This window comes from Curtobacterium sp. 9128 (assembly GCF_007673775.1).
Classification (GTDB): Bacteria; Actinomycetota; Actinomycetes; order Actinomycetales; family Microbacteriaceae; genus Curtobacterium.
Map to the genome: position 1 here is coordinate 114796 of NZ_VEAF01000008.1, position 56126 is coordinate 170921.

Here is a 56126-nt window from a genome sequence, read left to right on the forward strand (position 1 = left end):
GCCCGCGCAGCGCGCACATCGCGGGGCTCCCCTACGCGTGCTTCGCGACGCTCGCTGACCTGGACGGCGCCACCCTGTCGACGGTCGCGCCGGTCGACGGCGATCCGGCCGACCACGCCGTCGTCGACGCCGCCGGTGGCCGTTTCGCGGTCACGATGACCTGTGCCGCCAACGCGCTCGGCCTGGTCCCGGACACGGACTACGCACACGCCGACCGGGCGGTGGCACGAGCCGCGCTCGCGCCACTCGCGAGCGCCCTCGGGACCGACGTCGACGGCGCCGCACGTGCAGTGCTCGACGCCGGGGTCGCGCCCGTCCGCGCCGTCGTCGAGCGCATGGTCGAGGACTACCGGATCCCCGAGGAGACCGTGCTGCTCGTGGGCGGTGGTGGCGGTGCCACATCGGTCACCCCGTACGCCGGGGAGCGCTCGGGCAAGCCCTGGCGGATCGCCGACCACAGCGAGGTCATCAGCCCCATCGGCGTCGCGCTCGCCCTCATCCGCGAGCAGGTCGAGCGGGTGATCCCCGGTGCCACCGACGAGCAGATCCTCGCCGTCCGGCGTGAGGCCGAACAGGCGGTGATCAGCCAGGGAGCAGCACCGGCAGAGGTGTCCGTCGACGTCACCGTCGACCCGCAGTCGAACACCGTCCGCGCCGTCGCGACCGGGGCGACCGAACTCCGCACGCAGGACCGGACGGCACGCCTCACCGAGGACGACCTCCGTGCGGTCGCGGCCGACAGCCTCGGCGTCGACCGGCACGTGGTGACCGTGCTCGCGTCGACCGACAGCCACGTGGTGTTCGGCGGACCGGAGGAGCGTCGGTTCCTCCGGAAGCCGAAGCACCCCGTCCGGGTCCTCGACCGCGACGGCGTCATCCGCTTCGCGTCGAGCGACGCCCGGGTGGACCAGACCACGGCGGGCGCCGGTGCCGAGGCCATCCCCCGGCTCATCGGCGAGCACACCTCCTACGGCGACGGCGGGTCCCGTGCACCCGCGCTCCAGCTCCTTGTCGGGCCCCGCATCGCCGACCTGTCCGGGGTGCTCGACGAGTCGCAGCTCGTGTCGCTCGCGCGGACCGAGGTCGAGTCCCACGACCGGGCCGAGTCGCTCGTCGCGGTGCTCGAGGTCCGGTCGTGAGCGTCGTGGTCGAGGCGGCGTCGCTGCGCGCTCTCGAGGACGTCGGCGACACCGAGCTCGGCGCCCGGCTGCTCCGAGGCGTCCCGACGAACGAGTCCCGCAGCGACGAGGAACTGCTGCGGCACGCCACCCGGGCGACCGTCTTCGGCGGGGCGCTGGCCACCGCGCCCCCCGGAGGTTCAGGTGCACCCGAGGTCGTCGAGCACGAGGGCGGGCTCGACGCGGCACTCCTCGCGCAGTACGACGCACGCCAGCACCGCATCGACCTGTTCACCGACACGATCGCGTTCTGCGAGGCACTCGTCGACGACCTCGGGTGGCGCCGCCTCTTCCCGGTGGGCAGCATCCGGGCCGCGGCCGTCGAGCACGAGCGGGCACACCACCTCGTCACGGCCGACCGGTCACGTGGCCTCCGCGCGGCACTCGACCACGAAGTGTTCCGGGTGGGTCGGTTCCGCCGACTCGCCTACATCGCCGGCACCGACGAGGTCGCCGCGCACGCCTTCGCCACCAGGAGCCTCGGACTCGACAGGTCTCCACTCCTGATCACCGCAGCGGCAACGGCCGCGATCCGGACGCGCAGAGACGCGCGCACCGCACCGAACCCGAAGGAGCACTGACCCATGGGCATCGCAATCATCGTCATCATGGCGATCGGGGTCGCCCTGATCCTGACCGGCAAGCTCCCCACGGCGTTCGCCCTCGTGCTGCTCGCGGTGGCGATCGCCCTCGCGGGCGGCGCTTCGTTCGTCGGGGCCGAGAACAGCGTGTTGACCACGGTGATCCAGAACGGTGCGATCACCCTCGCATCCACGATGATCGCCATCCTGCTCGGGTCCTGGCTCGGGTCGCTGATGCGGGACACCGCGATCGCGTCGACCCTGGTCCGCAAGACCGTCGAGTTCGGTGGTGACCGCCCCGTCGTGATCGCACTCGGCGTGCTGGTGATCTCGGCCCTGTGCGGCGCGGTGACCGGCTCGGCACCCGCCGCACTGCTCGCCGGCGTCATCGGGATCCCGGCGATGATCGCAGTCGGCGTGCCGAAGGTCACCGCCGCCGGGACGATCCTGATGGGCATCGGTGCCGGGGTGCCGTTCGAGCTGCCGGTCTGGCAGTTCTTCTCGACCGCGCTGCACCTCCCCGTGCCGCAGGTGCGCTCGTTCATGATCCTGCTCTTCCCGTTCGCCGCCGCCGCAGCGGTGGCCTACGTCATCGTCGAGACCCGACGTCGGGGCACCGTGCATGCCTGGTCACTCGCCGCTCCCGCGGACTCCGTTCCCGCGGGCTCTGCCCCCGTCGCGCGGAGTCGGCGTCGCCGTCTCGGCGACGCACCCTGGTTCGCACTGCTGACCCCGCTCGTGCCGATCGTCCTGGCGCTCGTGCTGCAGGTCCCGATCATCCCCTCGCTGCTCGCCGGCGTGCTGTTCGCCGTCGTCACGACGACCCGTCCAGGGCTCTGGGGCACCACCCTGCTCCGGTCCCTCTACGACGGCTTCAAGGTGGCCGCGCCGCCGATCACCCTGTTCATCGCGATCGGCATGCTCCTCGCGGCGGTCGGACTGCCGGGGTCGGTCGCCGCGCTCCGCCCGATCGTCGAGACCGTCGCGCCGACCAACATCTGGCTCTACGTCATCGTGTTCTCGGTGCTCGTCCCGCTCTGCCTGTACCGCGGGCCGCTGAACATCTTCGGGCTCGGCGCGGGCATCGCCGGCGCGATGACGGCCATCGGTTTCTACTCGCCGATGGCGGTCCTCGGGCTGATGACCTCGTACAACCAGGTGTTCGGGGTCGCGGACCCGACGAGCACCCAGACGGTGTGGGCGTCCCAGTACGCGGGCGTCTCGCCGCAGGCCGTCATGCTCCGGGTCCTGCCGTACGTGTGGGTCGTGGCGATCGCCGGCATCGTCCTGTCGGCCGTGCGCTACCTCTGACCCCCTGGACGCGGCTCGCTCCCACCCCGAACGGGGGCGAGCCGCGCGTTCCGACACCCTCCAGACTTGCGGTGTTCTCAACTCTGGAGGAACGCGATGTCCCGACCCCGTACCGACGGCACACAGCCGCCGCACACCCGCACGCGCCGGCTGCCGGTGACGACCTGGGTGGGCATCGTCGGCACCGCCCTCGCCGCCCTGATCGGTCTCGCCACCGGCGGCGTCTGGACGATGGTCCTGATGGCGTCCCTGGTGGTCCTCGCCACCACGGTCTACGGCGTCCTCTTCCGTCGCACGACGTGGCTCTGCCTCCCCCGGAAGCGGACCGCAGCCGGCATCGCTGCGGCGGTCGCGTTCGTCGTGCTCATCGGCTCGTCGTCCGCCTACGGCGCGGCCCACCCCGAGCTGTCGACGACCGCCGCGCACCCCGCAGCGGTCGTGGCAGCCGTCCCGTCGGCCGCACCGACGAAGCACCGGACACCGACACCGACCCCGACACCCACGCCCACGCCGGTCGTGACGACGAAGACGATCACCGAGACCCTGCCGATCCCGTTCACGTCGACGACCGTCGAGAACGCGACCCTGGCCCAGGGCTCCTCGTCGGTCACGACCGCGGGGGTGGACGGGGTCGAGACCAAGACCTGGACGGTGTCGCTCACCGACGGTGTCGAGACGGGCCGCACCCTCGCGAGCGACGTCACGACGACTCCGCCCGTCGCACAGGTGACGACGGTGGGGACGTACGTGGCGCCGCCGCCCCCGGCACCCGCCGCGCCGACCTGCACGAACGGCACCTACACGAACAGCGCCGGTGCCACCGTCTGCCGCCCCGAGGTGTCGAGCACGGCACCGAGCGGCGCGACGGCGAAGTGCGTCGACGGGACCTACAGCTTCAGCCAGTCGCGGCGCGGTACCTGTTCGTCACACGGCGGCGTCGCGTCCTGGCTCTGAGCGCGTCCACCGAGCGGGACACGCCCCCTGGTCACACCGGTGCCAGCTGCTCCCGTTCCCCGACGGGCAGCTCGACGCGCACGTCGTCGCCGGCACGGACGACGCCACCCGTGACGACCACGGCCATCACCCCGCCCTTGCGCTCGACGGAGCCGTCCTCGGCACGCCCGAGCACCGCGCGGAGCAGGCCCGGCTCGAAGCCGTTGATCTGCTGACACGGGTTCCGCAGCCCGGTGACCCGGACGCATGCGTCAGCGCCGAGGTGCAGCAGGGTGCCGGTCGGCAGCCCGAGCAGGTCGATCCCCCGGGTCGTGACGTTCTCGCCCATCTGCCCGGGCGCGACCGCGAACCCCGCTGCGGCGACCTCGTCGAACAGCTCCGCGTGGATGAGGTGGACCTGGCGGAGGTTCGGCTGCGACGGGTCCCGGGCGACCCGGGAACGGTGCTGCACCGTCGTGCCCGCGTGCGCGTCGCCCTCCACACCCCACCCCGCGATCAGGGTGATCTCGTCCACCACCGGCTTGCTGAAGCGGTGGTCGTCGTCCCGGCTCACCGAGACCACGCTCGGTCGGTCGTCCTCGTCCGTCATGCTCCGATCATGGCACCTGAGTGAACCGGAGCAGAGGCCACCGCACGCCCGGGATCGCGCGCCCGTAGTGTTCGGGTGTGCGTACCGATCCACGTCACTGGTTCCTCGCCCGCGACGAACGCGGCAACACCGCCACCGACGTGCACGCCGGCCGGGACGACGCCGCCCCGTGGTCCGAGGGCAACCTCGTCCGACCGCTGGTGCACGGTGCGCCGTACTTCGCCCGGATCCACGACGAGCTCACCGCCCTGCAGCCGGGCGACCGCGTGTGGTTCACGGACTGGCGCGGCGACGCCGACGAGCGCCTCCTGCCGGACGGTCCGACGATCGGCGATCTGCTCGCGGACCGCGCCCGGGCGGGCGTCGAGGTGCGCGGACTCATCTGGCGTTCCCACGGTGAACGTGTCTCCGCCTCGATCAGCGCCCGGTCGAACGAGCTGCTCGGGCGCAAGATCAACGACGCCGGGGGTGAGGTCCTGCTCGACCAGCGCGTGCGCGTGTTCGGATCCCACCACCAGAAGTTCTTCGTGATCCAGCACCGTGCGGACCCGTCGCGGGACGTCGCGTTCGTCGGTGGCATCGACCTCTCGCACAGCCGCCGCGACGACGCCGGGCACGAGGGCGACCCGCAGCCCGTGTCGATCGACCCGAGGTACGGCGGGCGTCCGGCCTGGCACGACGCATCGATGGAGCTCCGCGGTCCGGTCGTCGCCGACGTCCTCGCGGTGTTCGCCGAGCGGTGGGACGACCCACATCCCCTCGACCGGAGCCTGCCGTACCGGATGTTGCTGCAGCGCCTGACACACATGCCCCGCCACCCGCAGCCCCTCCCCGAGCGCACGCCCCCGCCGCCGCCAGCTGGGGACCACGCCGTGCAGCTGCTCCGCACGTACGGGGTCAAGCGCCCGCCGTTCCCGTTCGCCCCCGAGGGTGAGCGGAGCATCGCCCGCGCCTACGCCAAGGCGTTCTCGCGTGCGCGGTCCCTGCTGTACATCGAGGACCAGTACCTCTGGTCCCGCGAGGTCGCGTCCGGCATCGCCGAGGCGCTCGAGCGGAACCGGGACCTCCGGGTCGTCATCGTGGTGCCGCGTTGGCCGAACTCCGACGGCCCCCTCGGCGGGCCACCGAGCCGCCTCGGGCAGATCGAGGCGATGCGCACGCTCCGCCGGACCGCTCCGGACCGCGTCGGCGTGTTCGACCTCGAGCACGAGTCCGGGCACCCGATCTACATCCACGCGAAGATCTGCGTCGTCGACGACGAGTGGTGCACGATCGGGTCGGACAACTTCAACCGCCGGTCGTGGACGACGGACAGCGAGTTGACCTGTGCGGTCGTCGACGGCGGTGACGGCGACGGATCACTCGCGCGGGACCTCCGCCTGCAGCTCTGGGCCGAACACCTCGCGACGACGCCGGACGACCCGGCGCTGCTCGGCTCCGGGGCGGCGCTGCTGGACCACTGGCGGTCACGGGCGACGGCGCTCGACCACTGGCACGAGGACGGCGAGCCCGGCCCGCGGCCGCCCGGCCGGATCCGGATGCACGAACCGGAACCCGTCTCGGCGCTGCAGCGCCTCTGGGCGCGCCCGGCCGCCGCGCTGGCGGTGGACCCGGACGGGCGACCGCGCCGGTTGCGGGGCTCGACCCGCTTCTGACGGTCGCCCCGCTCATGACGGGAGGCTCGGCGCGCGTCGTGCACCGAGCCTCCCGTCCGTCGCGTCTGCCGGTCAGTTGACGCAGGTGCCCTGGTCGCCATAGGCCTTGCCGACCGGCGTCTGCGACGGCGACGCCGTCGGCGCGCTCGGCGCCGTCGTCGCACCGGTGGTCGGTCCGGAGGCCGGAGCGGTCTGCCCGGTCGTCACGGTGTGACCGTCGGTCCCGAGCACCAGCGTGACGCCGGACACCGTGGTCGACGGCACGGCGACCGCACCGGGGACGACGTCGGCGACGGCCTTCGCCTGCGCCTCCGACCCCTTCGGGTACTCGACCACGGTCTGCGTCGTCGTCGTGGTGTCCGCCGGCGGGCCGACCTGGAACCCCGCGGCGGTGAGCGCGGTCGACGCCTCGGTCGCGCCGCGCGGCAGCGAGCCGCCGTTCTCGACGTCGACGTGCACGCTCGACGGCGCCGCGGCGGTCGCCGACGTGTAGGCCGCAGGAGGCCCGACGATGCCCTGGATGAAGGCGGGCAGGGCAGCGAAGTCGACCGCGACGGTCGAGTAGCCGTCGATCATCGGCGTGCCCGTCGTGGGGATGGTCGTCGACCGGATGTCCGACAGGTCGATGCTCCGGAACGTGTTCACCAGGCTCGGGATGCTGAGACCGTCGTCGATCTGCACCGCGTCGCCCACGCCGTGCAGCAGGTTCGACACCTTCACGGGGTTGAGGAGCGTGCCAGCGGAGAGCGCCTCCTTCGCCTCCTGCGACAGGAAGTACTGCTGGCGGACCTCGCGGTCGAGGTCACCACGCGGCAGGCCGTCGCGCTGGCGCACGAACGAGAGGGCCTGCGAGGCGTTCAACGTGGAGTTCCCGGCGGGGAGGTCGGTGTTCGAGTTCGGGTCGTCGACCGCCTTGTTCAGACAGACCTGGATCGGTCCGAGCGCCTTGACGATCTGGTAGAAGCCGAGGAGCGACACCCGCACGAAGTGGTCGATCGACAGGCCGCTGATGTTCTCGATCGTCTGGATGAGCAGCCGCATGCCGCCGGCGTCGCCGCCGCCGTTCGCCGCGCCGTCCGAGAAGGCACTGTTGAGCTTGAACGTGCCGTGCCCGGGGATCGGCACCCACGAGTCACGCGGGAACGAGATCATCGTCGCGCTCCCGCCGCCGGCCGGGATGTGCAGCACGATCATCGTGTCGGTGTTCGTGGCACCGCCGTCGAGCTGGGTGCCGAGCTCGGCGAGTTCCTCCGGGGTCGCGTCGGCCGGACGGTGGTCGTCGCCCACGAGCAGGATGTTCTCAGCCGCCCCGTCGACGTCGGCACCTGCCGAGGCCGTCGGGTGCGGGAGCGCCAGGTGCACCTTCGTCACGCTGTCGTCGAGCTGCGTGTACGACCACGCCGCGTACCCGCCGGTGAGGACCAGGACCATCGCGAGCACGCCGCCGATCGCGGGCAGGATGCGGAGCCGGCTGCGACGCTGCCGTCCGTGCCGCACTGCAGGCGAGCGCTGCAGCACGACGTCGGACTCGGGGTCGCCAAGGGGGTTCGACATGGCGACACCCTAGGGCGGGCTCCGTGAGGCGACCGTGAAACGGCACGTGCTCGCCACCGGGAACGCTCAGGAACGCGCTGACACCGCGTGGAACCAGCCGGCGATGCGGCCGATCGCCGCGTCGAAGGCGTCGAGCTGCGGTCGGTTCAGGAAGGCATGGCGGGTCCCGGGGAGCACGTGCCGCTCGACCTCGACACCGGCCGTGGCGAGCTCGCTGGCGAACCGGTCGCCGGAGGCGCGCATGGCGTCGTGGTCGGCGTTGACGACGAGCGTGCGGGGGAAGCCGGTGAGGTCGTGGCCACCGGGGAAGGCGTGGCGCTCTCCCAGCGCTCGGGTCGAGCCCGCGTAGTTGCGGTTGGCGACGTCCAACGCCCAGGCGGCGTGGGCGACACGGCGGTGCCCTCGGGAACGCATCCGCGGGTCGCGCACCCGCGGGTGCCTGGCGTGGAAGAACCCGTAGGCGAACACCGCACCGGCCGGGGGCGACCCGGCGTCCACGGCCAGGAGCACGGCGGCCGCAGCGAGGCACGCGCCCGCGCTCGCACCCCCGAGGACGACCCCGTGGGGTGAGCGTCCGAGCACCTCGTGGTGCGCGGTGACCACGTCGTCGAGCGGCAGCGGGAAGCGCACCCGTGGTCGCCGGGCACCGCTCGATGTGACCCGCCCGACGAACGGGACCGGGGCGAGGCGGTGGTCCACCGTGGCGACCCGCACGCCGCGGTCGGCGAGTGCACGGGCGACGGCGTCGGCCTCCGGCTGGTCCAGCACACCCCGGAAGAACCCACCGCCGTGCACCCAGAGCAGCGTCGGCGTCGACGACACCGCAGGTCGTGGCGGGTCGTACCAGCGGACCGGGACCGCCGGGTCGGTGCTCAGAACCACCGGAGGACGAACTGCTCGAGGACGTTCCGCGCGACGCCGACGACACCGTGCGCCGGTTCGCCGGAGTCGCGTCCGACGGCCTGCCGCATCGCCGTCTGCGCGGCGCGGTACTCGGTTCGTTCGGCTCCGGAGAACCCGTCGGGTGGGGTGGTCTGCTGCGCGCTGATGGCGACGAGGCGCCGGAGCCCGATGCGGAAGCCGATGGGCCGTGGTGCCGCCTGGAGGATCTGCACGAGCTGCTCGTGGGAGAAGCGGTCGGCAGTACCCGCGGCCTCGGCGATGAAGTCGGTGAGGCCGCGGAGTCCGGCGTCGGAGTGCACCGACCGGAGCTGCACGAGCCGGGCACGACTGCACAGGTCGTACAACAGTGCTTCGTCCATCGCGGTCCCCTCCCGACTGCCGGCACCGAGCCTGGCACACGTCAGTGTCGGCCCGCCACCGGCGGTGCCGCGCTGCAGCCCGAGGCCAGCGCGCTGCACCGTAACGGAATCGTCTTCCGTTTGGCCTTGCTTTCCGGAAAGCCGTTCCGTATCGTGACGTGAGGTCGCCCTGTCACGGCGACCACGACCTCCAGGACGACGAGAGCAGGACGCACGTGATCACCGACCAGCACCCCATCGGATCGGGCTTCGGCCCGACGTCGACCGCCGACGACGTCCTCGCCGGCGTGGACCTCACCGGACGCACCGTCGTCGTCACCGGCGGCCACAGCCGACTCGGCCACGAGGTGAGCCGCGCCCTCGCGGCAGCCGGCGCTTCGGTGACCGTCGCCGCCCGCGACGTCGAACGCGGGGCCGCCGCCGTCCGCGACGTCCCGGGCGTGGAGGTCGAACAGCTCGACCTCACCGACCCGGCGTCGATCGACGCCTTCGCCGAGCGGTGGCTCGCCTCCGGACGCCCGCTCCACGCGCTGGTGAACAACGCCGCAACCCTGTTCACACCGGAGCTCCAGCGCGACGCGCGCGGCAACGAACGGTCGTTCTCGACGGCGCACCTCGGCCACTTCCAGCTCACGCGGGCACTCCTCCCCGCCCTCCTGGAGGCTCGTAGAGCGCGAGTCCTCACCGTCACGTCCGGCGCGGCCCGGTTCGGGCAGATCCGGTGGGACGACCTGGCGTTCGCCGACGGGTACGACCCGGGTGCGGCCTACGGACAGGCCAAGCGCGCGAACGTCCTGTTCACCGTCGAGCTCGACCGCCGGTACGCCGGTACGGGCATCCGCGCGTTCGCCGCGCACCCCGGCGTGGTCATCGGCCCCGGCCCGCACGCCCCGGAACGGATCGACTCGTACCGGGCGCAGGGGCTGGTCGACGCCGACGGCACGACCGTCATCGACCCGGAGAACGGCAAGAAGACGATCGAGCAGGGCGCGGCGACGATCGTGTTCGGCGCCGTGAGCCCGGTGCTCGACGGGGTCGGCGGCGTCTACCTCAAGGACGGCGAGGTCGCACCGCTCGACGACGAGATCCGGCCGCTCACCGCCGACAGCATCCCCGCGGACGCGAACTCGGCGATGCTCGACGCCGAGGACGCCCGTCGGCTGTGGGCCGTGAGCGAGGCACTACTCGCCTGATGTCCCCGGCGGACCACGCCCCTCGGGATCGGACGCGCGCCACGATGCGCGACGACGCGAGCTGGCAGCGCGGGCACCGAGCGGCGTTCCTCCCGATGTGCGTCGCGGCCGCCGTGGCACTCGCGCTCGGTGTCGTCTGCATCGTGGTCGGACGTGCCGACGACGTCGGCACCACCGTCCTGGCCGCGGGCGTGCTCGTCGCGGGCGCCCTCTGGGGAGCCGCCGCCGCGGGACGGGCCGTGCGGCGGGGTCCTGACGAGGACTGACCCGGCGTCAGACGGTCGCCTCGGTTCCCCGGACCTTCCCGACGACCACGTCGACGATCCCCGCGATCATCGCTGCGGCCACGAACCCGAGGGAGACGCCGAGCCCGAGGGGCAGCCCGTTCGCGTAGTCCCCGTGCGAGTCCGCCAGGGCCGAGTAAAAGACGCTGCCGACGGCCGCGATGCCGATCGCGGAACCGACCCGCGCGCCGACCTGGATGAGCCCGCCGGCGGAGCCGCCCTGCTCGACCGGCACCTCCGACAGGGTCAGGGTCTGGTTCGGCGAGATGGTCAGTCCGGAGCCGATGCCAGCCACGAGCAGCGGTGCGACGAGCCACCAGCCGAGGTCGGACTCGTAGTGGTTCGCGACGACCCACACGACGGCACCGAGGCCGATGAGCACGAGGATCGTCCCGACGACGATGAGGTGGCGCCCGAAGCGGTGCACCACGCGGCCGCCGATCGTCGCCGCGATCCCGGACCCGATCGCGAACGGCACGGAGGCGACGCCAGCCATGAGCGCCGAGTAGTGCAGCCCGGACTGCAGGGCCAGCGTCAGGACGAAGAACAGCGGGGTGAAGCCGGCGAAGTACAGCGTCGCGAGCCCGACACCCAGGGAGAACGACCGTCGACGGAACAGCCCGAGGTCGATGACCGGCTCCTTGGTCCGCTGGTAACGCCGCTCCCAGAGCACGAAGACCACGCCGAGCACGACCGCGACGACCACGAGCCACCACTTCGCGTTGCTCTTCCACTGCTCGGACTGCACGAACGGCAGCAGCAGAGCGACGACCGCGGCACCGAGCAGCGCGATGCCGACCGGGTCGAAGTCGTGCTTCTTGCCGCGTTCGGACCGGCTCGCCGCCGGCAGGTAGCGGAAGGCCAGGAGGATCGTGACGAGTCCGAAGGGCAGGTTCACGAAGAAGACGAACCGCCATCCGTTCTCGGTCCCGAACGCGGTGATGAGCAGGCCGCCGATGAGCGGACCGATCGCGGTCGCGATGCCGACCGTCGCGCCGAACAGCCCGAACGCGGTCCCCCGCTCCTTGCCGCGGAACAGCTGCTGGATGAGCGCGGTGACCTGCGGCGTGAGCAGACCGCCCGCGAGCCCCTGCACCAGCCGGGCGATGACGAGCACGAGGCCGTTCGGAGCGAACCCGCACAGGGCACTCGCGAGGGTGAAGAGTCCCACGCCGATGACGAACATCCGGCGTCGGCCGGAGGCGTCACCGAGGCGGCCGCCGGGCACGAGCAGCAGACCGAACGACAGGGCGTAGCCCGAGAGGATCCACTGCACGGCCTCGGGCGAGGCACCGGGGAGTCCCTTCGAGATCGACTGCAGCGCGACGTTGACGATCGAGACGTCGAGGAGCACGATCCCGCCGCCGAGCAGGCAGATGACGAGGGCCTTCCAGCGGTTCGGGTCGGGCTGGTCACCGGAGTCCTGCTGCGGACGGTCCGGCGTCTGCGGCTCCTCCGCCGTCGCGACGTGGTGGGCCTCGTGGTGCGGGGCGGTGGGAGCCGTATCGGGCTCGACGGGTTTGCGGTGTTCGGCTGCCATGACGCCCTCACGCTAGGCTCCGGCCCCTGTCCGAGCGGGGTACACCGACCCCGGACAGCGCGGATCGGCGCACTCCCTTGCCGGATCATCAGGTTCCCGAGCGCGCCGGTTCCGCCGGCGGAGGGGTCACTCGGACCGTCGCACCCGTCGCCGGAGCCGCAGGACGACCACGAGCACGAGGAAGCACAACGCCGTGCACGTCAGGACGACCACACCGCCCCAGGTCGTGGAGGACATCCGCTGCGCGAAGAACGCGCCCACCAGGAGCCCGAGACCGACGACGACACCGAGCAGCAGGAGGGCGCACGTGGGTTCGAGCCAGCGCTGCGCCAGCAGCGAGTTCCGGTCGACCGGCTGGCCGCGGTCCAGGCGGGTCCGGGCGAGGTCCTCTCGCTCGCGGATCGGGATGCCGATCGCCGGACCCCAGAACGCCACGAGCGCCGTGCCGTACCCAGGGGCGAGCAGGACCAGCAGCCCGAGCGACACGACTGCGCCGACCAGGTACCACCACGGGAAGACCCGGCGCACCGGTACCGGGAACCGCCGGTCGCGCGTCGTCCGCTCCGCCATGGGTCCAACCTATCCGGGTCTCCGTGAGGAATCAGCGGGGTCGGATCGGCGGATCGTTGCGTCGCAGCATCGACGATCTGCGCGGTCGGCAGGAACGCGCAGGAATCTGCCGGGAAGTGGCAACAAACCGCTTCCCGATCCTCCCTAGGCTCATCGCAAGACCCGGTTCCTCGCAGGATCGCTGCGGGCCGGCCGCACCCGATGACGGGAGGTTCGACATGTCACAGTTCGTCCAGGAGCCCACGCAGGACGCCATCGTCGGAGAGCCCGAGGTCGTCGAGGACCCCCTGTCGGTCCGTCAGGTGGCGGAGCTCCCCGCATGGCGGGCGCTCCGGGACACCGTCGTGGCGTTCCGTGCTCTGCAGGCCGCGGACGGCTCGGTACCGGACCAGTCGGACCACCGGACCGCGTCCGGGTACCTGGCCACGATCCTCCCGGCCGTCGCCGAACTGGCCCCGCACTTCCCGCACGACGCGGCGTACCTCGCCGCCCTGCATCGTGACTTCCAGCGGTGGGAACAGGAGGGGTTCGGGGTGCCGGACTTCCTCGACTCGCTGAACGCCTTCCAGCCGCAGCAGCACCGCGTCGACGGGCTCGGCCACCTGGTCGTGTTCCCGATGGTCACGCAGAACGGCAGTGCGTCGCGGCTCGTCGAGGCCCTGCTGGTCGAGGTGATCTGGCCGGAGTTCATCGCCGCGCTCGAGGCCGGCGACCACGGCAACGCACTCTTCGTCGCGCTGCGGTTCGTCGACTTCACCCCCGGGTACGACACGAACTCCGCGGTGCTCTTCCCGGAGACCGTGGCGATGCGCGAGATCCCGGCCTTCACCTGGGGCGCGATCTTCCAGGACCGCGAGGCAGCGCGCTACCGCCGTGTCGTCCGCGCCGCAGCCGAGATCACGAAGCTGGAGCTCCCCGCCGACGCCGCGGCGATGCTCGACGACCAGGAGCTCACGGAGCGGGTGTTCGTGATGTGGGACATCATCCACGACCGCTCGCACATGCGCGGCGACCTGCCGTTCGACCCGTTCATGATCAAGCAGCGCATGCCGTTCTTCCTCTACTCGCTCGAGGAACTGCGCTGCGACCTCACCGCGTTCCGCGAGTCCGTCCGACTCGAACGGTCGCTGTCTGAGCAGCCCGACGAGGACCTCGACCCGGCACAGCGCGCGATCCGCGACCACGCGCGACTGGTGCAGTACGCGGTGATCTTCGACCGCATCTTCCGCTTCGCGATCACCGGCAGCCGTGTCCGGAACTACGACGGGCTCGGCGGCCAGCTGCTCTTCGCGTGGCTGCACCAGCACGGGGTCCTGCACTGGACGGACACGCGGCTGACGATCGACTGGCCGGCCGTACCGGACGTCGTCATCGCGCTGAGTGACGAGATCAACGACCTGTACTGGCAGTCGATCGACCGTCCGAAGACGGCGCACTGGCTCGCCGCCCACGCGCTGGTGAGCCGGACGCTCACCCCGCACCCCGCCTCCCGGTGGGCCGCGGGACTGCCGACCGAGACCCTCGCCGGACCGCCGAAGGGCTACACCGACGCCGTGCTGGACGACGAGTTCCCCCTGTCGATGTTCTACGAGGCCCTCGACAAGAAGATGGCCGCCGTCATCGCGTCCACGGCGGGCATCACCGGCAGCGACCCCACTCCTAGGATGAATCCGTGACCCTTCGACTCCACGACCTGGACCTGCGGGGCTTCGCCTCGGACAACTACGCCGGCATCCACCCCGAGATCCTCGAGGCGATCACCGCGGCGAACGACGGCCACCAGATCGCCTACGGCGAGGACGTCTACACGGCGCGACTCAACGAGGTGATCCGCGAGCACTTCGGGCCGCAGGCCGAGGCCTTCCCGGTCTTCAACGGCACGGGTGCCAACGTGGTCGGGCTCCAGTCGATGCTGCCGCGGTGGGGTGCCGTCGTCTGCGCGTCGACCGCGCACATCAACACCGACGAGGCAGGCGCTCCCGAGCGCGTCGGCGGCATCAAGCTGCTGACCGTCGACGCCCCGGACGGCAAGCTCACGCCGGACCGCATCGACCAGCAGGCATGGGGCTGGGGCGACGAGCACCGCGCGCAGCCGCTCGTCGTGTCCATCACCCAGACGACCGAACTCGGCACGGCGTACTCCGTCGACGAGGTCCGCGCGATCGCGGACCACGTGCACGCCCTCGGCATGCGGCTGCACATGGACGGTGCGCGCATCTCGAACGCCGCGGCGACGCTCGGGCTCCCCCTGCGCGACTTCACCACCGACGCCGGTGTCGACGTGCTGAGCTTCGGCGGCACGAAGAACGGCATGCTCTACGGCGAGGCGATCGTCGTGCTGGACCCCGCGGCGTCGGAGGGCCTGCACTACCTCCGCAAGATGAACATGCAGCTGTCGTCGAAGATGCGGTTCGTGTCCGCGCAGCTCATCGCCCTGCTGACCGACGACCTCTACCTCCGGTCGGCATCGCACGCCAACGCCATGGCGCAGCGGCTCCGCGGCGCACTCGAGGCGGGGATCGCGGACGGCAGCATCACCGGCGTCGCGTTCAGCCAGGAGACCCAGGCGAACGGCGTGTTCGCGACGCTGCCCGCCGGCGTCGCCGACCGGCTCCGCGAGCACTTCCGCTTCTACGACTGGGACGCCGCGCGCAACGAGGTGCGGTGGATGTGCTCGTTCGACACGTCGGAGCAGGACATCGACGCGTTCGTCGCGGCGCTCGTGCGGGAGCTCGCGGCGGTCTGACGGACGGACCGTACGGTCCTGTCCAGGCACTCCGTACACTTCGTCCATGGCGAAGCGAGGAGCACGCACCACGCAGCGTGCAGCGGATCCGGTGCAGCGCCCGGTGACCACCGGCAGGTACGCGGTCCGTCCGGGCACCTTCAACCTCGCCGGCGAGCTGTTCACGCCGTCCGGCGTCCGACTGTCTCGGGCCGACGCCGACGTGACGGCCGAGCGGGCGGCCGCAGCCGTCCGCAACGGTGCGGCGGTCGTCTTCGAGAGCTGTGGCTGCGGCGGAGGCGGCCCCTGCCGACCCCGCTGGCTGGAGGCACCGGCGTCGCTGGCGGTCGCGAAGCGGTCCGAGCCGCGCATGGTCGTGGACGGCACGACACCGACCTGGATCGACGTCTGGGAGGTCGACGGATCGACCGCCGTCTTCCTCCACGGCGACGTCGAGTGGGGCTCGTTGCTCGACTGAGACGGAAGGCGGTGACTCCGGACGTCGGCGCGGATCAGTCCTGCAACGCGGCGAGCGCCGGGTGCGCCCGCAGCGCGTCGTGCCCGTGCGTGAGCATCACGGCGAGGGTGGCCAGCGCCGGCGCCATCGGGCCGGTGAGGGACATCGGCGAGGTCTGGCCACCGAACTCGAGCACGACGGTGAAGTGCTCCGGGTCCGGGTAGATCGCCGTGACCGAGGCGAAGTCGAAGCTCAACCACCCCCGGCCGGCGACGTTGCACGCGATCCGCTGGTTGCTGACGACCACCTCGACCTGCTGGTGCTCGCGCCACTGCGTGGCCGCCGTCGCCTGCGCGCGGGACCGGCTGATGGAGTTGCCGATCGCGTTCCCGATGAGCGCGCCCGCCACCCAGGCCGGACGGCCGAACGCCACCACGCTCGACTGCCCGTAGACCACGTCGGTGCCGTAGTACCGCGCGTACCCGAGGCCGCCGGAGAGGAAGAACCGTTCCCCGGCCCACGGCACGACCGACCACACCGGGATCTCAGGTGGCAGTTCCCGTCGCATCAGCGCCCCCTTGAGCGCCGACGCGTGCTGCCATGCGCGGGCGTACGCGTCCTCGTGCTGCTGGAGCGCCACCTCGTGCTTCGTGAGGTGGCCGTGTGCGCGGCGCCACCGCCGGAACGCCCGGTACCCCTTCCGGAGGGCGATGATCCCGAACACGACCGGCGAGGCGAAGGCGGCGAGGAAGGACACCAGCGCGAGGAGCGACCAGCCGACGTTGCCCGTCCGTTCGCCCAGACCGTTCAGCCATGCCCCGAGGAGCACGAAGACCACGTACCCGACCGGTGCGAGCACCGCTGGCACCACCCAGGCTCGGTGACGCCGCCACCACGTCGACTGCTGACCGGACCGATCACGCTCGGACATCCGTTCCCCCCTCGTTCGCTGTGCTCCAGCTTCCCAGCCACCATCATCCGTGCTGGTCACCCCTCGCCGCCACGCTGCCGATGACGAGAGGTGTGGTGCGATGCGAGCTGCCTGGTACGACGAACAGGGTCCGGCGGGAGACGTCCTGCAAGAGTCAACAACGAGTTCCACGGAGGTCCCGATGCCACGACCACGGATGTTCGACGAGGCCGAGGTCGTCGACCGCGCACGCAGGACCTTCGCCGAGTCCGGGTTCGCCGGGACGTCACTCGACGACCTGCTGGCATCGACCGGGCTCGCACGGCAGAGCCTCTACAACGCGTTCGGCGGCAAGAAGGAGCTCTTCATGCGCGCCTTCCTCAGCGACACGACCGAGGCCGTCGGCGCCGTCGAGTCGATCCGGCACGGGGCCGACGCCCCGATCGTGCGGATCCGGGCGCAGCTGGTCCGGACCGCCGTCGAGCACGGTGCAGCACAGGCGCCACCGTCGCTGTTCCTCCGGACCGCCGTGGAGCTGTTCAGCAGCGACGCAGAGGTCGCCGCCACCGTCGCCGCCACGTTCGACTCGATCCGCGCGCACTACGCGGCATGCATCGTCGAGGCGCAGCAGGCTGGCGAGATCGACGCCGACGCCGACGCCGACGCGCTCGGGACCTACTTCTGTGCGGTGATCGAGGGCATGACGACGCTGGGCGGCGCCGGGGTCTCCCGCGCGACGCTCCTGCAGATCGGGCTCACGAGCCTGGCCGCTGTCCCGGTGACGGAACTCGGCCGCGAACACCTCGGTACGGACGAGGGCGACTGGTCCTGATCAGACCGCGGGCGGCAGGTCGACCACCCGGACGTCGGCGGACCGCAGCGAGGCGACGTCCGGGAAGCCGTCGACCGCCATCAGCAGGTCGGCCTCGGCGAGGAACGAACGGATGACCTGCTCGACGCCCGCGGCGCCGCCGAGGGCGAGTCCGTGCACGTAGGGCCGTCCGATGCCCACGGCCGTGGCGCCCATCGCGAGCGCCGTCACGACGTCTGTGCCCGAGCGGACGCCGGAGTCGAAGAGCACCGGCGTCCCGGTGCCGACCGCGGCGACGACCTCCGGGAGCAGATCGAGCGCCGGCACCCCGCTGTTCGCCTGCCGTCCGCCGTGGTTGGAGACGTAGACCCCGTCCATCCCGGCGTCGACCGCCCGGCGGGCGTCGTCGGCGGCACAGATGCCCTTGAGCACGATGGGCAGGTCGGTCAGGCTCCGGAGCCACGTCAGGTCCGCCCATGTGAGCGGGTTGCCGAAGATGCGGGCCCAGTACTCGACGACCGATCGCGGGTCCGACGCGGCGTCCGGCACCGCAGCCCGGAACACCGGGTCGCTCAGGTAGTTGGCCAGCGCCGCGCCCCGTAGCTGGGGGAAGTTCGCCGTCTGCAGGTCACGTGGGCGCCATCCGGTCACCCAGGTGTCGAGAGTCACGACCAGGGCACCGAAGCCGGCCCGCTCGGCGCGCTCCACCAGGCTGGCGGCGAGCTCCCGGTCCGTGGGCGTGTAGAGCTGGAAGAAGCCCGGGGTCTCCCCCTGCGCCTCGCGGACCGCTTCGAGCGGGTCCTCGGAGAGCGTCGACGCCATCATCGGGACCCCCGTGCGTGCGCTGGCGCGAGCTGTCGCCAGGTCTCCGTGCCCGTCCTGCGCCACGATGCCGAGCACCCCGACCGGCGCGAGGAACACCGGCGACGCAAGGTGCGTCCCGAACAGGTCGACACCGAGGTCCCGCTCCGCCGCGCCGACGAGCATCCGCGGGACGATGCCACGACGGGCGAAGGACGCCACGTTCGCGCGCTGCGTCCGCTCGTCGCCGGCACCGCCGGCGACGTAGGACCACACCGACGCCGGCATCGCAGCCTCGGCGGCGGACTCGAGCGCGGCAGCCGTCAGCGGCCACGGCGGCACGGTGCCCTGCAGCCCACGGAAGTAGATCTCGTTCTGGAAGTCCCCGAAGCGCATCGCCCCATCCTGCCGCGTGCCACCTCGACGGGTGCGACCGGGGTGGCCGAGACACGGAGGCACGTCGCCGAGCCCGTCCGATCATGACCTGGGTAGCGTCGGCGGCATGGACATGCCGTCGATGATCATGGGGGCTGCGATCGCATCGGTCGCATGGGTCGCGTGCTGGCCCTGGACGAAGCTCAGGAAGCTGCAGGCGCTCGAAGCGGAACGCACCGGGCCGGACACCGCGGGGTCTCCGCAGTAGCAGCGGCCCTCGCCTGACGAGGCGGCTCTGGCATGCTGATCCGATGAAGCTCGAGCCGGCCGACGAGGACGTGATCCGGCTCGACGTCCACGTGCCGGAGGCACCGATCTGGTACGGCGGGGCGCTCGAGTGGGAGGACACCCGGTTGTCGGACGATCTCCGACGCCTGGTCGAGGAGTACGCGCGGCACCCCGAGCGGGTGATGACGGGCGAGCGAGCAGCGGAACGACTCGCGCTCGAGGTCGGCTCCCCCTTCGTCGTCGACCTGATCAACGCGAACGGGCGACGCCGGCGCCGGTTCGCGAGCAGCGAGGTCGGGACCAACGAGGACTCTGCGCGGGCCTTCCGACAGATGCGCGCCGAGGAACTGGCCCTGCCGGAGGAGGCCGCCGAGTTCCGCCGTGCACACCCGGACGCCGACTGGTACATCGGACCGCACCACTGATCGGTACCGGTGTCCGATCAGACCGGGCGCGTACGCGGTACCGTCGGATGCTCACGAGGGGGTGCGTGTGCGAGCACGGGGGATGCTGGTCTACTCGCTCGCTGCGTGTCTGCTGCGGGGAGCGGACGCCGCCGCGATCATCGGCATCGTGCTCGCGGCCCGGGGAGTCGGCACCGGCGATGTGACCGGCGTCCTGGCCGCGTGCATCACGCTGCCCCACCTCGCCGGGCCGATCGCTGCGCAACTCCTCGACCGTGCCCGGAGGAAGAAGCTCGTCCTCGCGGGCGCGGGCGTCGTGTACGCCGTCGCGTTGGGTGGCGCGGTCCTCCTCCTGCCGATCAGCGTCGTGGCCGCAGCGGGTGGACTCCTCGTCGCGGGCTTCGCCGGCCCGCTCCTGACCGGCGGCCTCAGCAGCCAGCTGGCGGCGATCGTCGGTCCCACCGAACGGACCCGGCGCCGGGCTCAGGGGGTGGACGCGTTCACGTACGGCGTCGCCGCGACCGTCGGACCGGCGGTCGTCGCCGTCATCGCCTCGACCAGCACGCCGACCACGGCCGTCCTCATCGCCGCGGTCGCAGCTGGCGTCGGGGCGATCGTCGTCCTGCTGCTCCCGAACGTCGAGCCGGACACCTCTCGGAGTGCGCCGACGGCGGTCCGGCTCCGCGCGGCCCTCGGGATGCTCGTCCGTCTGCCGGGTCTCCGACGGACCACGATCGCAACGGCGGTGACGGCCGTCCCCCTCGGTGCGGTCCCACTCCTCGCTGTGGCGACGGTCGATTCGCTCGGTGCCGCCGAGGCGTCTTCAGCTGTTCTCACCTCGGCGTACGGCGCTGGGAACCTCGTCGTGTCGGCGGTGCTGATCGCCGTGCCGCTCCGCGGTACTGCGGACCGGCTCGTCCGGTTCGGTGTCGTCGTGGTCGCGGTCGGCTTCGCGCTCGGGCTGCTGGTCTCGTCCGTGCCGGTGGGAGCGGTGGTGTTCGCACTGCTCGGCGTCGCGACCGGCGTGCTGTTCACCGCGAGTCTCGCGGCTCGTGCGGCCTTCTCACCGGCCGGCGCAGAAGCGCAGGTGTTCGTGAGCATGGCGGGGATCAAGGTCGCGTCCTCGTCGGTCGGCACGGCCGTCGCCGGCGCGCTGATCCCACTCGGCGGCGCAGTCATGTTCGCGATCGCCGCCACACTCACACTGCTCACATTGCTCACGGTCATCGTCGACCGGCGTCCGCAGACGACGCGATGAGGAACGCTGTCCGACGGCGCGGACCTCGGGTTCAGCGGTCCCCGGCCGAGGCGACGAGCGTCTTGCAGTACCAGCGGTCGGAGTAGGGCTCGTCGTTGAAGGGTTCGACGCGTTCGAACCCCGACCGTTCGTAGAGGGAGCACGCCTCGGCGAGCGCCGCCCGGGTGTCGAGCCGGAGCGTGCCGATCGACCGCGCTCGGCAGGCCCCCTCGACCTCGCACAGCAGGCGGGAGCCGACACCACGGCCCCGGTGAGCGGGCAGGGTGAAGACCTTCGTGAGCTCCGCGACGCCGTCGACGAAGCGGACCCCGGCGCAGCCGACGGGTTCGTCGCCGTCGACAGCGACGAAGAGCACACCGGAGGTGCCCTGCAGGTCGTCGTACGGCTCGTCGCGGAGGGCGCGGTCGACCTCCCCGGCGGTGGCCGGTCGGCCGTACCAGCGTGAGGCGACGTCGACCATGTACGCGCGCACGATCCGGTCGGCGAGCGGATCGTGCGGGTTGGCGGAGGCGATCGTGACCACGACTCGAAGCGTAGGTGACCGGTGCACGGCGGCGGGACGACAGACGGGAGGCTGTGCTCGCGTGGTGAGCACAGCCTCCCGTCCGTCAGGGGGTCAGGTCAGGACCGCTGGCGGCTCCGGCGGACACCCGTGCGCAGCCCGAACCCGAGGAGCACGGCGAGGAACGCCGCGATGGCCGTCGGGCCGGCGCCCTCGGCACCGGTGTAGGCGAGGGTGCCCGAGGTCTGCGCCGTCGTGGTGTCGGCACCCGTCGCAGCAGCGGGGGCGACGGCTGCCGTCGGGCTGACCTCGACCGTCACCGACGCACTGACCGTCCCGACGTGCGCCGTGATCACGTGCGGCGACGCGTGGTGGAACGTGACCGTGTCACCGCGGACCTCGTCCGACGCCATGCTGCTCGTCAGCGCGACGTCACCCGGCGTCGCGAGCGCGTTGCCCCATGCGTCGAACCCGGTCGCCGTGACCCGGATGGTCGACCCCTGCTTCGCCGTGACCGCGCCGTTCGCCGTGCCCGTACCAGCGGTGGTGAGCGTGAGCGTGTCGAGCGCTCCCGGCACGACGTTGATCGTGACGGTCGTGACCGCCGGGATGCCGATCCCGTTGACCGCCGTGAACCGGATGACCGAGTGGCCGGCCTTCGTCGCGGTGCCGGTGAGGTCGCCAGTCGCCGGGTCGAACCGCAGACCCGCCGGCAGCGCGCCGTCGATGGCGACGGTCGGTGCCGGGGAGCCGGCGACGTCGACGTGGTACCGGAACGGCTTGCCGGCGACGGCGGTCGTCGGCACCGCGCTGTCCGGCGTCACCGACGCGGGGACGCCCGCGACCGGCGCCGTTCCGGCGGAGGTGACGATGAGCGGGTTCCAGCCGGGGAGGGTGCCGGTGACCTCGACGGTGACGACGTGGTCGATGTCCGCCTCCACCGGCGTGTACGTCACCTCCGTCGCCCCGTCGATCGCGGAGCCGTCACGGAGCCACCGGTAGGAGAGCTCGGTGCCGTCGACCCAGCCGGTGCTGTCGGCGGTGAGTCCGGTACCGACCTGCGCCGGGCCGGTGCCGTCGATCGCGACGGTGCCGTGCTGCGTCCCGACGACCACTGCGGTCCCGGTGGCGGCGACGGCGGTGCGGTCGGTGTAGCCGGCGAGCCGTCCGGTGACCGTGATGCCGATCACGGCGTCCAGGTCGTCGGCGGTCGGCGTGTACGTGGCGCCGGTCGCACCGTCGATGGCGGCGCCGTTCCGGGTCCACTGGCGGTCGAAGGTGGTGCCCGCCAGCCACCCGCTGTCCGTCGCGGTGAGTGCGCTGCCGACCGTCGGGGTGCCGTCGATGCCGACGGTGCCGGTCGGTGTGCCCTCGGCGACGACCACCGGGGTGCTCGCCACGGAGGAGGTGTCGTAGCCCTCGGCGGTCCCCGTCGCGAGGACGTGCAGCGCGTGCCCGGCCTGTGCGGCGGTCGGTGTGTAGGTGCTGGAGGTCGCGCCGGGGATCGCCTGCTCGCCGTCGTACCACTGGTACGTGACGGTGGCGCCGGAGGGCGACCATCCGGTCGTCGCCGCGGTGACGGGTTGGCCGACGGTTGCGCCGCTGGTCGTGACGGCGCCGGTCTGGGTGCCGTTCTCGGCGATCACGGTGGCCGACGTCGCCGTCGTCGCGGTGTACCCCGGCGAGGCGACCGAGGCGATCACGAAGAGACCGTGGCCGCCGACCGCGTCGCGGCCGGTGACGGTGTACTCGGCCGTGGTCGCGCCGGGGATCGGGACGTTCGTGCTGTCGCGGTACCACTGCCAGGTGACCGCGGAACCCGACGGTTCGACCGCGGGGAGCGATGCGGTGAGGAGCGTTCCGGCGCCGACTGCGGACCCGACCGGGGAGTCCTGACCACTGGCGATCCGGACGGCACCGGGGACGATCGTGCCGGCGGCGACGGCGCCGAGGTCGGCGGTCCGCGTGGCCGGACGACGCCCGTCGGCGTTCGCGGTCACGGTCACCTGAATGTCCTTGCCGAGGTCGTCGGGGGTCGGCGTGTACGAGGAGGAGTCGCTCACCGGCACGCCGGCGACGGTCCACTTCCACGACAGGGTCGGCGTCGGGGTCCAGCCGTCGGTCGTCGCGGTGACGGTCGCGCCGACGGCCGGTGCCGTGCTGGACACGGTCAGCGTGCCGCCGGCGACGTCCGCGATCGGGGTCGCGGTCGCCGTGGCGCTCCACAGCCCGGAGCCGTGATCGGTGGTCGCACGGACACGGAAGTCGTACGGCGTGCCGTTCGTCAGTCCGCTGACCGTCGCCGTGGTCGACGTGGTCGCCGTCGGGCTGCTCCACTCGCCGGAACCGCTCACGGCGTACTCCGTCTCGTACCCGGTGAGCGTTGTGTCGGCGGGCAGCGTCGGGGCACTCCAGGTCAGCTCCGCGGACCCGGCGCCCGCCGTGGCGGCGACGCCCGTGGGGGCCGGGATCGAGAGGACGTACTCCCGGTAGTTCAAGGAGGTGCTGCCGCGGTAGTCGTAGATGCGGTTGAGCATGCCCTCGCCCGGCGTGGCGACCCGCCCGGTGTAGACCGCGCTCGGCGGGAGCGCCAGGAAGTACGAGGAGCCGGCCGTCACCGTCGGCGGCGTCGCGAACTCGACCGTCTGCCATCCGCCCTGCAGCGAGATGGTGCCGCTGGCGAGCGGCGTGCTGTTCGGTCCGGCGCCGGCGTACACGAAGACCGTTCCGGACGTCGCGCCGTTCGTCCAGCTCGACGTGTTGTTCGGGTAGTAGTTGACGTCGGCACCGGTGAGCACCCCGCTGCGCCCGGCGATGAAGACCTGCCCGAACGTCCCGCTCCCGTTGATCGCTCCGCCATCGGAAGCGGCGGAACGGTCGACCGTGCCGGTTGCCGGTGCGGCGGAGGCGGCGGGTGCCGCGATGACGGAGAGCGCTGCGACGAGCGCGGCGGCGACTGCTGCCGCCGAGAAGCGGGCACGGCGATGACGCCGCGCGGAGCGTGAGGACACGGGGACCCTTCGGGTGGGCGCGACCGACGCGGTCGCAGGTCTGCTCACCGTAGCGAGGCGTCGCGATCCGGCGCTCCCACCCGAGCGAGGGTCAATGACACGTCACCGCCCGAGAACGACGCTCCTCCCGCGCTCGAGAACGACGCTCCTCCCGAGAACGCTGTTACCGTATGTGCAATAGACGGAATGAGGCGCGGATGCTGTACCAGTCGACGTACGACGACCTGCGCGATCGGATCCGCGCGGGCGAGTTCGCCGTCGGCGACCGTCTGCCGTCCGAAGCCGACCTGCTCGCGCACTACGAGATCAGTGCGATCACCCTGCGTCGGGCTCTCGACATGCTGCGGGAGGCCGGGTACGTGGAGCGCCGGCCTCGGGTGGGGACCACGGTGGTCAGCGTCGAACCGTCGATCCTGTCCGCGACCGACGCCCTCGAGATCGGCGTCGTCCTCACCAACTTCGACGACACGTTCGGCACGCGGATGCTCGAGGGCATGCTCGACGAGGCCGGCGCGGACGTCCACGTCATCCTCAAGCGGACGCACGGCGACCACGACGCCGAGGACTCGGCGATCCGGACCCTGGCACGTCGGGCACGAGGGCTGATCGTGCTGCCGAGCAGCTCGGAGTTCATCCCACCGGCGGTCCTCGAACTGCTCCCGACGGGGTTCCCGGTGGTGATCCTCGACCGCCGCTACGAGGGCATCCCCGTCTCGGACATCTCGACCGACAACATCGCCGCCGGTGCCCTCGCGACCGAGCACCTGTTCGGGCTCGGGCATCGGGCAGTGGCGCTGGTGACCTCGGACAGCCGTGTCACGTCGAACGACGACCGGCGCCGCGGATGGGTCGGCGCGCACGCGCGGAACGACAAGAAGCTCGACGACGGTCTCGCGTTCCACGGGATCGAGTCGACGCTGCCCGGCTCGACGGAGCGACCCGAGGACGACGTCGCACGCCTGGTGACCTTCGTCGAGGAGCACCCGGGGGCGACCGGGTTCGTCGCCGGCGAGTACAACATCGCGCTCCTGCTGCGGGACGCACTGGAGCAGGTGAGCAGGCGCGTCCCCGAGGACGTGTCGATCGTGTGCTTCGACCACCCGGACGCCACCTTCGACCGGCGGCTCTTCCGGTTCACGCACATCGCGCAGGACCAACCCGGGGTCGGCCGACGCGCCGTCGAGCAGCTCCTGCGCCAGGCGCGGGGCGAGGACGGGTCCCGGAAGATCCTCGTCCCCGCCCAGCTGGTCGACGGCGCCTCGACCGGCGCGGTGGCCTCGGCCGACTAGGGGTCGAGTCGCGCGCGGAGCTCCGTCGCCATCGCGGCGCTGAGCTGCGTCGAGTACGGCACCCGTTCGTCCGCCGCTCCACCCCAGGTGTTCGCTGCCGGCGCGTCGAGTGCAGCGGGCAGACCCGCCCACAGTGCGTCGGTGCTCGCCCGGACGAAGTCGGCGATCGTCGAACGACGGGCATCGGAGTCCGGCAGGCGCTCGAGCAGGAGCCCCGCGTAGCGGTACCAGACCCCCTTGAACAGCCCCTCGTCGCCGCCGTCGCCCTCCTGTCCGAACACGACACCGTCGGACAGCTGCGTGATGGCGGTGACGGCCGTCCGGGCGGCGACGTCGTCCAGCGCGGGGTCGCCGAGCGCGCTCGCGAGCTCCACCGCCGCACCGACGTAGAGGCCCTGGTTGTAGGTGAACCGCCACTGGGTGTCGATCCGGCCGTCGCCGGTGCGGTTGATGCCGTCCTCGACGAAACCGTCCTCGTCGTGCACGAGCGTCCGGGTGAGCCAGTCGAAGGACTGCCGGGCGAGGTCGAGGTACCGGGGCTCGCCGGTCCGGGCGTGGAGGCGGGCACCGAGGATGACGAGCGGCCCGTTCGCCGGGGTGTTCTTGTAGGCGAGCTGCTGCTTCCGCCAGGCGAGGCTCGCGCCACCGGCGTCGTTCCACCCGTGCTCGACGCAGTGGTCGAACAGCGCGACGGCGTCGTCGAGGTACCGCCGCTCCGCAGTGGCGTCGTGCAGCCGGAGGGTGGCGAGGGCGAACCAGAGCATGTCGTCGAAGTAGTCGTTGAAGAGCGACCCCGCGTTCCGCTCGACGATGTTGCGGTGCACCTGACGCGCCTGCTCCAGCCGCTCGGGGCTGCCGGTGCGCTCGTGTGCGTCGAGGCGCACGTCCATCAGGTGCGCCAACCACCAGTAGTTGAACGTGGTGTCGTCGCTGCCGTCGACCGGCCAGGAGTTGTGCAGGTACTGCGGCCACGGCGCCCCGTAGAGCTGCTCGATGCTGTCCTGGATCCGGTCTGCCCGGTCCGCCCAGGTGCGGGTGGTCGTGGTCGTCACTTGCGGTTCTCCTCGAGGATGCGGTCGCCCTGCTTCGCTGCCTGTGACAGCGCCTGCTCGGCGGTGAGCTGCCCGGACATGAACTTCTCCAGCGCGGGCGTGAGCGCCTTGCCCTCGACGTCGCTGTACCCGGCGACGTCGGGACGCACCGAGGCGTAGTCGAGGGTCTTCACGAACCCGGCGTACCGGGGGTCGTCGGTGAAGAACGGGTCGTTCGCGGACGACCGGTTCGCGGGGATCCAGCCGGAGATCTTGGCGAAGTCGACCCCGTTGGCAGCCTTCGTCGCCCACCACTTCTCGAACGCCCACGCGCCGTCGGCGTTCTTCGCGCCCGTCGGGATGGTGAGGCCGAAGCCGCCCATCACGGCGCCCTTGTCCCCGCCGGGACCGGTGACCGGTTCGGTGACGGCCCAGTCGAGCCCGTCCGCCTTGTCCAGGTTCGGGACGTCCCACGGACCGTCGTACTTCATCGCCGCCTGCCCGGCGGCGAACACGTCGTTGCTGTCACCGAAGCCGTTGGTGTACACGCCGTCGTCCATGAGCGACTTCCAGAAGTCGAGGACCTCGATGCCCTGGGAGCTGTCGAACGCGGTCTTCGTGCCGTCGGCGCTGAGGAGCTTCCCGCCCGCCTGCTGCAGCCACATCGAGAACAGGCCGGGGTCGTTGAGCATGAACCCGGACTGCTTGAGCTTGCCGCCCTCGTCGACGGTCAGCTTCTGCGCGTCGCTCTTCAGCTCGTCCCACGTCGTCGGCGGCGTCAGACCGGCCTTGTCGAACAGGTCCTTGTTGTAGACGAGCGACCGGTTGTCGACCAGGAGCGGCAGACCGTAGAGCTTGCCCCCTGACCGCATCTCCGACAGCGCCTGCGGGTAGAACTCCTTCGTGTCGATCTTGTCCGCCTTGACTCGGTCGTCGATCGACTGCAGTGCACCCTTCGGCGCGTAGAGCGAGGTCTGGTAGCGGTCCCAGAGCACCAGGTCGGGCACCTGGCCGCCCGCGATCGCGGTGAGGAGCTTCTGCTCGACGAGCTCCTGCGGGACGTACTTGACCGTGTACTGCTTCTGGGACTTGTTGAACGCGTCGGTCATGTGGTTGATCTGCTGCACCTGGTCGCCGGACCAGGAGCCCCACATGGTGACCTCCTGGCGACCACCGGAGCCGCTCGCGCCGGACGAGCCGGACGAGCAACCGGTGAGGACGAGGGCTGCGGCGGCGAGTGCTGCGGCAGCGCCGAGGAGACGTCGTGACTTCATCGTCATCGTGCTTTCTGCTGACCGGTGCCGTACCGGAACGACGGCACCGTGGGTGGGGGTTGGGTCACTTGGTGCCGGCGTGGGCGATGCCCTCGATGATCCAGCGCTGGGCGAGGATGAACACGACGAGGACGGGGACCATCGTGATGACGGTCCCGGCCATGAGCGGGCCGTAGTTGGTGGTGTAGTTGTTCACGAACCCGGCGAGCCCGACCTGGACGGTCATCATCTTCGGGTCGTTGAGCACGATGAGCGGCCAGAGGAAGTTGTTCCACCCGGCCTGGAAGCTCAGCAGACCCAGGACGGCCAGTCCGGCCTTGGTGAGCGGGAAGTAGATCGAGGTGAAGATCCGGAACTCGCCGGCGCCGTCGACGCGTGCTGCCTCACCGAGCTCGTCGGGCAGGGACTCGAAGAACTGCTTCATGAAGAAGACCGCGAACGCACCGGCGGCGCCGGGGACGATGACGGCCCAGTAGGTGTTGATCAGCCCGAGGCCGCCGTTGCCGCTGATGTCGTTGCCGCCGAGCAGCGGGAAGTGCCGCAGGACCAGGAACGTCGGGATCATCGTGACGATGCTCGGGACCATGAGCGAGGACAGGAACGTGATGAACACGGCCTGCCGCCCGGCGAACCGGAGCTTCGCGAGTGCGTACCCGGCGAGCGAGCCGAAGAACAGGTTCGCGACGGCCCCGCCGACGCCGAGGACCAGGGTGTTCACGAAGTACCGGCCGTACGGCACGGTGGTGACGGCGTCGACGTAGTTCTGGATGGTCGGGCTGTACGGGATCAGTGACAGGGAGTGCGCGAGGATCTCCCCCGCCGGCTTGAGGGAGGTCGCCAGCGTCCAGATCAGCGGCGCGACGGTGACGACGCTGACGAGGACCACGCCGACCCACCAGGCGATGGTCTTCGTCGGGTCGTGGCGGCTCGGCGGCGCAGCCGGTTGCGGTCGGGCGCGGCGTCGGCGGTGCCGACGGTGGTCGCGGTGGTCGTGGTCATCGTTCGGTGTCCCGGTTCGTGAGGCGGGCGTTGACGAGGGAGAACGCGAGGATGATCACGAACAGGATGAACGACAGCGCGGACGCGTAGCCCATCTGCAGTGATCCGAACCCGCGGTCGTAGATGTAGTAGACGGTCGTGACGGTGGAGTTCCCCGGGCCGCCCTTGGTGAGGACGTACGCCTGGTCGAACACCTGGAACGCGTTGATGATGAGCAGCGTCGACACCAGGAACGTCGTCCGGCGGATGCTCGGGAGCACGACGTACCGGAACACCTGCCATGCGTTGGCGCCGTCGAGTCGTGCGGCCTCGCGGAGGTCCGGTGAGACGCCCTGGAGCCCCCCGAGGAAGATCATCATGTTGCCGCCGAAGCCCGCCCAGACGCTCATCATGACGATGGCGGACATCGCCCAGTGCGAGTCGTACAGCCACGCCGGTCCATCGATCCCGAACCAGCCGAGCGCGGCGTTGAGGAGACCGTGCTGCGGGTTGAGGACCCAGTACCAGACGGTGGCCGTCGCCACGGTGGAGGACACGACCGGGATGTAGAACAGCGTCCGGAAGATGCGGACGGCCCGGCCGCTGCGGTTCAGCAGGAGCGCGGTCGCGAGGGCGATGACGAGCCCGAGCGGCACGTAGAGGACCGTGTAGAAGACGGTGTTGCGGAGCGCGATCCAGAAGAACGGGTCGCTGGCGATGCGCGTGTAGTTGTCGAACCCGACCCAGGTGAGCTTGCCGATCACGGCGTAGTCGCTGAGGCTGACCACGGCGGCGACGACGACGGGCAGTGCGGTGAACAGCAGGAACAGCGCACCGGGGAGGGCGAGGAACACCCAGGCGGCCCGGGTCTGCTGCTTGCGGGTGGCGCTGACGCCCTGACCGCGCTCGGGTGCGCGTCGCCGACGGCGCCGGCCTGGAGGCGCGACCTGCGTCTCGGGGGCGAGCAGGGCCTCCCGGCCGGTCACCGCCTGCTCCTCGGACGAGGTGACGATGCTCACCGGACACCTCCGTCAGCGGCCGCTGTCGCCGCGGCGACCGCGGGTCGCCGCATCCCGGCGAGGTCGAGGACGAACTCGCAGAACATCGCGTTCGCCCACGAGAACCACGGTCGGGTGTACGCGCTCGGGTCGTCCACGTCGAACGACTCGTGCATGAGGTTCGTTCCGGCGTGCGTCGCACAGAGCTGTCGGAGCAGCTCCTGCCGCTCGTCCTCCGAGGTCGCGGTCAGGCCCTGCACGGCGAGCGCGATGGGCCAGACGTTCCGGCCCGGCGTGTGCGGGCTGCCGATGCCGCTGCCGGCGCTCCCGGTGAACCACGAGGGGTTCGTCGGCGACAGCACGGCGGAGCGGGTGCGCAGGTAGAGCGGATCGTCGGCCGCGCACCACCCGAGGAGCGGGAGGGACAGCAGGCTCGGCACGTTGGCGTCGTCCACGACGAGCGAGCCGCCCAGCCCGTCGACCTCGTACGCCAGGACCCGCCCGTGCTCCGGGTGGTCGACGACGCCGTGCTCGCGGATGCCCCGGTCGAGCTCGACGGCGAGCCGCTCCGCGCGGTCGGCCAGGTGCTGGTCGTCGAGGACGGCCGTCGCGAGCTCGGCGACGAGCCGCAACGCGACGACCGCGAACGCGTTGCCGGGGACGTTGTACCCGAACACCGTGGCATCGTCACTCGGTCGGAACGCGCTCCACGTCAGGCCGGTCGGCACGGTCAGCGGTCCTCGACCAGCACGGACCAGGGTGTCCGACGGCAGGAGCGGGTCCGGCCGTTCGAACCGGTAGGCCGACCGTGCCTCGTGATCCTGTTCCGTCGTCCAGACGCGGATGGCGGCGTCCGCGACGGCACCGAACCGCTCGAGGTGGTCAGTCCGCCCGGTCCGTGCCCAGAGCGTGTGCGCCAGCTGGATCGGGTAGCAGAGCGAGTCGATCTCGTACTTGCGTTCCCACACCCCCGGGGTCATCGCCGTGCGGTCGTCCTGGTGCCCGGCGCCGTCGGCGGTGCGGTTGAAGGCGTTCGCGTACGGATCGGCGAGGACGGAGGCCTGCTGTCGTCGGGACACCGCGGCGACGGTGTCGGCGAGCGCCTCGTCGTCGGCCACGAAGTGCAGGTACGGCGTCAGCTGCGCGGACGAGTCGCGGAGCCACATCGCGGGGATGTCCCCGGTGACCATGAAGGCGGTGCCGTCCGGCTCGGTCGTGATCGTCGTGGCGAGCGTGTTCGCGAAGCAGTTCGCGAAGAGCTCCCCGACCGACGGGCCGAGGCGGTCCGTCACCTGTGTGGCGACCGTGTTGATGAGGTCGTCGTGTTGCTGAGCCACGCTGCTCCCTTGACTTCCGGTGATGATCCTCCAACTATATGGATTGATCGATTCCGCGCAAGAAGTAGTTTGAGTATACTTTTTGTGGTGCACAGGGCACGGGGATCGTCGGATCGAAGGGGATCCCATGCAGCACCGACTCCTCGGCCTGGTGACGGCCGGCGCACTCGCGAGCGCCGCACTCACCGGCGTCGCGCTCACCGTGACACCGGACCATGCCGCCGCGCTGACCACCACGCAGGCGACCGACGCGTACGACGCGTTCGTGGACACCTACTGGGACCCGGACGCCAAGTACTTCTTCACGTACAGCGACCATCGCGTGCACAGCGAGCACGCCGTCGGTCCCCAGGGCGGCCTGTACACCGACTACTGGTGGGAGGCCCAGAACTGGGAAGCGGTCATGGACCGCTACGAGCGCACCCACGACAGCGCGAGCCGGCAGATGATCGACGACGTCTTCGACGGCTGGCAGGCCGCCTACCCCGACTTCCGCACGAACGACTGGAACGACGACATGGGGTGGTGGGCCCGCGGCAGCATCCGCGCCTACGAACTCACCGGTGAGCAGCGGTTCCTCACCGAGGCCGAGGACGTCTTCCACTACATCGCCCAGTACGAGGACACCACCTACGGCGGCGGCATCTGGTGGAAGAACGTGGACGTCGGCGACGGCTCGAAGAACGAGAAGAACGTCGCGACGAACGGCACCGCGGTGTGGACAGCGCTCCGCCTCTACGCGGCGACCGGCGACACCAGCTACCGCGACACCGCCGAACGGATCTACGCCTGGCTGCACAGCGACTTCGACAACGGCGGCCACATCCGAGACCACGTGAGCGGCACCGGACAGTTCACCGACTTCGACTGGACCTACAACCAGGGCCAGTACGCCGGCGCAGCCCTGCAGATGTACCTCGCGACCCACGACACGCAGTACCTCACCCAGGCGACCACCGCGGCCGACTGGGCCGTCGCGAACCTCACCACGGCCGGGACCTTCGTCAACGAGGGCACGAGCGACACCGAGGGCTTCAAGGCCGTCCTGACCCGTGACCTCCGCGCGCTGGTCGACGACGCCGGGCAGACCCAGTACGAGCAGGTGCTCACCGCCAACGCATCCCAGGCGGCGAACCACGTGTCGCCCGAGGGCATCGGCGGCCCGGACTGGAACGCTCCGACGCCCTCGACCGCGACGACCCCGCAGCAGTCCCTCGGCGCGGCGGCGACCGTCGCCGTCGAACAGCAGGCGGTGCCCGACGGCTCGACCGCCGTGGTCGAGGGCGACGGCACCTACCAGGCGGAGAACGTCGATCACCCCGGCATCTCCACCGAGGCCTCGAACGCCGGCCACACCGGGCGCGGCTACCTCGCCGGGTGGAACACGGACGGCACGGCGGCCACCTTCCACACCAACGTGGCGACGGCCGGAACGCACACGGTGACCTTCCGCTACGCGGCAGCCGCCGGCACCGCCGTCCGCGCGGTGAGCGTCAACGGGTCGGCACCGGTCAACATCACCTTCCCCGCCACGTCGTCGTGGGCGACGTGGAGCACGGTCACCGTGGACCTACCGTTCACCTCGGGTTCCGATGCCCTGGTCGTTGCGGACACGACGAGCAGCGGGAGCGGCAACTTCCTGAACCTCGACGCCGCGACGATCACGCTCTAGTCGTCGAGGGGCGCAGGCCCACCGGACGGGAGGCTCGGTGCCAGCTGGCACCGAGCCTCCCGTCCGTCTGCCAGGGGTCAGTCGTCGAACGGGCGGAGGTCGCGGACGCGAGCGCGCTCGGTGCGCGCGGACGCGACGACCTGGTCGGCGTTGATGTTCCGCTCGTCCTGGAGAGCGAGCTCCGCATGGCGACGGTTCCACTCGTCGGAGTCCCTCGCGACGACCTCGAGCGCTTCCCGAGGCCGATCGACGCGGAACACCACCGCCCAACGCACCTCGACGGAGCGGTCGTGTGCGAGGCGGAGCAGCTGATCGTCGTCGGGCCAGCGCAGGCCGTTGGCCGCGGCACCAGCACGGACGTGCCGGATCGGATCGGTGACGAGACGCTCCATCTGCGCTCGCGAGATGCGGGGGTTGCTCGCACACCAGGCTCGGACCCGCGGTGACGCGTCGTCGAGGAGCGCGGCGAAGACCTCTGGGTCGTCAGTCGTCGCGCCGACCCGGCCGCGGGTCTCGTCGAAGTCGTCGGCGGCCAGCAACCGCTGCACCGGGAGCGCAAGCGACCGTCGGTCGTCCCGGGCGTACGTGTGCGCGAGGATCGCACGGACCCAGCGGTCCGGTGACCGAGCAGCGTCGTCGTGCAGCTGCGGGCGATCGGCAAGGCCCGTCGCGGCGGTCGCGCGCACGACGTCGACGAGATCGTGCAGGAGTCGCGCGAGCGTCCCGTCATCGGTCGCGGGGTTCTCCGCCACCGCTCGACGAACGGCCTCCTCCGGACGCTCGCCGAGCGTCCGGAGGAGCACGGGATCGCTCGTCTGCTCGGCCTGGAGGACGACGGCAGCGATGGTCGGCATGGGGTGATCATGACAGAGCGCTGTGACCCGGGGGCCATCCGGGGAGTCCACCCCTCGCCGCAGGCGGAACGTCCGACCCCCTACGATCGGACCGGTGCTCCTGCACCGCACCACGCAGTCACCGGAGGCAGTCAGTGAGGTCCGTCGAAGTCCCGATGCTGCCGATCGTGGTCCCGCTCGGGGTCGTGTTCTTCGCGGTGCTGCTGTGGGTGCTCCGCTCGCGCGGCCGGGTCACGCTCCCCCGGGTGAGCGTCGCCGCCGTCCTCGCGCTCTACGTCGGCGGCGTGCTCGCCAACACGGTCTTCCCGATCTTCATCCACCTCGGGACGTGGCCCGACCGTGGTCCACGGCCCCTGGCGCTCTGGCTGGTGCCGTTCGTCGACTACGGGATGGAGGACGCGCTCATCAACGTCGGCGTGTTCATCCCGCTCGGCGTCCTCGTCCCGCTGCTCACCGCGCGGCCGAGCTGGTGGCGGGTGCTGGCCGTCGTCGCCGGTGCGAGCCTCGCCATCGAGCTGGTGCAGATGGTGACCGCACAGTCCGCCTTCGGTGGACACATCGCCGACGTCAACGACTGGATGACGAACGTCCTCGGCGGCGTCATCGGCTACGGCCTGTTCGTGCTGGTCACGCGGTCGGGGGCGGCCGCCGTGTTCGTCGACCGGTTCCGATGGCCGACGCGCGAGCGGGTCGGCAGCCCGTCGGCCTGAGGACTGCCGACGCGCTCAGCTCGAGGCGGTCGGGTGCACCATGACCCGCATCGGCGTTCCGACGCGGAGCGCAGACGGACCGTCTGGCTCGCGGATCGAGCTCCGTCCGCAGAGAACGAAGGGCCGCGCTCAGGGGTGTCGACCGCGCCGGCGCGCGCTCCGCGTCCCGGCGGTTCGGTACCGCCTCCGACGTCGCCGCCGGACAACGGCTTCGACGGCACGTCGACCGGATGTCACCGGCTGCGCCGTATCCTGGCCGTGGCTCGCCGCCGGGGACGATCCCGAGGCCTCGTGCCGCCGGAAGGAACTGTCATGAGCATGGAAGGCGTGGCCTGGAGCTCGCTCTACAAGATCTCCACCGCACGGGACGGCAAGCACGGGTTCTCGCGTGCGTCCCTCCGACGCATCATGACCTTCGCGGTGCCCTACCGGGCGAAGCTGCTGCTCTTCATCGCGCTGTCCGTCGTGGGGGCGTTCCTCGCCGTCGCGACGCCGGTGCTCGCGGGCCGGGTCGTCGACGTGATCGTCGCCCGGGGCGCGGTCGGCACGATCGTCTGGCTCGCCGTCGTCATCGCGCTCGTCGCGGTGGCCGACGCGGGGACCTCGTTGGCCACCCGGTGGTACTCGGCACGGATCGGCGAGGGCGTGATCCTGGACCTCCGGACCGCCGTGTTCAACCACGTGCAGAAGATGCCGATCGCGTTCTTCACCCGCACGCGGACGGGCGCCCTGGTCAGCCGGCTCAACAACGACGTGATCGGCGCGCAGCAGGCGTTCAGCGGCACGCTGTCCGGTGTCGTCACGAACGTCGTGGCGCTCGTCCTGACCCTGTCCGTCATGCTCAGCACGTCGTGGCTCGTGACGGTCCTCGCGATCGTCATGCTCCCGATCTTCCTGGTCCCCGCCCGCCGGATGGGCAGCCGCCTCGCCGCACTCCGCCGCGAGGCCGCCGACCACAACTCCGCCATGAGCACGCAGATGACGGAGCGCTTCTCCGCGCCGGGGGCCACCCTCGTCAAGCTGTTCGGTCGACCGGACGACGAGGCCGAGGAGTTCCGCGTCCGCGCCGCCCGGGTCCGTGACATCGGCGTGCGCATGGCCCTGCTGCAGTTCGTCTTCGTCACCGCCCTGACGCTCGTCTCCGCGCTCGCCCTCGCGCTCGTGTACGGCCTGGGCGGCTTCTTCGCGCTCGCCGGCCAGCTCAACACCGGTGACGTGGTCACCCTGGCGCTCCTCCTCACCCGGCTGTACGCGCCGCTGACCAGCCTGGCGAACGCCCGGGTGGAGATCATGAGCGCCGTGGTCAGCTTCGAGCGCGTCTTCGAGGTGCTCGACCTCGAACCGCTCATCCAGGAGAAGCCCGACGCCGTCACCGTCCCCGCCGGCCCCGTCGCGGTGGAGTTCGACGACGTCCACTTCGCCTACCCGTCCGCGGACAAGGTGTCCCTCGCCTCCCTCGAGGAGGTGTCCACGCTCGACACCCGCGGTGGAGAGGAAGTGCTGCACGGCATCTCCTTCCGGATCGAGCCCGGGCAGACGGTCGCGCTCGTCGGGACCTCCGGCGCCGGCAAGTCCACCATCGCCCAGCTCCTCTCCCGCCTGTACGACGTCGACAGCGGCGCCGTGCGGCTGGCCGGGACCGACGTCCGCGACGTCACCTTCGCCGCGATACGGGACACCCTCGGCATGGTGACGCAGGACGGTCACCTCTTCCACGAGACCATCCGCTCGAACCTCCGGCTCGCCCGACCCGAGGCCTCCGACGACGAGGTCTGGGACGCGGTGCGTCGCGCCCGCCTCGAGCCGCTCATCCGTTCCCTGCCCGACCAGCTCGACACGATGGTCGGCGAGCGGGGCTACCGCCTGTCCGGCGGCGAGCGCCAGCGCATGACCATCGCCAGGCTGCTGTTGGCCCAGCCGCGCGTCGTCATCCTCGACGAGGCGACGGCGGCGCTCGACTCCACGTCGGAAGCCGCCGTGCAGGCAGCGCTGAGCGAAGCGCTCGAGGGGCGCACGGCGATGGTCATCGCGCACCGCCTCTCGACCATCCGCAGCGCCGACCAGATCCTCGTCGTCGAGGACGGGTCGATCGTGGAGCGCGGCACGCACGACGAGCTCCTGGCCCAGGGCGGTCGGTACGAGGAACTGCACCGGACGCAGTTCGCGGTGCAGAAGGACGTCGCCGCCGACGAGGACGCGCTGGGCGCGACCCCGACCGCGGTGGTCCGCTAGCGCGGCTCCGCCGCCGCCGGTTGCGAGGACCGCTCACCGACATGGGTGGGCACGGCGGGCACCACGGCTGACCCGCTGCCGCGCGGTGCGACATGCGTCCGCGTCCGCGTCCGCGTCCGCGTCCGGGAGAGGATGTCGGGGTGCATCCTCCGCAGCGCCTCCTCGACTCCCTCGTCATGCGGGTGGAGGAATCGGGGTTCCGCGCCCACGGCCTGCACGTGCAGGTCGGGGACGACGCCGCTGAGCACCACTGGAGCCCGGACGTCCGCCGGGAAGTCCACTCCGTCGCGAAGGGGGTCAGCGTCCTGGCCGTCGGCATCGCCGCGGACGACGGACTCATCGACGTCGACGAGCCGGTGTCCCGGTCCCTGACCGACGTCGCGTTCGGCGCCGGGAGCGACCAGGTGACCCTCCGGCACCTCCTCACCATGACGAGCGGGATCGACATGCCCTGGTCGGAGAGCGAGTTGACGGACTGGCCCGACCTCGCCCGGGAGTTCCTCGGCCGTCCCTCGCGCGGCCGCGTCTTCCAGTACGCGAACGCGAGCACGTACACCGCGATGCGGGTGCTGGCCACCCGGGTGGGCGACGTCGGCGCCTTCGTCGCACGGCGACTCTTCGAACCGATCGGCATCCCGGACGTGACCTGGCAGCGCTGCTCGATCGGCCACGTCGCCGGGGGTGCGGGGATCGCACTCACCACGCGGGAGGTCGCCCGGCTCGGACAGCTGATCCGCGACGACGGCGTGTTCCGCGGACGCCGGGTCGTCAGTGCACGCTGGTGCCGCGCGATGCACTCGGAGTGGGTGGTGCGGCCGGAGGCCGGGCCGGGCTACGACCGGTACGCGATGGCCGGGTGGGGCGGCCCGGGGCAGCTGTGGCGGCTGCACGGCGCCTACGGACAGATGCTCCTGTTCGACGGCGACACCGTCGTGACGGTGACCGCCGACGACCACGCCGGCGCTGATGCGTTCGCAGCGTCGGTCGCCGACGTCCTGCTGCGATCCGCCAGCACCTGACCGAGCACATCCGAAACGGGAGGCGCGGTGCCAGCCGGCACCGCGCCTCCCGTCCGGTGCATCCCCGCGAGGCCGTCCGCGGCTCCCGGACCGTCGGGCCACGGTCGTTCAGACCTCGCCCGAGCGCCTCGCCCGTCGCGCACGTCTCGCCGCCGCCTTCCGCGCCTGCCCTGCGGGTTCGGGCAGGGGAACGACGCCGTGAGCGCGGAAGAAGTAGCCGTCCTGCCCGGACGGGAAGGGCTCGACCGCGAACTCGACACGTTCGCCGGCACGGAGCGTGTGGAAGCCGTCCGTGACCACGGCGGAGAAGTGCACGAACACGTCGGACTCGACCTGCTTCGACCGCAGGGCGCCCCACCCCTCGTCGTCGTCCCACCAGACGCACACGCCCTCGACGATCTGCACCCTGGCACGCTACCGCGGTGCGGGCGGAGGACAGCGGCGCGCGCACCGTGCTCCGTGGGCGCGTCCTGTTGTTACGCTGCTCCCACCCCATCCAGGAGGCCGTCGACGAGTGCCCCCGAGGACAGCGACGTCCTCCCGGTTGCGCGAGCGGCCACGTATCTGCAAGGAAGCAGGTCATCGTGCACTCCTCTGCCCACTCCCCCACCAGGACGCCCCGCACCGCGGCGCGCGTCGTCGGCGCCGCCGCGGCCGTCAGCGCCGCGGCGCTCGGCGTCCTCGGTCCGGCGCAGGTCGCCGCGGCCGCACCGCCCGCACCTACCTCCACCGCCGCCGACCTCGGGCCGAACGTGCTCGTCTTCTCCCCGGACATGGCCCAGGCCGACATCCAGGCGAAGATCGACGCCGTCTACGACCAGCAGGTCGACAACGAGATGGGGACGGCGCGGTACGCGCTGCTGTTCGAACCGGGCACGTACGGCTCGGCGACGAACCCGCTCGACGTCCGCGTCGGCTACTACACCGAGGTCGACGGCCTCGGGCAGGACCCGTCCGGCGTGACGATCAACGGCGGCGTCACCGCGACGGGGCGCAACGGCAGCGGCTCGCTGGACACCTTCTGGCGTTCGGTGTCGAACCTCACGATCCATGTCGTGCCGACGGCCGACGCCTGCCACACCGGCAACGAGATGTGGGCGGTCTCGCAGGCAGCGCCGATGCGACGCGTCGACGTGAAGGACTACACGACCTTCATGCCGTACTGCGAGAGCCCGAACTACGCCAGCGGCGGGTTCGTCGCGGACTCCGAGCTCGAGGGCGGCGCACTGAACGGCTCGCAGCAGCAGTTCTACGTCCGCAACACGGACCTCGGTGCCGGCTGGTCGAACGGCGTGTGGAACCAGGTGTTCTCGGGTGACCGGAACGCCCCCGCGCAGTCGTTCCCGCAGCCGCCCTACACGACGCTGACCGCGACACCGGTCTCCCGCGAGAAGCCGTACCTGTACGTCGACGGGAACGGCGCCTACCGCGTGTTCGTCCCGAGCGCGCGGACGGACTCGGTGGGGACGAGCTGGGCCGGCGGCCACACGCCGGGGACGTCGCTGGCGTTGAGCAGCTTCTTCGTGGCACACCCCGGTGACCCGATCGCGAAGATCAACTCCGCGCTCGCGCAGGGCAAGAACCTGCTCGTGACGCCCGGCGTGTACGACGTCGCGCAGAGCATCGCGGTGAAGCGGGCCGACACCGTCGTCCTCGGACTCGGTCTCGCGACCTTCACCGCGCAGAACGGTGCCGTGCCGATGACCGTCGCCGACGTACGTGGGGTCGACATCGCAGGCCTGACGTTCGACGCCGGGACGGTCAACTCGCCGACGCTGCTCCGCATCGGGACCGGCCACGACAAGGGCGGTCCCCACGTCGCGAGTGCTGCGGACCCGACCGCGCTGCAGGACGTGTTCTTCCGGATCGGTGGTCCGCACGTCGGCAAGGCGACGACGAGCCTCGAGGTGAACACCGACCACACCATCCTCGACGACATCTGGGCCTGGCGTGCCGACCACGGCGTCGCCGGTTCCGTCGGGTGGACGGTCAACACCGCCGACACCGGCGTCGTCGTGAACGGCGACGACGTCACCGCGACCGGGCTCTTCGTGGAGCACTACCAGAAGTACAACGTGGTGTGGAACGGCGAGCGCGGCAGGACCGTGTTCTTCCAGAACGAGCTGCCCTACGACGCGCCGAACCAGGCCGCGTGGCGACACGGTGCCGTGAACGGCTGGGCAGCGTACAAGGTCGCCGACACCGTCCGGACGCACGAGGCCTGGGGACTCGGCAGCTACATCTACACGAACGTCGACCCGTCCCTCCACGCGACGCAGTCCTTCGAGGTCCCCGACCGACCGGGCGTGGTGTTGCACGATCTGACGACCGTTGCGCTCAACACGAACGCCGGCACGATCGACCACGTCGTCAACGGGCAGGGAACCGCAGCCACCGGAGCGGTCTCCGGGCAGCCCCAGACCGTCACGACGTACACGAACGGCGTCGCGCAGTAACGAGGTCGGTCGGACACACGGCGGCCCTCGGGGGTCTCCTCGGGTACGTGCCCGGGGAGACCCCCGAGGTCGTCACGCGGACGTGGTCCTACGGCGCCCGACGCTCCGCACGCGCCGAGGGGTCGTTCTCCGCGGAGTCCGCAGCCCGGGTCTGCGACCACGGACGCGCTCCGGGGCGTCGGAGCACCAGCGCGGCGAGTGCGGCGACGACCCCGGCGAACGCGAACGCGGCCACGACGACGACCATCCAGTCCGCGACGGTGAGGAACAGGCCGCCGAGGACCGTCGCGACGAGTGCGAGGAGCCCGGCGGTCGAGGCTGCGCGACGCACGGGGTGCGCCGCTCCGTTCCGCTCGCCGTGGTTCCGGACGGCAACGGCGATCGCAGCGATCACCACGGCCGCGACGACGCCGACGGGCACCGCGTAGACGGACACGAACGCGACGGAGTCCCATCCGACGGATGCGTCGCTCAGCTTCCCGAGCGCGACCGTCGCCACGGCGAGCATCGCTCCCCCGAGGACCGTCACCGCGCAGAAGCCGACGTCCCGCCAGAAGTGGCGTCGGTCCACGAACGAGGCGGTCGGCATGCCGCACCGTATCCCGCGGCCACGCCCGGGGACGATCGTCCTCGCTACGGTGGAGCGATGGACGCAGCCAGCCCCGACCGCGATCCGCGCGAGCCGAACTCGTTCGACGACGACCTGTTCCCCGGTCAGCGCGGAGCGCCGGCGTGAGCCGCCTCGGCGACTGGTGGCGGCGGGAGAACGCGAGACCGCAGCCGAGTCCGTTCGACGCGGGCCGGGCCTCCATCCCGTACCCGGAGCTCGGGCGAGCCGACCTGGCCGCGTTCCACCGCTCCGAGACGTACCTGCTCCGGGAGATCGTCGAGGCCCGTTCGTGGGGGCGCCACCTCGACAGCCTCGACGACGCTCCCGCGACGAACGGCTGGGTCGTGATGCCCGGGCGGGTCTGGTCGGCACTGATGGACGACACGAAGGGGACCGGACCGGGGCGTGCCGTGATGGACGCCGTCGTGGAGTGGCTCGTCGACGCCGGGGCGCTCCGTCCGATCGTCGACGAGGCCCGCGCCGCCATCGCCGAGGCGACCGTGGCCCGACGCGTCCAGGACCACCCGGGCTCCATCGGCGTCGGACGGCGCGACTGGGACGACGACATGTGGGAAGTGGACCCGCAGCGGATGCTGGCGGTGTACCCGCACCTCGCCGACACGAACGACGACTGGCAGCGAGCAGCCGAGCGGCGATCGCCGTGACAGGGGATCCGTACGACCCGCCGGACGCCGGCGTGCTCGACGTCATCGCCGATGCGTGGGTGACGCAGCTCGAGGAGACCGCCGCACTGGGTGAACCGCAGCGACACCCGGCCCTCGAGGTCGGCGACACCGTCCCGCCGTACGTGAACGAGTTCGACGTCGGCTACCGCGCCGTCGACACCTGGCACGGCGGCAACCCGGGCCCCGCCATCGAGGTCGTCCGCCGTGCGCTGCTCGACGCCGGCGCCGTCGCGCGGCTCCGGTCCTCCGCGATCGGTGCGCTCGAACGTCGGGGCGTCCGCTGGGCGGTGCACCACCGCACGGAGCTGCCGATGCCGCTGTCGGGACGGCGGTACTGGGAGGTCACCGACGTCGACCGGTTCGAGGCGACGATGGCCGGCTTCCTCCGGTACCCGCACCCGCTCCCGGCGGAGGTCCGTGACCGCATCGTCTCCTGGTCGGCGCGAACCGAGACGGACGCCGGCGCACCGGAACGCGACGCCCTCCTCGACGAGTTCATCAGCCACCACCGGCGACACCTCGAGCCGGGCATCGTCATCGCCGAGACGCGCGACCACTTCCGCCGCTGGTACATCGACACGTACCAGGGCACGCAGACGGACTTCGCCGACCGGATGTGGCGCTGGCTGCGGGCCGAAGGGGCACTGCGGAGCCCCACCTCCGAGGAACGCGCGGTCCTCGGAGTCGTTCCGGAGGGCACGCGCGTCTGGGACCGCGACCGGCTCGCGGCAGCTCTTCCGGAGCTCACGCGGAGCGAGTAGCTGCCTGCTCGTGCGGTTTGGGGTCTGGTCGCGACCTGCTGCCGGACGGGAGGCGCGGTGCCAGCTGGCACCGCGCCTCCCGTCCGTCTCGGCTCGCGTGGCCGGGATCGACGGTGCTCGGCGTCACGACCGGGGCCGGCGAGCACCTCGCGGAGGGACCGATGCGACCGAGACTGCTCCCACGATGATCGCGGCGGTCGCGACGTGACCCCACACCGACGACTCGACCGCCAAGTGCATCGCGACAGCGGCCAGTGCGACAGCTCCGGAGCCGATGAACACGATGGAGGCGAACGTGCCGGGCAGCGCCGCCCGGGTCCAGGTCGGCCCCGGCGTGATCATCCTCGGCACGGCGACGACGACCAGGATCGCGATCACGAAGCCGAGGCCCATCGCCGGACCGACGGCGGCGGTCAGCGCGGGGACGACCGTTGATGCGGCAAGGGCAGCGAAACCGAGACAACTGATCAGCAGGCCTCCACGAGTGCGGGGAGCGTAGCTGCGCTGTGTGGTGATGGTCATGGCGTGCTTCCCGTCGTCACTGGCGGCACGGCTCGATGATCGGCCATACAGGTGCCGCGGTCACGAAGCGACGGATACCGGCACACTTCCCCTGGCTGACGGCTCGGTTCGCCGTGTCGACCATGAGCCCGACGGCGATCGCGCACGCCCATGCGGCTGGTCCACACAACGCTGAGATGATCGCACCTGCAGCTACAGAGCCAGAGGCCATCGTCTTGGTCTGCGCCCTGCTCAAGAGCACAGTGCAGTGGATCAGGTTGCATTCGATGGTCGTGAACGTCGTGATCGGACCCGCTGATCCCTCAGTCGTGATCGGTACCGCAGAAGTGGTCCGCTGCGAACCGTCGGCGAACGTCGCAACGCGCGAAGTCCCGCCGTCCGGAAGTGCTGTCTCAGCGATGGCCACCGGTCGTGCGTCCGGACGTTCCGAGTCGGCCGGCAGCCCCGACTGCAACTTCGCGATCAGCGCTTCCTGCGTGCTTTTGGGGATGCTTGCGTCGGTCATCGCGGTCCGGATCGCCGTGACCTCCTCGTCAGTGACGGGGGACTCTGCGGCGTGCGCAGGACCTGCAACGAGCGTCGAGCCGAGCATGGCTGCCAGCGCAGCACCCACGAGGGCGGCGCGTGCTGGGGTGGTGGTCGAGACGTTCATGTGGATTCCCCTTTCAGCGGCGTTGCTGGGCCCAGCACGATGCTGGGCGCTCCGTTCTTTCGATTCTGGCGAGAGAAGGTGAAATGCACAACATCAGATTCGTCCACACATTTTCCGCAGAAGCGCTGTACGGCGGGCTCGCCGAACTCGTCGGAGGAGGTCCGGCGCGGTTTCGAGCCAGAGGGGCCGAGCGCGCACCGGTGATGCAGAATCATCCACGGTGTGGGGTCTGGTCGCGACCTGCTGCCGGACGGGAGGCGCGGTGCCAGCTGGCACCGCGCCTCCCGTCCGCAGCAGCATCGCCACCGATCCGCCCCAGGTCACCAGGCGAGTTGCTGGTCGTCCTCGAAGACCGCACCAGTCGGGCCGTCCGCCGGGAGCGTCGCGAGACGGACGGCCACCGCAGCGCCCTCGTCCGGGGTCCTGGTGCCACGGAAGTCGTTGAAGTCAGTGGCGACGTGCCCGGGAGCTGCACCGTTGATCTTCATGGCCGTGTCGGCGAAGGCGCGGGCGTAGTGCACGGTCAGGGCGTTCAACGCCGTCTTCGAGCTGGAGTAGACCATGGAGGGTTGCCCGACCCATGCACCCGCTTCGCCGATCGAGCCGCGCTTGCTCGTCACGTTCACGACCCGCGGTGCGTCGGACTGCTCCAGCAGGGGCAGGAACGCGTTCATCATCCGCACGACGGCGAACACGTTGACCTCGTAGACGTTCCTGATGTCCTCGACCGTCTCCTCGGTGGGGGTCGGGAGGTGGTCCATCGGGTGGAACGTCAGCGTGTTCACGCCGGCGTTGTTCACCAGGACGTCGAGGTGGCCGAACTCGTCGGCGACGACCGCTGCGAGGGTGTCGACGTCCTCCTGGCGGGTCACGTCGAGGACGACCGGCCGGACTTCGCCGTCGAGTGTCGACGCTGCCCGCCGGCCGGCCTCGATGCTGCGCGCTCCGAGGAGGACCGTGAAACCCTGCCGCGCCAACCCCCGCACGATCGCGAGGCCGATGCCCTTGTTCCCACCGGTGACGAGGGCGGTCTTGGAGGGTGCGACTTCTTGTGTTGTCATGACAACAGCATGCGTTTGCCGGTGTTGTCGTGTCAACACTGAACTTGCTAGGGTCGACGCATGACGGAGCCGCTCGACGCCGAGGAGCAGCGTCTCTGGCACGCGTGGAAGCGCGCCACTGAGCACGTGCGACAACGCGTGGGCGACGACATCAAAGACGCAACGGGCCTGTCCGACCCCGACTTCGGCATCCTGACCCGACTCGTCGAACTGGGCAGCGGCGGCCTTCGCCAGAACGACCTCGCCGCCTCGATGGGGTGGCACCGCAGTCGCCTGTCACACCAGCTGACGCGCATGGAAGAGCGCGGACTCCTCCACCGCCAGAGTGTCGACGGCGGCGTCCTCGTGCAGATCACGGACGAGGGCGCGGCCCTGGGCAGGGTTGCACGACCCGTTCACGCCGCGGCGGTCCGTCGGCACCTGATCGACCACCTCGAGGGCCGAGAACGCGTGTCGCTCGTCCGTCTGCTCGAGCAGCTCGCGGGAGGCCAGGCACCGTCGCGGTGACGGCCGGTTTCCGTCCCGCGAGGCATGGTGCAGAATCATCGACGATGGACCAGATGACCCCTGCGGCGTCGCGGGATCGCGCCGACTCCGACCCCCTCAGGGCGTCGCGCCCGTCGTCTGCCGACGGGAGCACTCCGTGGCTCCGAGTCGCCCTCTGGGCGGGACGGGGCATCCTCCTCCTCGCCGCGGTCGCGCTCGTGGTCACGCTGCTGACCCGGCCTCGCTGGACCGCTGACGGTTTCGATGCGGACGGGTTCGCGATCAGCTGGATCCCGAACGTGACCATGGTGGTCCTGGTCGTGGTCGGGCTCCTCTGGCACTGGCTGTTCGGGCTGTCCACGTCACCGAGAGCGAGCTGGAGAGACGGAGACGACATCGTCGCGCTGACCGTGCTCGGTCGTCGACGACTCCACCTGCCGGCTGCATGCACCGTGCGTTTCCGGATCATGACGAACGTCGGGACGAGCCACGGGGTCGTCCTCGTCGACCGACGGTTGCGCCCGCTCGTGTTGCTGGACCCGTTCAGTTCCGGTCTCGCGGGTCGGCTGGATCGACTGACCGACAACCGCCACCGTGCGACCGCCGGTGGCATCGTCCTCGAGCACCTCCTCGGCTTCGCGTGGCTGCTGACCTCGGTCATCGCCGTGTTCGTGCTGCTCGGTCTCGCGGACGCCCTCACCGGGGCTGCTGGCCTCGGCTGACCTCGGGAGAGGATCGGCAGCAGCGCTCGGGGCGGCGGATCAGCAGCGGCCTGCGGAGCCGTGGGCACTACCTTGTACTCTCGCGAGATGCATCAGGACGACGTCCTCGCACACATCCTCGAGCGCGAGCGGACTGCGGATCGTCCGACAGTCGTCGGGATCTCGGGCTACTGCGGGTCCGGGAAGTCAACGCTCGCGCGAGCCATGGTCGCGGCCTTGCCCGACGCCGTGCGGATGCGCGGCGACGACTTCCTGGACCCGTCGCGCTCACACCGTCGCTCTTCCGAATGGGACGGCGTCGATCGCGAACGCCTGGTGGCGACGGTGCTGGAACCGTTCCACGAGGGACGCACGAGCCACTTCCGGCGTCACGACTGGTCGCGGCGACAACTCGGCCCCGAGGAGCCCGTGCCCTCGGCCCGCACGCTCATCGTGGACCTCATCGGGCTCTTCCACCCCGAAGCACTCGGCGCTCTCGACGTGACCATCTGGTGCGACGTCGACCTCGACACTGCCGCTCGCCGAGGAATCGCCCGCGATCGGGGGCTCGGACGGAACCACGATGCGCTCTGGCACGACGTCTGGATCCCGAACGAGCGCGACTTCGCGGAACGGTTCCGGCCCCGCGAGCGCGCCGATCTCCTCTGCACACCGTCTCGGAGCTCCCGGCACAGCGGGAAGCTGCCGTCCGGCGCGTGACCGGCCAGCGCGCCAGGACCACGCCCCGGGGACCGTTCAGCGTCGCGGCTCGCGCAGCCCGTCGACGACCAGGTCGAGGAGGTGACCGGTGCGCTCCTCAGCCTTGGGGGCGACGTGCCAGAGGAAGCTCAGGAGCGGAAAGACCTCGTCCGGCTCGATGTCGGCGCGGATCTCCCCGCGGGCCTTCCCCGCGTCGAGGAGCTCCGCGACGGCCGCCAGGATGCGCTCGTACTGCTCGTCGTGGAGCTCCGCTCGGGTCACCGCATCCAGGACGTCGGAGAGCGCGTGCTTCATGTGCCCGAACGCTGCGAGGGCATCGAACCAGCGACGCAGGGCCTCGATCGGCGAGTGCTGCTCGAGGAGGCCTCCTGCCGCAGCCGTCAGCGCCTCGAAGTCCTCCCGGTACACCTCGACCAGCAGGGCCTCTCGCGTCGGGAACCGCCGGTAGAGCGTTCCCTGCCCCACCCCTGCCGCGCGGGCTATGGACTGCATCGTCGCCGACCCGTCGTTCGCGAAGGCCTCGCGCGCGATCTCGACGATCCGGGCGCGGTTCTCCTGCGCGTCTGCTCGAAGCCCTGAGCCCGGATGACTCGACGAAGTGGACATGTGTCCGGTACGCTCCCTGATCAGTGTGGACAAGTGTCCACTTACTCTAGTGGAGGACCCATGACCAACGGCATCGCGGGCAAGACCATCGCCATCACCGGCGCTTCGAGCGGCATCGGCGCAGCGACCGCTCGACGCCTCGCACGAGCCGGCGGCACCGTCATCCTCGGCGCCCGTCGGGCGGACCGTCTCGGAGCACTGGTCGACGAGATCACGCACGACGGCGGTCGTGCGATCGCGGTTCCCATCGACGTCCGCCAGCGCAATGACCTCGAGCAGCTCGTCAGCACCGCCCGCGAGCGGTTCGGCCGACTCGACGTGCTGTTCTCCAACGCCGGCAGCATGGCGATCTCCCCGTTCGACGAGATCCGCGTCGACGACTGGCAACAGATGATCGACGTGAACCTGACCGGAGTCCTCAACGGGATCGCGGCCGCGCTGCCGGTCTTCCGCGCACAGGGGTCCGGGCACTTCATCCACACCGCCTCCACCGCAGCACACCGGATCGGGCCGTCGCAGGGCGTCTACGCGGCCACGAAGACCGCGGTCCGCGTGCTGTCGGAAGGCCTGCGGCAAGAGGCAGGTCCCTCCCTCCGCGTCACCGTCGTCACCCCCGGTTTCACGGACACCGAGGGCGTGGGTGCCGGCGCGAGCCCCGACGTCGCCGCGTCGCTCATCGAGCAGCGTGACGCGATCGCGATGCCGGCCGACGCGATCGCGCGAGCCGTGGCGTTCGCCATCGAGCAGCCCGACGGTGTCGACGTCGGTGAGGTCATCGTCCGACCCACCGCGCAGGGGTGACGGTCACTGCGGCCGCTGTCGGGCCATCGCCCCCCCCCCCCGTCTCACTACCCGAGCGGCTCCACCCCGTAGCTGGTGACCACCGCCCGGAGCTCGTCCAGGTACGCCTGCGCCTGCACGGTGAGCGGGACCGAGGCGTGCGCGATCCACCCGATCTCGATGCGCTCGTCGACGTCGAGCGGGATCGCGACGATCTCCGGGTCGAGGTCGTCGCTGATGAGCCCGGTCGAGATCGTGTAGCCCCCCAGGCCGATCATGAGGTTGAAGATCGTCGCCCGGTCGGAGACGCGGATCTCCCGCTTGCTCGACATCGTCGACAGGATCTCCTCGGCCAGGTAGAAGGAGTTGTTCGCACCCTGGTCGAAGGTGAGCCGCGGCAGGTCGGCGAGATCGGCCAGCGTCGCGCGCTTCCGCGACGCGAGCGGGTTCCGTCGCGCCACGAAGATGTGCGGCTCCGCGACGAAGAGCGGGGTGAAGACGACACCGGCGTCCCGGAGCAGCTTGCCGAGGACCTGCCGGTTGAAGTCGTTGCGGTAGAGGATGCCGACCTCGCTCCGGAGCGTGCGGACGTCCTCGATGATGTCCCACGTGCGGGTCTCCCGGAGCGAGAACTCGTACTCGTCCGCCGCCGCTGATCCCACCATCCGGACGAACGCCTCCACGGCGAAGGAGTAGTGCTGGGCGGACACCCCGAGGAGGCGCCGCGACCGCTGCCCACCGACGTACCGCTGCTCGAGCAGGGAGACCTGCTCGACCACCTGCCGGGCGTACCCGAGGAACTCGACGCCGTCGACGGTGAGCTCGACACCACGTGCGGAACGGAGGAAGAGCGCCCGGCCGATCCGAGCCTCCAGGTCCTTCATCGCCGCGGAGAGCGTCGGCTGCGCGACGTAGAGCAGGTCGGCCGCAGCGCTGATCGAACCCTCCGACGCGACCTCGATGAAGTAGCGGAGCTGTTGCAGCGTGATGTCCTTCGAGACCCGAGCCATAGGTGGACGCTATACCAGCGCATAGTGATTCCGAGTTACCCGATGACCCGCGGGTCCGGTCATGATCGATGCATGGCGGACGACTGCACCTTCAGCATCACGCGGACCCGGTTCGACGAGGACTACTCCCCCTCGGACAGCTCCCGGCTGACGACGAACTTCGCCAACCTGGCCCGAGGCGAGGACCGCCAGCGGAACCTGCGCGCAGCGATCGCCATGATCGACGACCGCTGCAACGACCTCGCTGGTGACGAGGACGAGGGGCGCTACCGCGTGGAGCTCGACATCGTCTCCGTCGCGATGCAGTTCGAGGACGGTGGAACCGTCGCGGAGTTCCCCCTGCTCGAGATGCTCGACGTCGTGATGGTCGATCAGCACACCGGCGAGCGCCACCAGGGCATCCTGGGCAACAACTTCTCGTCGTACCTCCGCGACTACGACTTCGCCGTGCTGCTGCCGTCCCTGGACACGAGTGCGGGCCTGCCGGACGACTTCGGCCAGCTGCACGGCGCGCTCTTCCAGCGCTTCCTCGAGTCGGCCGCGTTCCAGGACCAGTTCCGGAGCGAACCCGTCGTCTGCATCAGCGTCTCGACCAGCCAGACCTACCGGCAGTCCGGGTACGTCCACCCCGTCCTCGGCGCGGAGTACGACCACGAGCACGCTTCACTCACCGACGACTACTTCGGTCGGATGGGCATGCGGGTGCGGTACTTCATGCCGCCCGGGGCGAAGGCGCCGCTCGCGTTCTACACGCGCGGCGACCTCACTGCGGACTACACCGACCTCCAGCTCATCGGCACGATCAGCACGATGGAGACGTTCCAGAAGATCTACCGCCCGGAGATCTACAACGCGAACACCGCCGCTCCGAGCACCTACCGCCCGAGCCTCGACCACACGGACTTCACACGGCCGGACGTCACCTACGACCGCGAGGAACGCAGCCGCCTCGGCGTCGTCCAGGGCCGGTGGACGGACGAGCACCTCGTCACGCCGCACCGCGCACTCCTCGAGCAGTGGGCCACCGGCACCACCGCGACCGCCCTGACCCGCTGAAGCCCGCCCACCCCGCTCCTCGAACGACTGGACCTCCCTGACCATGAGCACCCTCCTGCCCACCGCGATCGTCGGCAGTCTGCCGAAGCCCTCCTGGCTCGCCGAGCCCGAGAAGCTCTGGTCCCCCTGGCAGCTCGACGGCGCAGCACTGGTCGAGGGCAAGCAGGACGCGCTCCGGGCCGCTGTGCACGAGCAGGAGCGCGCCGGCATCGACATCGTCAGCGACGGCGAGCAGACGCGCCAGCACTTCGTCACGACGTTCATCGAGCACCTGGACGGCATCGACCAGCAGCGCAAGGAGACCGTCCGCATCCGCGACCGCTACGACGCTGCGGTCCCCACGGTCGTCGGCGCCGTGGGCCGTCCCGCCCCGGTGTTCGTCGATGACGCCCGCTTCCTGCGTTCCCAGACCGACCGGCCGATCAAGTGGGCGCTCCCCGGCCCGATGACCATGATCGACACGCTCTCCGACCAGCACTACAAGAGCCGCGAGAAGCTGGCGTGGGAGTTCGCGACGATCCTCAACCAGGAGGCCCGGGAGCTCGAGGCCGCCGGCGTCGACATCATCCAGTTCGACGAGCCCGCCTTCACCGTCTTCCACGACGAGGTGCAGGACTGGGGCGTCGCCGCGCTCGAACGCGCTGCCGAGGGCCTGCGCGCCGAGACGGTCGTGCACATCTGTTACGGCTACGGCATCGAGGCGAACAACCGGTGGAAGGAGACCCTCGGCGCCGAGTGGCGGCAGTACGAGCAGTCGTTCCCGCTCCTGCAGCAGTCCTCGATCGACATCGTGTCGCTCGAGTGCATCCACTCGCACGTGCCGCTCGAGCTCGTCGAGCTCATCCGGGGGAAGAAGGTCATGCTCGGCGCGATCGACGTCGCGACCGAGACCGTGGAGACGCCGGAGGAGGTCGCGGAGGTGCTGCGTCGGGCGCTCGACCACGTCGATGCCGACAAGCTCATCCCGAGCACCAACTGCGGGATGGCGCCGCTGGCGCGGGGGGCGGCGCTCTCGAAGCTCAGCGCGCTGGCTGCTGGTGCGGGCATCGTGCGGGCTGAGCTCGCCGGCCTCACCGCCCCGATCGCGCGCTGACCGCTCCCACCTGCACGACGGCTCGCCTCCGCAAGGAGACGAGCCGTCGTTCGTGTCGCATCGGTCAGATGCTCGGCAGGCAGCACAGCCGGGAGGCTCGGCCTCCGTCCGGCTTCCCGGGTTGCGGTGGTTCTGAACTCCGTCGCTCCGGACCGCAGTCGCTCTCCGCGGAGATCGAACGGCCGTGGCCGCGCCTGGCGACGGACCACGCGGTCGGCCCGATCAGCGGGATACGGGCCACGACGAGCGCTCATCCGAGCAGACCCGACCGGCAGAATGACGTTTGACATCTTTCATACTGGCGGCCAGGATCTCGGTACAGCAATCCGCTGCACATGAACCGGCAACGCCGCCGGAAGGGAGATCATCGTGACCAAGCGCACTCTGACCATGACCACGGGAATCGTCGTCGCCACCGCCTTGCTCTGCGGGCCGGTCGCCGCAACGGCAGCGTCTGCGGCGGCACCGTCCGGGGCGAACAGCATTCAGGTCCAGCCGCTCGCTGGCTGGACCACACGCGACTGGCAAGAGGTCGCCGAGCGGGCGAGGGCGGCCGGTGACGCCGAGGGCGCAGTAGCCGCACTCGCTGCGTCCGAGCATGTCGCGAGTACCGCGACCGGCGACCCCGTACACCGGAACATCTGGACGACCATCGCGAAGAAGGCGGTCGTCGCCGCGCTTCGATACGGGACGAACAAGCTGCCGGCCGCCATCCGTCCGTACGTCAACAAGATCATCAACGTCGTCGAGGAGATCGATCAGTTCCAGCAGGGGGCCGTCGTCCTCGCACTGACCAAGGTCGGCATCCCGTACGACGTCGCGGTCACCACCGCACAGTGGATCGTCGTCTTCGTCGGCCTCTGATGCGACCACGCGACGACGATTCCCAGCCGGACCGCCACCCGACCATCGGAGGATCCGTCCTCGTCGTGATGTGGCTCCTCGCAGCGCTGCTGTTCGCAGCGTTGCCGGCCATCGCAGGAGTCGTCGTCGCGTGCAGCATTCCAGGCCTCGGAGGCGCTCGTCCGGGCATCTCCATGCCGGCAGTGGCAGGAGCCCTCGGGGTGATCGTCGTCGCGGGAGTCGTGATCGGCGAGCGGCCCGTGCGACTGATGCGGGCGCTGCTGCCGGGCCGCCCACGGTCACAACAGCTGTGCGCCGAATTGGTGGTGTTCGTCTTCCTTGCCGGCGCTCTCCACGTGATCTTGGCCAGCACGCTCGGGGCGGTCGTCGCGGCGGCAGTCGCTTGCACTGGGTACGGCCTCCTCGAACCCCTGCTGCGATGGGTGCCCCGGGGACCTGAAAGGTAACCGGTCGAGCGGAGCCGAACACGTACGGGACACTCGGGCGCCGATGCACCAGCTCCAGGGACATCGCCGAGGTCGGCACACTGCCGTATCCCGACTCGTGAGCCCTCGACGTCGCCGCCGGATCGGTCCGGTAGCGGGCTGCCTGGAGGCTCGGCTCGCGTCCGCCGCGCAGCGCGCGCCATCGAAGACCCAAGCTGCAAGTACCCTGTCGTCGTGTTCTTCTGGCCGGTCAAGGAGTCCGCGCCGCCGCTGCCAGCAGGTGTCGAAGCGGACCTGTACACGCTGCACCTCCCGGACCATCCGACCGAACTCGCCGGCTACCTCTCCGTGCAGCCCGACCATGCGTATGACGTCGAGGGCCCGTGGTGGAACCGGCGGTGGGTCCGTCCGCGCCTGGTGGGCGACTGGTACGTCGACTTCTGGGACTTCGACACGCACCGTGCTTGGCCCGACGGGTCGCTGAGCTACGGGATCAGCGACGGCTTCCCGTTCGCCGCAGAAGGGTTCCAGGAGCTCGCGCGTGGCAGGTTCCTGCTGCACGGCGTCGAGTTCGCGGTCGAGCGCGTCGATCCCGAGGACCGCCCGAACGAGTACGGCGCCCACTTCTACTTCCTCGATCGGGCGCAGTGGAAGCGCATCCGGAGCGGATGACACCAACACCGCCCTCGGTCGCGCATCCGGGAGCACCGCGCTCACCACGGCCCACCTCCGAAGCTGGTATTGCACATACTGGTTGGTCGCAGCATCCTGCTGTGCATGCAGAAGTGGATCCGACTACCAGGCGTCGTCATCGGTGTGGCCGCCACCGCGTACGGCTGCTTGTACCTCAGCCCCCTCCTCGCGGGCTTCGCAGGAGTAGCCACATTGTGGTGGGCGACGACTCGTTGGGGATCGAACAAGCCGACAGAGCTGTCCGCCAACGCTGAGGTCGACCCGGCGGAAGTCCGGCACTACCGCGAAGACCACCCTGGAACATCGCTCACCGCGGCTGTGCGGGCGGTTGCCGATGCGACGACAGCGCCTTCCTCCGATCGCGCACGGTGAGACAGGATGAGTGGACCGACGGTGTTCGCATTGGCGCTCGAGATGGGCGCGGCTGTCCTCGTGACGTGGGTGACCTGGATCGCAGCCAGGGGGAAGCTCTCCCGCAACGCGCTCGCCGGGGTCCGGACGCCGGTCACGATGTCCAGCGAGGCGGCTTGGCGGATCGGACACCGGGCAGCTCTGAGTCCGACGATGGTCTCCGGAGCGATGACAGTTGTCTGGTGCGCGCTGAGCATCACCATCGTGCCGCCCCGCACGCCGAGCTCGGTGATCGTCGCCGCAGTCGTGCTCGTAGGAGGCGCACTCTTGTCCGTCTCGGCCGCACACCGCGCCGTGCGCCGATCCTCACCTCAGCGCTGACTGGGGTTCGAGTTCGGGCACGGCCTGACACGATCGCTCAAGGCCAGAGGCGTTGACTACGCCCATGATCGCCAAGAGCAAGATCCATGAGGTCGAGAACGCGACCGTCCGAGACCGCAACGGTGCATCGGTCGGCAAGGTTGTGCAGGTGTTCCCCTCAGATGACGACGGCAGCGCTGCATTCATCAGCGTCAGGGCGGGGCTCTTCGGGAGCGACACCACGCTCGTCCCGGTCGAGGACGCCTCGTTCGACGGCACGGACCTGCACGTCGGCTACACGAAGAGCGCGATCAAGGGGGCGCCCTCCTCCCCTGCCGGGAACACTCTGTCGATCGTCGAAGCGAATGCCGTCCGCAGACACTTCGGGATGTCGCCCATCGGTCGGGCGACCGGTGACATGGGCGACCCGCACGAGAACCTCAACCAGGCAGGCACCGGCCCAGCCGGCGCAGACGACACCGAGGGCGCCGGCACGACGCCGCCGGCGTGAGCAGCACCGGTGCGCCGATGTTCCTGCAGAGCACGCTCGGGAGAATTCCGGGCGACGAGCGACGAGCGACGAGCGACGAGCGACGAGCGACGAGCGACGAGCGACGACGGAGCATCCACACCGAGCAGCGACGACGTCGAGGTCTTCGTGGAGTGGGTACTGACGCTCACGAAGTGGGGTGCGGCGTGGGACCTGCTCGCAGCGAAGGCGGGCGGAGGGCGACTTCCGTTTCCTCGGCGACGTGGTGATCGCTGCGCAGGAACTGCAGCGAACGACCACGACCTGCCCGCTCCACTCCCTCAGTCCAGCGCGTCACAGCTTCATCTCGTCAAAGCCGCCTGCGTATGTGTCCCGTGGAGTGACGATGCGGTTTGCGGCGCTCTTCGTTCGGACGAAGCGAACCACTTCGCCGCCCTGGGGATGACCGGCTTCCGCGCGCTTCGAGCGCGACAACGCCTTCGGTGCGAGATCGAGCGCTACCCGCTCGGTCAGCATGACCACATTTCCGCGCCCACAACGCCGCGATCATCTGTCCGCTGACCGATCCCATCCGCGCTGCTCGAGAAAGCCGCGGCAAGCCACCCCCGGAGAAGGGGTTCCATGCTCTACCGTCCACGATGTGGACGCTCAGTACCCACCGATCTCGCGACGAGCGTGGCAGCAACTCGACCATGCCGAGTACGACGCCGTGTGGACTAGGTTCACCGACCTCTTCGGATTCGATCGCTCCCGCGGGCTCGCAGCCCCCGTGATCAACGACCCCACTCCGTCCGTCACCTTCGACCTCAACGGCCTCGAAGCCGGCTCGAGATGGGCGGCTTCCGTCGACGCGATCCAAGCCGAAGCCCTCCGCTGCTTCGTCACCGACTTGCCTGGCTCCGACTCGATGTTCGTACTCGACTGGCAGCATCCGGCGTACCGGTTCGACGCTCACGCCGAAGCGCTCGACACCACGCCGAGGGACCCTGTTGACGACTACCCAACGGTTTATCCCGATGGCGACTACTACGCCTTCGTCACAGCGGACATGACCAACGGGACCTTCGGCCACCCCTGGGAGCCGACTCTCTGCGTCTTCGGGGACCAGCTCGTCCCCACCCTCGGCGCATCACTGGCACTCTGGCTCCCGATCAAGAGGAGCACCTCCCATCTCAGACGCCCTTGACCGCCACAGGGACTGGGCGGTGGTGTCCGTCGTTCGCTTGACGACCTCGAAGAACTGATCGCGACCGTCGTCGCGACCGAGACCATCGAGACGCCGAGAGTTCGGCGAAGCGCGGAGGCGGACCCTCGAGCGGAGGTTGCCGGGACATCGGTTCTGCGCTCGTCACGACACGGATGCCCTCAGTTCAGCGTGTCGCGGCTCATCTTGTCGAAGTCGCCTGCGACGCACAGCGAGCTACCGTCGATCGTGTACCCCCGAGGATCCGCTCGGAAGTCGGAGGAACTCACCGGCCCGCCTCTGCCCCGCACCCCGAGGATCGGGTCCTCGCCGCCGGTCTGGTAGCGCTCGGTCGTGACCCCGAGTTCCTTCCAATGGCGCTCCACCGCAACCACGTCAGCCTTCGGGTCGGCGCTCGCGGAGCGCACCTCGGCGTAGACGTACTGGACACCACCTTGCCCCAAGCTGCGGCTGCACTTCCCGAGGCCCGGTCCGTCGCTGACGTCCCAGTCGTCGCCAACCACGCTGGTCGTCTCCTCGACGAACGTGACCACGGAGTGCTCCGCCTCGTCCGTGGTCGCCGGAGCACCCTCGCCGCATCCCGTGAGGACGGCGACAGCGAGCAGCCCCAGTCCTGCCGACCGGAGGCCGACGGCCCTCCTCCGCCCGGCACGTGGAGCTCCACACTGGTTGCTTCTCTGCTGCGACATCCGCACGGCCCCTCCTACGCCTCCACCGTCACCGGCACGCCCATCCCGTGCCGAACGCTTCATGGACACGGCGAAGCGCCTCGGGATTGCCCCACTCGAGTACTTCCGAGCACTCGGAATCTGATCGGGCTGCAACGAGTCCCCAGTTCCCGACATCTTCGTAGGCGTACCAGTAGCTCGATGTCGCACTTGACGAAGCGCCTCCACCGCCCTGCTGCTCGGAGAGCTGGAGTTGTTCCCCGT

At 70.7% G+C, this 56126-nt stretch carries 58 protein-coding genes (1 of these 58 running past the window's edge); 33 read left to right on the top strand and 25 right to left on the bottom strand.

Annotated elements, in window-relative coordinates:
- From FS641_RS16605 to FS641_RS16620, 4 genes are all read left to right on the top strand, one after another.
- Positions 1 to 1139 carry the 3' portion of a hydantoinase/oxoprolinase family protein gene (locus tag FS641_RS16605; RefSeq protein WP_144765837.1) on the top strand. Its footprint begins 1003 nt before the window's first position, so the window shows 1139 of its 2142 coding nt (coding positions 1004–2142); its start codon lies off the left edge, out of view; it ends in the stop codon at positions 1137 to 1139.
- Positions 1136 to 1759 carry a hypothetical protein gene (locus tag FS641_RS16610; protein WP_222122121.1) on the top strand — a complete coding sequence of 208 codons (624 nt, stop codon included), beginning with the start codon at positions 1136 to 1138 and terminating at the stop codon, positions 1757 to 1759. Before FS641_RS16605 ends, FS641_RS16610 begins: the two co-directional genes overlap by 4 nt.
- A 3-nt stretch (positions 1760 to 1762) precedes the next feature.
- Complete coding sequence (locus FS641_RS16615; protein ID WP_144765839.1) at positions 1763 to 3070, top strand: transporter; 1308 nt, start codon at positions 1763 to 1765, stop codon at positions 3068 to 3070.
- 96 nt (positions 3071 to 3166) lie between these two features.
- The gene (locus FS641_RS16620; RefSeq protein WP_260855896.1) at positions 3167 to 4024 is read left to right on the top strand and encodes a DUF3761 domain-containing protein; all 858 of its coding nucleotides are present in this window, start codon (positions 3167 to 3169) and stop codon (positions 4022 to 4024) included.
- 31 nt (positions 4025 to 4055) lie between these two features.
- Here the strand turns inward: FS641_RS16620 and FS641_RS16625 are convergent, their stop codons facing one another.
- Positions 4056 to 4613 (bottom strand): MOSC domain-containing protein, encoded by a 558-nt coding sequence (locus tag FS641_RS16625; protein ID WP_144765840.1) that lies wholly within the window; start codon positions 4611 to 4613, stop codon positions 4056 to 4058.
- A gap of 77 nt (positions 4614 to 4690) precedes the next feature.
- Between FS641_RS16625 and FS641_RS16630 the strand changes: the two genes are divergently transcribed.
- Positions 4691 to 6268: a phospholipase D-like domain-containing protein gene (locus FS641_RS16630; RefSeq protein ID WP_144765842.1), complete on the top strand. Its 1578-nt coding sequence runs from the start codon at positions 4691 to 4693 to the stop codon at positions 6266 to 6268.
- 72 nt (positions 6269 to 6340) lie between these two features.
- Here the strand turns inward: FS641_RS16630 and FS641_RS16635 are convergent, their stop codons facing one another.
- From FS641_RS16635 to FS641_RS18200, 3 genes are all read right to left on the bottom strand, one after another.
- The gene (locus FS641_RS16635; protein ID WP_144765844.1) at positions 6341 to 7822 is read right to left on the bottom strand and encodes an LCP family protein; all 1482 of its coding nucleotides are present in this window, start codon (positions 7820 to 7822) and stop codon (positions 6341 to 6343) included.
- Between the two features lie 66 nt (positions 7823 to 7888).
- A complete protein-coding gene (locus tag FS641_RS16640; RefSeq protein WP_186317811.1) occupies positions 7889 to 8704 on the bottom strand; it encodes an alpha/beta hydrolase in 816 nt (271 codons plus the stop codon).
- Positions 8695 to 9084: a hypothetical protein gene (locus FS641_RS18200; protein ID WP_186317812.1), complete on the bottom strand. Its 390-nt coding sequence runs from the start codon at positions 9082 to 9084 to the stop codon at positions 8695 to 8697. The genes FS641_RS16640 and FS641_RS18200 overlap by 10 nt, the downstream gene beginning before the upstream one ends.
- Positions 9085 to 9299: 215 nt before the next feature.
- Between FS641_RS18200 and FS641_RS16645 the strand changes: the two genes are divergently transcribed.
- Both FS641_RS16645 and FS641_RS16650 read left to right on the top strand, forming a co-directional pair.
- Positions 9300 to 10277, top strand: a complete 978-nt coding sequence (locus tag FS641_RS16645) for an SDR family NAD(P)-dependent oxidoreductase (RefSeq protein ID WP_144765848.1) — start codon at positions 9300 to 9302, stop codon at positions 10275 to 10277.
- Positions 10278 to 10321: 44 nt separating this feature from the next.
- Entirely contained in the window at positions 10322 to 10543 is a 222-nt protein-coding gene (locus tag FS641_RS16650; protein ID WP_186317813.1) for a hypothetical protein, read from the top strand.
- A 7-nt stretch (positions 10544 to 10550) separates the two neighbouring features.
- Here FS641_RS16650 and FS641_RS16655 read toward each other — a convergent pair whose 3' ends face one another.
- Together FS641_RS16655 and FS641_RS16660 are read right to left on the bottom strand one after the other, a co-directional pair.
- The gene (locus FS641_RS16655; RefSeq protein ID WP_144765852.1) at positions 10551 to 12101 is read right to left on the bottom strand and encodes an MFS transporter; all 1551 of its coding nucleotides are present in this window, start codon (positions 12099 to 12101) and stop codon (positions 10551 to 10553) included.
- Between the two features lie 126 nt (positions 12102 to 12227).
- Entirely contained in the window at positions 12228 to 12671 is a 444-nt protein-coding gene (locus FS641_RS16660) for a hypothetical protein (RefSeq protein WP_144765854.1), read from the bottom strand.
- A 218-nt stretch (positions 12672 to 12889) separates the two neighbouring features.
- Here FS641_RS16660 and FS641_RS16665 point away from each other — a divergent pair, with 218 nt between their 5' ends.
- The 3 genes from FS641_RS16665 to FS641_RS16675 are packed head-to-tail and all read left to right on the top strand — an operon-like array spanning position 12890 to position 15874.
- Positions 12890 to 14347 carry a DUF6421 family protein gene (locus tag FS641_RS16665; RefSeq protein ID WP_144765856.1) on the top strand — a complete coding sequence of 486 codons (1458 nt, stop codon included), beginning with the start codon at positions 12890 to 12892 and terminating at the stop codon, positions 14345 to 14347.
- Positions 14344 to 15417 (top strand): low specificity L-threonine aldolase, encoded by a 1074-nt coding sequence (locus FS641_RS16670; RefSeq protein WP_144765858.1) that lies wholly within the window; start codon positions 14344 to 14346, stop codon positions 15415 to 15417. The genes FS641_RS16665 and FS641_RS16670 overlap by 4 nt, the downstream gene beginning before the upstream one ends.
- Positions 15418 to 15463: 46 nt before the next feature.
- Positions 15464 to 15874 (top strand): hypothetical protein, encoded by a 411-nt coding sequence (locus FS641_RS16675; RefSeq protein ID WP_144765859.1) that lies wholly within the window; start codon positions 15464 to 15466, stop codon positions 15872 to 15874.
- A gap of 34 nt (positions 15875 to 15908) precedes the next feature.
- On the opposite strand, the gene FS641_RS16680 is transcribed toward FS641_RS16675, so the two are convergent.
- Positions 15909 to 16784, bottom strand: coding sequence for a hypothetical protein (locus FS641_RS16680; protein ID WP_144765862.1), 876 nt, complete (start codon positions 16782 to 16784; stop codon positions 15909 to 15911).
- Positions 16785 to 16965: 181 nt separating this feature from the next.
- Here FS641_RS16680 and FS641_RS16685 point away from each other — a divergent pair, with 181 nt between their 5' ends.
- Positions 16966 to 17595 carry a TetR/AcrR family transcriptional regulator gene (locus tag FS641_RS16685; RefSeq protein WP_186317814.1) on the top strand — a complete coding sequence of 210 codons (630 nt, stop codon included), beginning with the start codon at positions 16966 to 16968 and terminating at the stop codon, positions 17593 to 17595.
- Here FS641_RS16685 and FS641_RS16690 read toward each other — a convergent pair whose 3' ends face one another.
- Complete coding sequence (locus tag FS641_RS16690; protein ID WP_144765866.1) at positions 17596 to 18771, bottom strand: alpha-hydroxy-acid oxidizing protein; 1176 nt, start codon at positions 18769 to 18771, stop codon at positions 17596 to 17598.
- Between the two features lie 106 nt (positions 18772 to 18877).
- Here FS641_RS16690 and FS641_RS18205 point away from each other — a divergent pair, with 106 nt between their 5' ends.
- The 3 genes from FS641_RS18205 (at position 18878) to FS641_RS16700 (ending at position 20700) form a co-directional block, all read left to right on the top strand.
- Complete coding sequence (locus FS641_RS18205) at positions 18878 to 19018, top strand: hypothetical protein (RefSeq protein WP_186317815.1); 141 nt, start codon at positions 18878 to 18880, stop codon at positions 19016 to 19018.
- Positions 19019 to 19061: 43 nt separating this feature from the next.
- Positions 19062 to 19463 carry a hypothetical protein gene (locus FS641_RS16695; protein WP_144765869.1) on the top strand — a complete coding sequence of 134 codons (402 nt, stop codon included), beginning with the start codon at positions 19062 to 19064 and terminating at the stop codon, positions 19461 to 19463.
- Positions 19464 to 19545: 82 nt separating this feature from the next.
- The gene (locus tag FS641_RS16700) at positions 19546 to 20700 is read left to right on the top strand and encodes an MFS transporter (protein ID WP_186317816.1); all 1155 of its coding nucleotides are present in this window, start codon (positions 19546 to 19548) and stop codon (positions 20698 to 20700) included.
- Between the two features lie 31 nt (positions 20701 to 20731).
- Here FS641_RS16700 and FS641_RS16705 read toward each other — a convergent pair whose 3' ends face one another.
- Together FS641_RS16705 and FS641_RS16710 are read right to left on the bottom strand one after the other, a co-directional pair.
- On the bottom strand, positions 20732 to 21223 hold the full coding sequence (locus FS641_RS16705) for a GNAT family N-acetyltransferase (protein ID WP_222122122.1): 492 nt from the start codon (positions 21221 to 21223) through the stop codon (positions 20732 to 20734).
- 98 nt (positions 21224 to 21321) lie between these two features.
- A complete protein-coding gene (locus FS641_RS16710; RefSeq protein WP_144765873.1) occupies positions 21322 to 24213 on the bottom strand; it encodes a fibronectin type III domain-containing protein in 2892 nt (963 codons plus the stop codon).
- Between the two features lie 197 nt (positions 24214 to 24410).
- On the opposite strand from FS641_RS16710, the gene FS641_RS16715 reads away from it, so the two are divergent.
- Positions 24411 to 25502, top strand: a complete 1092-nt coding sequence (locus FS641_RS16715; RefSeq protein ID WP_186317817.1) for a GntR family transcriptional regulator — start codon at positions 24411 to 24413, stop codon at positions 25500 to 25502.
- Here the strand turns inward: FS641_RS16715 and FS641_RS16720 are convergent.
- From FS641_RS16720 to FS641_RS16740, 5 genes are all read right to left on the bottom strand, one after another.
- A complete protein-coding gene (locus tag FS641_RS16720) occupies positions 25499 to 26554 on the bottom strand; it encodes a glycoside hydrolase family 76 protein (RefSeq protein WP_144765877.1) in 1056 nt (351 codons plus the stop codon). The two genes, FS641_RS16715 and FS641_RS16720, sit on opposite strands and share 4 nt — an antisense overlap.
- The gene (locus FS641_RS16725) at positions 26551 to 27807 is read right to left on the bottom strand and encodes an ABC transporter substrate-binding protein (RefSeq protein ID WP_144765879.1); all 1257 of its coding nucleotides are present in this window, start codon (positions 27805 to 27807) and stop codon (positions 26551 to 26553) included. Before FS641_RS16725 ends, FS641_RS16720 begins: the two co-directional genes overlap by 4 nt.
- Before the next feature lie 64 nt (positions 27808 to 27871).
- The gene (locus FS641_RS16730) at positions 27872 to 28693 is read right to left on the bottom strand and encodes a carbohydrate ABC transporter permease (RefSeq protein ID WP_260855897.1); all 822 of its coding nucleotides are present in this window, start codon (positions 28691 to 28693) and stop codon (positions 27872 to 27874) included.
- A gap of 109 nt (positions 28694 to 28802) precedes the next feature.
- On the bottom strand, positions 28803 to 29804 hold the full coding sequence (locus FS641_RS16735) for a carbohydrate ABC transporter permease (protein ID WP_260855898.1): 1002 nt from the start codon (positions 29802 to 29804) through the stop codon (positions 28803 to 28805).
- Entirely contained in the window at positions 29801 to 31120 is a 1320-nt protein-coding gene (locus FS641_RS16740; RefSeq protein ID WP_260855899.1) for a glycoside hydrolase family 125 protein, read from the bottom strand. The genes FS641_RS16735 and FS641_RS16740 overlap by 4 nt, the downstream gene beginning before the upstream one ends.
- A 127-nt stretch (positions 31121 to 31247) precedes the next feature.
- On the opposite strand from FS641_RS16740, the gene FS641_RS16745 reads away from it, so the two are divergent.
- Positions 31248 to 32792 carry a glycoside hydrolase family 76 protein gene (locus tag FS641_RS16745; protein ID WP_144765885.1) on the top strand — a complete coding sequence of 515 codons (1545 nt, stop codon included), beginning with the start codon at positions 31248 to 31250 and terminating at the stop codon, positions 32790 to 32792.
- A 77-nt stretch (positions 32793 to 32869) separates the two neighbouring features.
- Here FS641_RS16745 and FS641_RS16750 read toward each other — a convergent pair whose 3' ends face one another.
- A complete protein-coding gene (locus FS641_RS16750; RefSeq protein WP_144765887.1) occupies positions 32870 to 33646 on the bottom strand; it encodes a hypothetical protein in 777 nt (258 codons plus the stop codon).
- Positions 33647 to 33780: 134 nt separating this feature from the next.
- Here FS641_RS16750 and FS641_RS16755 point away from each other — a divergent pair, with 134 nt between their 5' ends.
- The 3 genes from FS641_RS16755 (at position 33781) to FS641_RS16765 (ending at position 37607) form a co-directional block, all read left to right on the top strand.
- The gene (locus FS641_RS16755; RefSeq protein ID WP_144765889.1) at positions 33781 to 34356 is read left to right on the top strand and encodes a VanZ family protein; all 576 of its coding nucleotides are present in this window, start codon (positions 33781 to 33783) and stop codon (positions 34354 to 34356) included.
- 312 nt (positions 34357 to 34668) lie between these two features.
- Entirely contained in the window at positions 34669 to 36588 is a 1920-nt protein-coding gene (locus FS641_RS16760) for an ABC transporter ATP-binding protein (protein WP_144765891.1), read from the top strand.
- Between the two features lie 140 nt (positions 36589 to 36728).
- Positions 36729 to 37607, top strand: a complete 879-nt coding sequence (locus tag FS641_RS16765) for a serine hydrolase (protein WP_260855900.1) — start codon at positions 36729 to 36731, stop codon at positions 37605 to 37607.
- A gap of 108 nt (positions 37608 to 37715) precedes the next feature.
- On the opposite strand, the gene FS641_RS16770 is transcribed toward FS641_RS16765, so the two are convergent.
- A complete protein-coding gene (locus FS641_RS16770) occupies positions 37716 to 38012 on the bottom strand; it encodes a cold shock domain-containing protein (RefSeq protein ID WP_222122123.1) in 297 nt (98 codons plus the stop codon).
- A 179-nt stretch (positions 38013 to 38191) separates the two neighbouring features.
- Here FS641_RS16770 and FS641_RS16775 point away from each other — a divergent pair, with 179 nt between their 5' ends.
- Positions 38192 to 40063 carry an adenylyl cyclase gene (locus FS641_RS16775; protein WP_144765895.1) on the top strand — a complete coding sequence of 624 codons (1872 nt, stop codon included), beginning with the start codon at positions 38192 to 38194 and terminating at the stop codon, positions 40061 to 40063.
- 88 nt (positions 40064 to 40151) lie between these two features.
- Here FS641_RS16775 and FS641_RS16780 read toward each other — a convergent pair whose 3' ends face one another.
- The gene (locus FS641_RS16780; protein ID WP_144765897.1) at positions 40152 to 40652 is read right to left on the bottom strand and encodes a hypothetical protein; all 501 of its coding nucleotides are present in this window, start codon (positions 40650 to 40652) and stop codon (positions 40152 to 40154) included.
- Positions 40653 to 40795: 143 nt separating this feature from the next.
- Between FS641_RS16780 and FS641_RS16785 the strand changes: the two genes are divergently transcribed.
- Together FS641_RS16785 and FS641_RS16790 are read left to right on the top strand one after the other, a co-directional pair.
- The gene (locus FS641_RS16785) at positions 40796 to 41338 is read left to right on the top strand and encodes a hypothetical protein (RefSeq protein ID WP_144765899.1); all 543 of its coding nucleotides are present in this window, start codon (positions 40796 to 40798) and stop codon (positions 41336 to 41338) included.
- Complete coding sequence (locus FS641_RS16790; RefSeq protein WP_144765901.1) at positions 41335 to 42120, top strand: hypothetical protein; 786 nt, start codon at positions 41335 to 41337, stop codon at positions 42118 to 42120. The genes FS641_RS16785 and FS641_RS16790 overlap by 4 nt, the downstream gene beginning before the upstream one ends.
- 123 nt (positions 42121 to 42243) lie before the next feature.
- On the opposite strand, the gene FS641_RS16795 is transcribed toward FS641_RS16790, so the two are convergent.
- The 3 genes from FS641_RS16795 to FS641_RS16805 all read right to left on the bottom strand — a co-directional run bounded on the left by FS641_RS16795 (position 42244) and on the right by FS641_RS16805 (position 44355).
- Positions 42244 to 42642, bottom strand: coding sequence for a hypothetical protein (locus FS641_RS16795; RefSeq protein WP_144765902.1), 399 nt, complete (start codon positions 42640 to 42642; stop codon positions 42244 to 42246).
- Positions 42643 to 42658: 16 nt separating this feature from the next.
- The gene (locus FS641_RS16800; RefSeq protein WP_144765904.1) at positions 42659 to 43294 is read right to left on the bottom strand and encodes a hypothetical protein; all 636 of its coding nucleotides are present in this window, start codon (positions 43292 to 43294) and stop codon (positions 42659 to 42661) included.
- Positions 43295 to 43614: 320 nt separating this feature from the next.
- Positions 43615 to 44355 (bottom strand): SDR family oxidoreductase, encoded by a 741-nt coding sequence (locus FS641_RS16805; protein WP_144765906.1) that lies wholly within the window; start codon positions 44353 to 44355, stop codon positions 43615 to 43617.
- A 60-nt stretch (positions 44356 to 44415) separates the two neighbouring features.
- On the opposite strand from FS641_RS16805, the gene FS641_RS16810 reads away from it, so the two are divergent.
- The 3 genes from FS641_RS16810 (at position 44416) to FS641_RS16820 (ending at position 46262) form a co-directional block, all read left to right on the top strand.
- Positions 44416 to 44862: a MarR family winged helix-turn-helix transcriptional regulator gene (locus FS641_RS16810; RefSeq protein ID WP_144765908.1), complete on the top strand. Its 447-nt coding sequence runs from the start codon at positions 44416 to 44418 to the stop codon at positions 44860 to 44862.
- 44 nt (positions 44863 to 44906) lie between these two features.
- Positions 44907 to 45563, top strand: a complete 657-nt coding sequence (locus FS641_RS16815; RefSeq protein WP_144765910.1) for a hypothetical protein — start codon at positions 44907 to 44909, stop codon at positions 45561 to 45563.
- Positions 45564 to 45650: 87 nt separating this feature from the next.
- On the top strand, positions 45651 to 46262 hold the full coding sequence (locus tag FS641_RS16820) for a uridine kinase (RefSeq protein WP_144765912.1): 612 nt from the start codon (positions 45651 to 45653) through the stop codon (positions 46260 to 46262).
- A 36-nt stretch (positions 46263 to 46298) separates the two neighbouring features.
- Here FS641_RS16820 and FS641_RS16825 read toward each other — a convergent pair whose 3' ends face one another.
- Entirely contained in the window at positions 46299 to 46868 is a 570-nt protein-coding gene (locus FS641_RS16825; protein WP_144765914.1) for a TetR/AcrR family transcriptional regulator, read from the bottom strand.
- A 60-nt stretch (positions 46869 to 46928) separates the two neighbouring features.
- Between FS641_RS16825 and FS641_RS16830 the strand changes: the two genes are divergently transcribed.
- A complete protein-coding gene (locus FS641_RS16830) occupies positions 46929 to 47669 on the top strand; it encodes an SDR family oxidoreductase (RefSeq protein WP_144765916.1) in 741 nt (246 codons plus the stop codon).
- A 47-nt stretch (positions 47670 to 47716) separates the two neighbouring features.
- On the opposite strand, the gene FS641_RS16835 is transcribed toward FS641_RS16830, so the two are convergent.
- Positions 47717 to 48658, bottom strand: a complete 942-nt coding sequence (locus FS641_RS16835; RefSeq protein ID WP_144765918.1) for a LysR family transcriptional regulator — start codon at positions 48656 to 48658, stop codon at positions 47717 to 47719.
- Between the two features lie 72 nt (positions 48659 to 48730).
- Between FS641_RS16835 and FS641_RS16840 the strand changes: the two genes are divergently transcribed.
- The 6 genes from FS641_RS16840 to FS641_RS16865 all read left to right on the top strand — a co-directional run bounded on the left by FS641_RS16840 (position 48731) and on the right by FS641_RS16865 (position 54011).
- Positions 48731 to 49714, top strand: a complete 984-nt coding sequence (locus FS641_RS16840) for a putative oxygenase MesX (RefSeq protein WP_144765920.1) — start codon at positions 48731 to 48733, stop codon at positions 49712 to 49714.
- A gap of 43 nt (positions 49715 to 49757) precedes the next feature.
- Entirely contained in the window at positions 49758 to 50807 is a 1050-nt protein-coding gene (locus tag FS641_RS16845; protein WP_144765922.1) for a methionine synthase, read from the top strand.
- Positions 50808 to 51176: 369 nt separating this feature from the next.
- The gene (locus FS641_RS16850; protein ID WP_144765924.1) at positions 51177 to 51671 is read left to right on the top strand and encodes a hypothetical protein; all 495 of its coding nucleotides are present in this window, start codon (positions 51177 to 51179) and stop codon (positions 51669 to 51671) included.
- A 659-nt stretch (positions 51672 to 52330) separates the two neighbouring features.
- Positions 52331 to 52768 (top strand): hypothetical protein, encoded by a 438-nt coding sequence (locus FS641_RS16855; RefSeq protein WP_144765926.1) that lies wholly within the window; start codon positions 52331 to 52333, stop codon positions 52766 to 52768.
- Positions 52769 to 53167: 399 nt separating this feature from the next.
- Positions 53168 to 53521, top strand: coding sequence for an SdpI family protein (locus tag FS641_RS16860; RefSeq protein ID WP_144765928.1), 354 nt, complete (start codon positions 53168 to 53170; stop codon positions 53519 to 53521).
- Positions 53522 to 53585: 64 nt separating this feature from the next.
- Positions 53586 to 54011: a PRC-barrel domain-containing protein gene (locus FS641_RS16865; protein WP_144765930.1), complete on the top strand. Its 426-nt coding sequence runs from the start codon at positions 53586 to 53588 to the stop codon at positions 54009 to 54011.
- 312 nt (positions 54012 to 54323) lie between these two features.
- On the opposite strand, the gene FS641_RS16870 is transcribed toward FS641_RS16865, so the two are convergent.
- Positions 54324 to 54512: a hypothetical protein gene (locus tag FS641_RS16870; RefSeq protein WP_144765932.1), complete on the bottom strand. Its 189-nt coding sequence runs from the start codon at positions 54510 to 54512 to the stop codon at positions 54324 to 54326.
- A 118-nt stretch (positions 54513 to 54630) separates the two neighbouring features.
- Here FS641_RS16870 and FS641_RS16875 point away from each other — a divergent pair, with 118 nt between their 5' ends.
- The gene (locus FS641_RS16875) at positions 54631 to 55176 is read left to right on the top strand and encodes a DUF2716 domain-containing protein (protein ID WP_222122124.1); all 546 of its coding nucleotides are present in this window, start codon (positions 54631 to 54633) and stop codon (positions 55174 to 55176) included.
- Positions 55177 to 55355: 179 nt separating this feature from the next.
- Here FS641_RS16875 and FS641_RS16880 read toward each other — a convergent pair whose 3' ends face one another.
- Positions 55356 to 55727: a hypothetical protein gene (locus tag FS641_RS16880; protein ID WP_144765935.1), complete on the bottom strand. Its 372-nt coding sequence runs from the start codon at positions 55725 to 55727 to the stop codon at positions 55356 to 55358.
- Positions 55728 to 56126: the final 399 nt, after the last annotated feature.

Excerpts from the sequence above, each read along its gene's own strand:
- FS641_RS16615 (WP_144765839.1), top strand. The coding sequence starts at position 1,763 with ATGGGCATCGCAATCATCGTCATCATGGCGATCGGGGTCGCCCTGATC.
- FS641_RS16620 (WP_260855896.1), top strand. The coding sequence starts at position 3,167 with ATGTCCCGACCCCGTACCGACGGCACACAGCCGCCGCACACCCGCACG.
- FS641_RS16625 (WP_144765840.1), bottom strand. The coding sequence starts at position 4,613 with ATGACGGACGAGGACGACCGACCGAGCGTGGTCTCGGTGAGCCGGGAC.
- FS641_RS16635 (WP_144765844.1), bottom strand. The coding sequence starts at position 7,822 with ATGTCGAACCCCCTTGGCGACCCCGAGTCCGACGTCGTGCTGCAGCGC.
- FS641_RS18200 (WP_186317812.1), bottom strand. The coding sequence starts at position 9,084 with ATGGACGAAGCACTGTTGTACGACCTGTGCAGTCGTGCCCGGCTCGTG.
- FS641_RS16650 (WP_186317813.1), top strand. The coding sequence starts at position 10,322 with ATGCGCGACGACGCGAGCTGGCAGCGCGGGCACCGAGCGGCGTTCCTC.
- FS641_RS16655 (WP_144765852.1), bottom strand. The coding sequence starts at position 12,101 with ATGGCAGCCGAACACCGCAAACCCGTCGAGCCCGATACGGCTCCCACC.
- FS641_RS16660 (WP_144765854.1), bottom strand. The coding sequence starts at position 12,671 with ATGGCGGAGCGGACGACGCGCGACCGGCGGTTCCCGGTACCGGTGCGC.
- FS641_RS16665 (WP_144765856.1), top strand. The coding sequence starts at position 12,890 with ATGTCACAGTTCGTCCAGGAGCCCACGCAGGACGCCATCGTCGGAGAG.
- FS641_RS16675 (WP_144765859.1), top strand. The coding sequence starts at position 15,464 with ATGGCGAAGCGAGGAGCACGCACCACGCAGCGTGCAGCGGATCCGGTG.
- FS641_RS16680 (WP_144765862.1), bottom strand. The coding sequence starts at position 16,784 with ATGTCCGAGCGTGATCGGTCCGGTCAGCAGTCGACGTGGTGGCGGCGT.
- FS641_RS16685 (WP_186317814.1), top strand. The coding sequence starts at position 16,966 with ATGCCACGACCACGGATGTTCGACGAGGCCGAGGTCGTCGACCGCGCA.
- FS641_RS16690 (WP_144765866.1), bottom strand. The coding sequence starts at position 18,771 with ATGCGCTTCGGGGACTTCCAGAACGAGATCTACTTCCGTGGGCTGCAG.
- FS641_RS18205 (WP_186317815.1), top strand. The coding sequence starts at position 18,878 with ATGGACATGCCGTCGATGATCATGGGGGCTGCGATCGCATCGGTCGCA.
- FS641_RS16695 (WP_144765869.1), top strand. The coding sequence starts at position 19,062 with ATGAAGCTCGAGCCGGCCGACGAGGACGTGATCCGGCTCGACGTCCAC.
- FS641_RS16700 (WP_186317816.1), top strand. The coding sequence starts at position 19,546 with ATGCTGGTCTACTCGCTCGCTGCGTGTCTGCTGCGGGGAGCGGACGCC.
- FS641_RS16715 (WP_186317817.1), top strand. The coding sequence starts at position 24,411 with ATGCTGTACCAGTCGACGTACGACGACCTGCGCGATCGGATCCGCGCG.
- FS641_RS16725 (WP_144765879.1), bottom strand. The coding sequence starts at position 27,807 with ATGAAGTCACGACGTCTCCTCGGCGCTGCCGCAGCACTCGCCGCCGCA.
- FS641_RS16745 (WP_144765885.1), top strand. The coding sequence starts at position 31,248 with ATGCAGCACCGACTCCTCGGCCTGGTGACGGCCGGCGCACTCGCGAGC.
- FS641_RS16750 (WP_144765887.1), bottom strand. The coding sequence starts at position 33,646 with ATGCCGACCATCGCTGCCGTCGTCCTCCAGGCCGAGCAGACGAGCGAT.
- FS641_RS16760 (WP_144765891.1), top strand. The coding sequence starts at position 34,669 with ATGAGCATGGAAGGCGTGGCCTGGAGCTCGCTCTACAAGATCTCCACC.
- FS641_RS16780 (WP_144765897.1), bottom strand. The coding sequence starts at position 40,652 with ATGCCGACCGCCTCGTTCGTGGACCGACGCCACTTCTGGCGGGACGTC.
- FS641_RS16795 (WP_144765902.1), bottom strand. The coding sequence starts at position 42,642 with ATGACCATCACCACACAGCGCAGCTACGCTCCCCGCACTCGTGGAGGC.
- FS641_RS16800 (WP_144765904.1), bottom strand. The coding sequence starts at position 43,294 with ATGAACGTCTCGACCACCACCCCAGCACGCGCCGCCCTCGTGGGTGCT.
- FS641_RS16805 (WP_144765906.1), bottom strand. The coding sequence starts at position 44,355 with ATGACAACACAAGAAGTCGCACCCTCCAAGACCGCCCTCGTCACCGGT.
- FS641_RS16810 (WP_144765908.1), top strand. The coding sequence starts at position 44,416 with ATGACGGAGCCGCTCGACGCCGAGGAGCAGCGTCTCTGGCACGCGTGG.
- FS641_RS16815 (WP_144765910.1), top strand. The coding sequence starts at position 44,907 with ATGGACCAGATGACCCCTGCGGCGTCGCGGGATCGCGCCGACTCCGAC.
- FS641_RS16820 (WP_144765912.1), top strand. The coding sequence starts at position 45,651 with ATGCATCAGGACGACGTCCTCGCACACATCCTCGAGCGCGAGCGGACT.
- FS641_RS16825 (WP_144765914.1), bottom strand. The coding sequence starts at position 46,868 with ATGTCCACTTCGTCGAGTCATCCGGGCTCAGGGCTTCGAGCAGACGCG.
- FS641_RS16830 (WP_144765916.1), top strand. The coding sequence starts at position 46,929 with ATGACCAACGGCATCGCGGGCAAGACCATCGCCATCACCGGCGCTTCG.
- FS641_RS16835 (WP_144765918.1), bottom strand. The coding sequence starts at position 48,658 with ATGGCTCGGGTCTCGAAGGACATCACGCTGCAACAGCTCCGCTACTTC.
- FS641_RS16840 (WP_144765920.1), top strand. The coding sequence starts at position 48,731 with ATGGCGGACGACTGCACCTTCAGCATCACGCGGACCCGGTTCGACGAG.
- FS641_RS16845 (WP_144765922.1), top strand. The coding sequence starts at position 49,758 with ATGAGCACCCTCCTGCCCACCGCGATCGTCGGCAGTCTGCCGAAGCCC.
- FS641_RS16860 (WP_144765928.1), top strand. The coding sequence starts at position 53,168 with ATGAGTGGACCGACGGTGTTCGCATTGGCGCTCGAGATGGGCGCGGCT.
- FS641_RS16865 (WP_144765930.1), top strand. The coding sequence starts at position 53,586 with ATGATCGCCAAGAGCAAGATCCATGAGGTCGAGAACGCGACCGTCCGA.